At 42.6% G+C, this 57,671-nt stretch carries 52 protein-coding genes (1 of these 52 running past the window's edge); 7 read left to right on the top strand and 45 right to left on the bottom strand.

Annotated elements, in window-relative coordinates; all coding sequences use genetic code 11:
* Positions 1-1,077: the 3' portion of a dihydroxy-acid dehydratase gene (gene ilvD, locus GQY27_RS11550; RefSeq protein WP_160034466.1), read on the top strand. The gene continues 612 nt to the left of window position 1, outside the view; 1,077 of the gene's 1,689 nt are visible here — the last part of the coding sequence; the start codon falls outside the window, past its left edge; the stop codon is at positions 1,075-1,077.
* A 65-nt stretch (positions 1,078-1,142) separates the two neighbouring features.
* Here the strand turns inward: ilvD and GQY27_RS11545 are convergent, their stop codons facing one another.
* On the bottom strand, positions 1,143-2,591 hold the full coding sequence (locus GQY27_RS11545; protein WP_328802994.1) for a polysaccharide deacetylase family protein: 1,449 nt from the start codon (positions 2,589-2,591) through the stop codon (positions 1,143-1,145).
* Positions 2,592-2,749: 158 nt separating this feature from the next.
* On the opposite strand from GQY27_RS11545, the gene GQY27_RS11540 reads away from it, so the two are divergent.
* Positions 2,750-3,880 (top strand): AI-2E family transporter, encoded by a 1,131-nt coding sequence (locus GQY27_RS11540; protein WP_160034464.1) that lies wholly within the window; start codon positions 2,750-2,752, stop codon positions 3,878-3,880.
* A gap of 61 nt (positions 3,881-3,941) precedes the next feature.
* Here the strand turns inward: GQY27_RS11540 and GQY27_RS11535 are convergent, their stop codons facing one another.
* The 15 genes from GQY27_RS11535 to cymR all read right to left on the bottom strand — a co-directional run bounded on the left by GQY27_RS11535 (position 3,942) and on the right by cymR (position 20,394).
* On the bottom strand, positions 3,942-5,753 hold the full coding sequence (locus tag GQY27_RS11535) for a peptidoglycan D,D-transpeptidase FtsI family protein (RefSeq protein WP_160034462.1): 1,812 nt from the start codon (positions 5,751-5,753) through the stop codon (positions 3,942-3,944).
* Positions 5,754-5,871: 118 nt separating this feature from the next.
* Positions 5,872-8,001: a methyl-accepting chemotaxis protein gene (locus GQY27_RS11530; protein WP_160034460.1), complete on the bottom strand. Its 2,130-nt coding sequence runs from the start codon at positions 7,999-8,001 to the stop codon at positions 5,872-5,874.
* A gap of 175 nt (positions 8,002-8,176) precedes the next feature.
* Entirely contained in the window at positions 8,177-9,505 is a 1,329-nt protein-coding gene (locus tag GQY27_RS11525) for a peptidase U32 family protein (RefSeq protein ID WP_160034458.1), read from the bottom strand.
* Between the two features lie 18 nt (positions 9,506-9,523).
* Positions 9,524-10,453, bottom strand: coding sequence for a peptidase U32 family protein (locus GQY27_RS11520; RefSeq protein WP_160034456.1), 930 nt, complete (start codon positions 10,451-10,453; stop codon positions 9,524-9,526).
* A 14-nt stretch (positions 10,454-10,467) separates the two neighbouring features.
* Positions 10,468-11,484 carry an endolytic transglycosylase MltG gene (gene mltG / locus GQY27_RS11515; RefSeq protein WP_160034633.1) on the bottom strand — a complete coding sequence of 339 codons (1,017 nt, stop codon included), beginning with the start codon at positions 11,482-11,484 and terminating at the stop codon, positions 10,468-10,470.
* Positions 11,485-11,654: 170 nt separating this feature from the next.
* A complete protein-coding gene (locus tag GQY27_RS11510) occupies positions 11,655-11,969 on the bottom strand; it encodes a DUF1292 domain-containing protein (protein ID WP_160034454.1) in 315 nt (104 codons plus the stop codon).
* Positions 11,970-12,278, bottom strand: coding sequence for a DUF1292 domain-containing protein (locus GQY27_RS11505; RefSeq protein WP_160034452.1), 309 nt, complete (start codon positions 12,276-12,278; stop codon positions 11,970-11,972).
* Positions 12,279-12,291: 13 nt separating this feature from the next.
* Positions 12,292-12,708, bottom strand: a complete 417-nt coding sequence (gene ruvX, locus GQY27_RS11500) for a Holliday junction resolvase RuvX (protein WP_160034450.1) — start codon at positions 12,706-12,708, stop codon at positions 12,292-12,294.
* A gap of 16 nt (positions 12,709-12,724) precedes the next feature.
* On the bottom strand, positions 12,725-12,985 hold the full coding sequence (locus GQY27_RS11495; protein ID WP_160034448.1) for an IreB family regulatory phosphoprotein: 261 nt from the start codon (positions 12,983-12,985) through the stop codon (positions 12,725-12,727).
* Between the two features lie 142 nt (positions 12,986-13,127).
* Positions 13,128-15,749, bottom strand: a complete 2,622-nt coding sequence (gene alaS, locus GQY27_RS11490; protein ID WP_160034446.1) for an alanine--tRNA ligase — start codon at positions 15,747-15,749, stop codon at positions 13,128-13,130.
* Positions 15,750-16,554: 805 nt separating this feature from the next.
* Positions 16,555-17,625 (bottom strand): AI-2E family transporter, encoded by a 1,071-nt coding sequence (locus tag GQY27_RS11485; protein WP_160034444.1) that lies wholly within the window; start codon positions 17,623-17,625, stop codon positions 16,555-16,557.
* Between the two features lie 285 nt (positions 17,626-17,910).
* Entirely contained in the window at positions 17,911-18,120 is a 210-nt protein-coding gene (locus GQY27_RS11480; protein ID WP_160034442.1) for a YrzR-like zinc ribbon domain, read from the bottom strand.
* Between the two features lie 11 nt (positions 18,121-18,131).
* Positions 18,132-18,653 (bottom strand): PRC-barrel domain-containing protein, encoded by a 522-nt coding sequence (locus tag GQY27_RS11475; protein WP_160034440.1) that lies wholly within the window; start codon positions 18,651-18,653, stop codon positions 18,132-18,134.
* Positions 18,654-18,808: 155 nt separating this feature from the next.
* A complete protein-coding gene (locus GQY27_RS11470) occupies positions 18,809-19,897 on the bottom strand; it encodes a cysteine desulfurase family protein (protein WP_236570572.1) in 1,089 nt (362 codons plus the stop codon).
* Between the two features lie 77 nt (positions 19,898-19,974).
* Positions 19,975-20,394 carry a cysteine metabolism transcriptional regulator CymR gene (cymR, locus tag GQY27_RS11465; protein ID WP_160034436.1) on the bottom strand — a complete coding sequence of 140 codons (420 nt, stop codon included), beginning with the start codon at positions 20,392-20,394 and terminating at the stop codon, positions 19,975-19,977.
* Between the two features lie 278 nt (positions 20,395-20,672).
* Between cymR and mnmA the strand changes: the two genes are divergently transcribed.
* Complete coding sequence (gene mnmA, locus GQY27_RS11460; RefSeq protein ID WP_442950902.1) at positions 20,673-21,803, top strand: tRNA 2-thiouridine(34) synthase MnmA; 1,131 nt, start codon at positions 20,673-20,675, stop codon at positions 21,801-21,803.
* A gap of 93 nt (positions 21,804-21,896) precedes the next feature.
* Here the strand turns inward: mnmA and crcB (GQY27_RS11455) are convergent, their stop codons facing one another.
* The 8 genes from crcB (GQY27_RS11455) to aspS all read right to left on the bottom strand — a co-directional run bounded on the left by crcB (GQY27_RS11455) (position 21,897) and on the right by aspS (position 31,443).
* Positions 21,897-22,280, bottom strand: coding sequence for a fluoride efflux transporter CrcB (gene crcB, locus GQY27_RS11455; protein ID WP_160034432.1), 384 nt, complete (start codon positions 22,278-22,280; stop codon positions 21,897-21,899).
* The gene (gene crcB, locus GQY27_RS11450; RefSeq protein ID WP_160034430.1) at positions 22,277-22,681 is read right to left on the bottom strand and encodes a fluoride efflux transporter CrcB; all 405 of its coding nucleotides are present in this window, start codon (positions 22,679-22,681) and stop codon (positions 22,277-22,279) included. Before crcB (GQY27_RS11450) ends, crcB (GQY27_RS11455) begins: the two co-directional genes overlap by 4 nt.
* A gap of 85 nt (positions 22,682-22,766) precedes the next feature.
* The gene (locus GQY27_RS11445) at positions 22,767-24,086 is read right to left on the bottom strand and encodes a replication-associated recombination protein A (RefSeq protein ID WP_160034428.1); all 1,320 of its coding nucleotides are present in this window, start codon (positions 24,084-24,086) and stop codon (positions 22,767-22,769) included.
* 48 nt (positions 24,087-24,134) lie between these two features.
* Entirely contained in the window at positions 24,135-24,326 is a 192-nt protein-coding gene (locus GQY27_RS11440; protein WP_160034426.1) for a hypothetical protein, read from the bottom strand.
* Positions 24,327-25,076: 750 nt separating this feature from the next.
* Positions 25,077-27,245 carry a HelD family protein gene (locus tag GQY27_RS11435; protein WP_160034424.1) on the bottom strand — a complete coding sequence of 723 codons (2,169 nt, stop codon included), beginning with the start codon at positions 27,243-27,245 and terminating at the stop codon, positions 25,077-25,079.
* A 230-nt stretch (positions 27,246-27,475) separates the two neighbouring features.
* Complete coding sequence (locus GQY27_RS11430) at positions 27,476-28,777, bottom strand: NCS2 family permease (protein WP_160034422.1); 1,302 nt, start codon at positions 28,775-28,777, stop codon at positions 27,476-27,478.
* Between the two features lie 112 nt (positions 28,778-28,889).
* Positions 28,890-29,642 carry a tRNA threonylcarbamoyladenosine dehydratase gene (locus tag GQY27_RS11425; RefSeq protein WP_160034420.1) on the bottom strand — a complete coding sequence of 251 codons (753 nt, stop codon included), beginning with the start codon at positions 29,640-29,642 and terminating at the stop codon, positions 28,890-28,892.
* A 22-nt stretch (positions 29,643-29,664) separates the two neighbouring features.
* A complete protein-coding gene (aspS, locus tag GQY27_RS11420) occupies positions 29,665-31,443 on the bottom strand; it encodes an aspartate--tRNA ligase (protein WP_160034417.1) in 1,779 nt (592 codons plus the stop codon).
* Positions 31,444-31,563: 120 nt separating this feature from the next.
* Here aspS and GQY27_RS11415 point away from each other — a divergent pair, with 120 nt between their 5' ends.
* Positions 31,564-31,791: a hypothetical protein gene (locus GQY27_RS11415; protein ID WP_160034415.1), complete on the top strand. Its 228-nt coding sequence runs from the start codon at positions 31,564-31,566 to the stop codon at positions 31,789-31,791.
* Positions 31,792-32,036: 245 nt separating this feature from the next.
* Here GQY27_RS11415 and hisS read toward each other — a convergent pair whose 3' ends face one another.
* The 6 genes from hisS to GQY27_RS11385 all read right to left on the bottom strand — a co-directional run bounded on the left by hisS (position 32,037) and on the right by GQY27_RS11385 (position 38,188).
* Positions 32,037-33,281 (bottom strand): histidine--tRNA ligase, encoded by a 1,245-nt coding sequence (gene hisS, locus GQY27_RS11410; protein WP_160034413.1) that lies wholly within the window; start codon positions 33,279-33,281, stop codon positions 32,037-32,039.
* A 748-nt stretch (positions 33,282-34,029) separates the two neighbouring features.
* A complete protein-coding gene (locus tag GQY27_RS11405; protein ID WP_160034411.1) occupies positions 34,030-34,479 on the bottom strand; it encodes a hypothetical protein in 450 nt (149 codons plus the stop codon).
* Positions 34,480-34,579: 100 nt separating this feature from the next.
* Positions 34,580-35,086, bottom strand: a complete 507-nt coding sequence (locus GQY27_RS11400; RefSeq protein WP_160034409.1) for a type 1 glutamine amidotransferase domain-containing protein — start codon at positions 35,084-35,086, stop codon at positions 34,580-34,582.
* A gap of 177 nt (positions 35,087-35,263) precedes the next feature.
* Positions 35,264-35,431, bottom strand: a complete 168-nt coding sequence (locus GQY27_RS11395) for a hypothetical protein (protein WP_160034407.1) — start codon at positions 35,429-35,431, stop codon at positions 35,264-35,266.
* A 109-nt stretch (positions 35,432-35,540) separates the two neighbouring features.
* A complete protein-coding gene (gene dtd, locus GQY27_RS11390) occupies positions 35,541-35,984 on the bottom strand; it encodes a D-aminoacyl-tRNA deacylase (RefSeq protein ID WP_160034405.1) in 444 nt (147 codons plus the stop codon).
* A 26-nt stretch (positions 35,985-36,010) separates the two neighbouring features.
* Positions 36,011-38,188, bottom strand: coding sequence for a RelA/SpoT family protein (locus GQY27_RS11385; RefSeq protein ID WP_160034403.1), 2,178 nt, complete (start codon positions 38,186-38,188; stop codon positions 36,011-36,013).
* Between the two features lie 323 nt (positions 38,189-38,511).
* Here GQY27_RS11385 and uraA point away from each other — a divergent pair, with 323 nt between their 5' ends.
* Positions 38,512-39,810 carry a uracil permease gene (gene uraA / locus GQY27_RS11380; RefSeq protein ID WP_160034401.1) on the top strand — a complete coding sequence of 433 codons (1,299 nt, stop codon included), beginning with the start codon at positions 38,512-38,514 and terminating at the stop codon, positions 39,808-39,810.
* Positions 39,811-39,951: 141 nt separating this feature from the next.
* Here the strand turns inward: uraA and GQY27_RS11375 are convergent, their stop codons facing one another.
* The 6 genes from GQY27_RS11375 to GQY27_RS11350 all read right to left on the bottom strand — a co-directional run bounded on the left by GQY27_RS11375 (position 39,952) and on the right by GQY27_RS11350 (position 46,495).
* Positions 39,952-40,464: an adenine phosphoribosyltransferase gene (locus GQY27_RS11375; RefSeq protein WP_160034399.1), complete on the bottom strand. Its 513-nt coding sequence runs from the start codon at positions 40,462-40,464 to the stop codon at positions 39,952-39,954.
* 26 nt (positions 40,465-40,490) lie between these two features.
* Positions 40,491-42,893, bottom strand: coding sequence for a single-stranded-DNA-specific exonuclease RecJ (gene recJ, locus GQY27_RS11370; protein WP_160034397.1), 2,403 nt, complete (start codon positions 42,891-42,893; stop codon positions 40,491-40,493).
* A 67-nt stretch (positions 42,894-42,960) separates the two neighbouring features.
* A complete protein-coding gene (locus tag GQY27_RS11365; protein WP_160034395.1) occupies positions 42,961-43,908 on the bottom strand; it encodes a cation efflux transmembrane domain-containing protein in 948 nt (315 codons plus the stop codon).
* A gap of 85 nt (positions 43,909-43,993) precedes the next feature.
* Positions 43,994-44,905 (bottom strand): protein translocase subunit SecF, encoded by a 912-nt coding sequence (gene secF, locus GQY27_RS11360; protein WP_160034393.1) that lies wholly within the window; start codon positions 44,903-44,905, stop codon positions 43,994-43,996.
* Positions 44,895-46,145, bottom strand: coding sequence for a protein translocase subunit SecD (gene secD / locus GQY27_RS11355; RefSeq protein ID WP_160034391.1), 1,251 nt, complete (start codon positions 46,143-46,145; stop codon positions 44,895-44,897). Before secD ends, secF begins: the two co-directional genes overlap by 11 nt.
* Positions 46,146-46,234: 89 nt before the next feature.
* The gene (locus GQY27_RS11350) at positions 46,235-46,495 is read right to left on the bottom strand and encodes a post-transcriptional regulator (protein WP_160034389.1); all 261 of its coding nucleotides are present in this window, start codon (positions 46,493-46,495) and stop codon (positions 46,235-46,237) included.
* A gap of 224 nt (positions 46,496-46,719) precedes the next feature.
* On the opposite strand from GQY27_RS11350, the gene spoVB reads away from it, so the two are divergent.
* Positions 46,720-48,294: a stage V sporulation protein B gene (gene spoVB, locus GQY27_RS11345; RefSeq protein WP_160034631.1), complete on the top strand. Its 1,575-nt coding sequence runs from the start codon at positions 46,720-46,722 to the stop codon at positions 48,292-48,294.
* Positions 48,295-48,299: 5 nt separating this feature from the next.
* Here the strand turns inward: spoVB and GQY27_RS11340 are convergent, their stop codons facing one another.
* Positions 48,300-49,088: a YetF domain-containing protein gene (locus GQY27_RS11340; RefSeq protein WP_160034387.1), complete on the bottom strand. Its 789-nt coding sequence runs from the start codon at positions 49,086-49,088 to the stop codon at positions 48,300-48,302.
* Positions 49,089-49,266: 178 nt separating this feature from the next.
* On the opposite strand from GQY27_RS11340, the gene GQY27_RS11335 reads away from it, so the two are divergent.
* Positions 49,267-49,659: a TIGR04086 family membrane protein gene (locus tag GQY27_RS11335; RefSeq protein WP_160034385.1), complete on the top strand. Its 393-nt coding sequence runs from the start codon at positions 49,267-49,269 to the stop codon at positions 49,657-49,659.
* Between the two features lie 101 nt (positions 49,660-49,760).
* Here the strand turns inward: GQY27_RS11335 and yajC are convergent, their stop codons facing one another.
* The 8 genes from yajC to GQY27_RS11295 form a co-directional block, all read right to left on the bottom strand.
* The gene (gene yajC / locus GQY27_RS11330; protein WP_160034383.1) at positions 49,761-50,075 is read right to left on the bottom strand and encodes a preprotein translocase subunit YajC; all 315 of its coding nucleotides are present in this window, start codon (positions 50,073-50,075) and stop codon (positions 49,761-49,763) included.
* Positions 50,076-50,114: 39 nt separating this feature from the next.
* Positions 50,115-51,254, bottom strand: a complete 1,140-nt coding sequence (tgt, locus tag GQY27_RS11325) for a tRNA guanosine(34) transglycosylase Tgt (protein WP_160034381.1) — start codon at positions 51,252-51,254, stop codon at positions 50,115-50,117.
* 7 nt (positions 51,255-51,261) lie between these two features.
* Positions 51,262-52,302: a tRNA preQ1(34) S-adenosylmethionine ribosyltransferase-isomerase QueA gene (gene queA, locus GQY27_RS11320; protein WP_160034379.1), complete on the bottom strand. Its 1,041-nt coding sequence runs from the start codon at positions 52,300-52,302 to the stop codon at positions 51,262-51,264.
* Between the two features lie 7 nt (positions 52,303-52,309).
* Positions 52,310-54,427: a SpoIID/LytB domain-containing protein gene (locus GQY27_RS11315; protein WP_160034377.1), complete on the bottom strand. Its 2,118-nt coding sequence runs from the start codon at positions 54,425-54,427 to the stop codon at positions 52,310-52,312.
* Between the two features lie 101 nt (positions 54,428-54,528).
* The gene (gene ruvB / locus GQY27_RS11310) at positions 54,529-55,533 is read right to left on the bottom strand and encodes a Holliday junction branch migration DNA helicase RuvB (protein WP_160034375.1); all 1,005 of its coding nucleotides are present in this window, start codon (positions 55,531-55,533) and stop codon (positions 54,529-54,531) included.
* A gap of 25 nt (positions 55,534-55,558) precedes the next feature.
* Positions 55,559-56,173: a Holliday junction branch migration protein RuvA gene (gene ruvA / locus GQY27_RS11305; RefSeq protein WP_160034373.1), complete on the bottom strand. Its 615-nt coding sequence runs from the start codon at positions 56,171-56,173 to the stop codon at positions 55,559-55,561.
* On the bottom strand, positions 56,170-56,673 hold the full coding sequence (gene ruvC / locus GQY27_RS11300; protein ID WP_160034371.1) for a crossover junction endodeoxyribonuclease RuvC: 504 nt from the start codon (positions 56,671-56,673) through the stop codon (positions 56,170-56,172). Before ruvC ends, ruvA begins: the two co-directional genes overlap by 4 nt.
* Before the next feature lie 182 nt (positions 56,674-56,855).
* Positions 56,856-57,518 (bottom strand): BofC C-terminal domain-containing protein, encoded by a 663-nt coding sequence (locus tag GQY27_RS11295; protein ID WP_160034369.1) that lies wholly within the window; start codon positions 57,516-57,518, stop codon positions 56,856-56,858.
* Positions 57,519-57,671: the final 153 nt, after the last annotated feature.

Raw genomic sequence — 57,671 nt, 5'->3', positions numbered from 1 at the left:
TCGATGAACTGTCTTGCCGAGGCAATGGGACTAGCCCTGCCGGGTAACGGAACTATTCTCGCGGTTTCACCAGAACGTCGTGATTTTGTACGTAAGTCTGCAACTCAATTGATGGAACTCATTAAACTAGATCTAAAACCTCGTGATATCGTAACTCATGAAGCTATTGATAATGCATTTGCACTCGATATGGCGATGGGTGGTTCCACGAATACGGTACTTCATACGCTTGCGCTTGCTCATGAAGCAGGAATTGCATATCCAATTGACCGTATTAATGAAGTAGCGAATCGAGTACCTCATCTGTCCAAACTGGCACCTGCTTCCGATTATCATATTGAGGATGTTCAGAATGCGGGCGGTGTAAGTGCCGTTCTGAATGAACTTCTCAAGAAACCAGGTGCAATCCATGGGGATTGTATTACCGTAACAGGAAAAACCATTCGTGAGAATGTTGAAGGAGTAGAAATTCAAGATCATAACGTGATTCATGCCTTGGATAATCCTCACTCCGAACGGGGCGGACTGGCTGTACTCTTTGGTAATCTAGCACCTGAAGGTTCCATCATTAAAGTGGGGGCAGTCGATCCTTCTGTTGGCGGATATCATAAGGGCCCTGCAATCTGCTTTAACTCCCAAGAAGAAGCACTAGAAGGCATTGCCAATGGAAAAGTAACAGAAGGAAACGTAGTAGTCATTCGTTATGAAGGTCCAAAAGGCGGACCAGGTATGCCGGAAATGCTCGCTCCTACCTCCCAAATTGTAGGGATGGGGCTGGGTGCCAAAGTAGGTCTGATCACTGACGGACGTTTCTCGGGTGCATCCAGAGGAATCAGTATCGGACATATTTCCCCAGAAGCTGCGGAAGGCGGACCAATCGCTTTCGTACATGATGGAGATTTGATTGAACTTGACCTCAACAATCGTAAGATTGAACTGCTTATTAGTGAAGAAGAAATGGAACGTCGCCGTGCGGAAGAATGGACAGAGTTTGAGCCTAAAGTTAAAACCGGATATTTGGCGCGTTATTCCAAACTAGTAACGAACGCAAGTAACGGCGGCGTTCTAAAAATCTAATATTTCATAAAAAAGGATCCTCCGTTCATGAGAACAGAGGATCCTTTTATGATATATATTTCTACTTATGCTACCGGCGGTGTTCTGCTTAAATCAGAATTTCCCGCACGAATTCCTGATTCCTCTTCTTCATACCTTTCCTCTGTTACTTCTCTTGGAGCAGTTCGCTCAGGCTTATGTATGCTCCCGAATCGTTCATAGAGTACATCCATAGGCATGATGATCATTTTGGGTATCATTTGCTGGTTGCCTTCTTTTAGACGCTTCTGCCCTTGTGGATGAATTACACTCATCAAAATTCGGAGATAAACAGCACTGGAAGCAGCAAACCATCCTTTTGGTAGATCTTTGACAAGAAACCCGAATTGCTCTGGTCCTCGGTTAATCATCGTAACACCATACAGGGCTTTTACCTCTGCTGCATCCGGATCCTTTGCAATAAGATGAGCAAGATCAGGAAGCTGTTTTTCCATTGTCCGGATCATACGAATAGCTAAATGAACTGATGTACGTGATGTCGTTCCCAGCTGATATAATTTTTTATTATCAAAATGAAGTTCAACAATCGAATCGCCTTTTTCAAGAAATTCCCCATCTGTCATGGCTACCCGTTTTCCTTGATAGGGACGAATTCGGTAATGCAAGAAAGGATTCTCTGGGGTAATCGTCTTTAGATGAGTAACAAGATGAAATACTTTCTCCCAGCCTAACCATAATTTAACGACTACTTTTTTCATCCCTGTTCTCACCGTCGCAAACCCATCCTTTCTATATTGTAGTTTCCTAACTGAATTTGCATTCTTTGATGCATTGTGAAGATCAATCATCTCGTCAATGCGGATACTTTTCAGTCCTTCTTGCTTCGCCATTTCTAGGACTTTTTCGAGCGCATGAAGCATAATTTGCGGAGCATGTTTGTCTGCCCCTGGTGTCGTTCCGCAATCATGAAGAACCATGACTTCTCCGCCGCGAAGTCTTTTCTTCATCCGTTCCGTTAAACGATCCACCCCGATCCGTTCTTTCCAATCGCCAAACATGCCAGACCAAAGAATGATGCGATGATGATGTTTTTTTGAAAAATCAAATAAATTGGTGATGCCCCACGGCGGGCGGTAATACTCCGTATGCGACCCTGTTATCTGAAAGACAATGGCATCTGTGCGTTCAATTTGCTGGCGGACAAGCTTAGGTGACATCAACCAGTTCGTATAGTGTTTATAATTGTGGATACCAATCAAATGACCTTCATTATGCATTCGTCTTACCAGGTCGGGATTACGTTCTGCATGTTCTCCCACGACAAAAAATGTAGCCTTTGCATCGTACTTTTTCAACAAGTCCAACAGAAGCGGTGTATAATATGGATCTGGTCCATCATCAAAGGTAAGTGCATAATCCTTTACGTTTTTTCCTTTTCGAAATACACGAAAACCGAATAATCGGCTGATTAGACTAGGAATAAATGCATAAAAGGATGTAATATAAAAAAGCAAAAGCAACAAATTTTGCATCATGTAATTCCTCACTTCTCTCGCTTTACTCGCCTGCCAATCCAAACCACACTATTTCCTATTTTATCATATTGTGAATAAAATGAACCTTAGAATTCAAATTTTACGTATACTCTTAAGTAATGCCCACCAAAAAATAAAAAAGGAGTCGTTGTTAACGTATGCTTCCTCTCTACAAAAAGTATTGGCGCACTGCTTTTGATATCGGCCTGATCGCACTCACCGTGTTCTTAATTATGTTTGTCTCAAGCAAGCTGTATCACATTGCAGCACCTGTATTTCTTTCATTTCTTGTATTTATTATTATTGAGCCGCTGGCCAAGTTTCTGCACCGAAAAGGAATTAAAAAAGCAATTGCGTCCGCTATTTCTGTTCTCATGTTTCTTGGTATACTAATCGGTATATTTTTCGGACTTGGAGTCATCATCGTCTCGTCTATCATTCAATTTCAGGAAAATATCCCTTACTATACTGAAATGATTCAAACACAGTTTAATCAGTCGATGACCTTTTTACATACCCAAATCAACGCGTTGCCAGAAAGTGTTATAAATCAGATCAATGAATATTTTGAAATCATCACTGCAACCCTGTCGAACTGGGGCAAAACATTTCTCGGTTATCTTATTACTATGCTCAGCTCCTTCTCTACATTTATAGGAAATTTTGCGGTAGCTATCATTCTTGCCTTTTTTCTTAGTGTAGAGATTGATATGTGGCGGGCTCTTACCAAAAGAAAAGCACCAAAAACAATCAAGAAAGCCTACTTGTTTTTAAAAGATCATGTCCTCAGTTCAATCGGTTCTTATTTGAAAGCACAGTTGATTCTCATTTCCATTACCTTTGCACTTGTATATGTAGGACTATTAATTGTGGGAACCGGCAATGCTCTGACGATCGCACTCGTATCTGCATTTTTTGATCTGCTGCCACTGCTGGGTATTCCCGTTATCTTTATTCCCTGGATTATCTATTTGTTTATTGTAGGTAATACAGGGACAGCTGTAGGACTTATCATTGTATTAGTAGTAACCATGCTGACAAGACAACTGGCCGAACCTAAAATTTCAGGAAATTCAATCGGAGTCACATCTGCCTATTTAATGCTTTCTTTTATGCTTATTTCCTTGTCTATTTTTGGGATTGCTGGTGTAATTCTATCGCCAATCTTGCTGATTCTAATCAAGGAATTGCTTCAACAAGGATATTTACAAAAGTGGATCCATCTGCCTGAAGATGAGTTCCAATCCTCACCTTTCGTAGTAGATAAACCGGCTCCTCCTGCCGAGTAATCATCAAGCTAAAGAAACTCTACCGCCCGCCTAATGGCGACAGTAGAGTTTTTTTTATTTTCTATAGCTTAGAGTGAGTCTTGGCGAGCATATCCATCACTTGTTTAAATATGGAGGTTGCTTTGTGCTTTGATGAGGGGGATACATTCTTGATCAGTACAGCGACCGTATATTCGGGAGATTCCACAGGACCATACCCGATGAACCACTGATGGTTTCGCTTCACCTTATTTTGGATCACCTGGGCTGTACCCGACTTTCCTGCAAGATGCCACGAGGCTTCTTTGAGAGTCTGTCCTGTTCCCTCCTCCACTACCTTATCCATAAACTCTAACAGCTTTCTCGCTGTCAACTGCTGAATACTAGGCACATTTTTATCTATTAACTGCTTTTGCGGGATTTCTGCGAGCAGAGATCCATCTGCATAATGAATATGAGAGACAATTCGCGGGGACTGCACTTTTCCCCCATGAAGCAGTGTCACCATAAGATTAGCTGCTTGCAAAGGAGTAACCTGCACATCGCGCTGACCGATTGCCGTCTGTATCCGGGTCCCTTCATCATTAAGCTGAATACTTTCTTTGGTATTAAAAATCCGGCCTTTCTCTTCATGATCGAACAAGACAAAATGATCCTGTCCTAAATAATGATCTTTTTCAAATCCAACTGTTCTGCCAAGACCAAGTGACTCTGCTGCATCTGCTATCTGTTTAGAACTTAGACGTGATGCCACTTCTGCAAAAGTAATATTACATGATTTTGCGAAACCCTCTGCAAATGTCAAAGTTCCATGTCCCTCTGTTTTCCAGCAGCTTAGTCCATATTTTCCATAATGACCGGTACAGTGGAATTTTTCTTGCGGATGCACCACTCCCTGTTCAAGGGCAGCAGCAGCAGTGATGATTTTAAAAATGGATCCGGGTGCAGCCGCCTTTAGCGCCTGATTTGCCCATTCATTCTTCTCCAGACTAATCTGCTGCGGATGATAAAAGGGTCTTGATACCATAGCCACTACATCTGCATTTTTGGCATCCAGTACCACAACGGCTCCTTCCGTCACCCCTGCCTCTTTTGTTATTTTCTCTATTTGCTCTTGCAGATCTAGATCGATTGTAGTCTCTATATTTAGCGGGTATCTCGGATTGTGAGGTACAATCACTCTTGCCCCGAGGATTCCGTTTAGCGGCTGTTTATGTCCATCTACCATATTGGATACAATCGTTGGCCCAAGACCTTTTAATAAGGGTTCTAGGGTTCGTTCAAGTCCGCCTGCTCCTGACTTTACATTAAAAGGATCTTTTACTTCCTGATGAAGTCTACTCTTCGTTGTCTTTTCAGGAAGTTCTGCAAGATACCCGAGCCACTGCCTCCCGTTCTTCGAGTCTATATATCGTTTCATATAGGGCAATGCTTTAATCACCCCCACATTCTTCGCTTGAATCGTTTCGACTTCGTGAGAAGTGAGGATCCGTGGTTCTCCACTCGCAAGCATCCACCATTCAGGTGAAGTTAAGGCATTCCATTTCGTCCATAATGTATCCCGTTTAATATTTAGAATGTCTGCCATCTCTAAGATCTCACTTTTATGTTCTTCCGTAATCCGGTCAGGCAGCGGGAATAGGACGGGTACATAAACCATTTGCCCGGTTAAAGACTTATGGTGACGGTCAAGAAATTGTCCGCGGCCTGGGTCCAAAATAATACCTTGTTCACGTTGCAATACCGACATTTCTCTCATCGTTCTTCCGGTTTCAAGAACTTCTTGGTTCACCCTAACAAACTGGATATATCCCAGACGAAACACCAGTACAGCTAGCAAACCGCCTAATAGAAGCAACGTTAAAAAGATACGTTTTTTCCTTAACAGGTCCATACCCAGGTGCCTACTTTCGACTTTTTTTGGTTATTATCCCCTTATACGGCATAATAAAAACCCTGCCTCCTTCATTCAGGAAACAGGGCTTGAACTTATTGTACTTTGGATTACAGTTTTAATACTTAAAAGCAGATAACGTTGCCTTTAACTCACCGGATACCTTCTCCAATTTTGTTGACAATTCAACGAGCTGATTACCGATACTTTGCTGCTCGCTGCTCAGTGATGCCACCTCTTGAGATGTTGCAGAAGATTGCTCAGCAACCGAACTTACATTCATCATCGTCTCGGAAAGGGTAATCTGGGACTGATTCAGTTCTTCTATAGACATCGATGTTTCCTCTAATCTTTTCACGAAGATGCCCATCTGGTCTTCAACCGTTTGAAAAATCTCCCCTGTATCTTTTACAGCTATAATCTGTTCCTGGAACAGTGGATATGCCTCAGACAAGGCCATTACGGTCTCATTCATTTCCTTCATAATCCGATCCGTTATCCCCGCGACCATATCTATTGATTCCTTCGACTGATCTGCAAGCTGCCGAACTTCACCAGCCACCACCATAAATCCACGACCTGCCGCTCCTGCTCTAGCTGCCTCAATCGTCGCATTCAAAGATAAAATATTGGTTTGCCTTGCGATGTTTTGCAGTACATCTAGGATATTTAGAATAGAGCTTGTACTCTCTTTAAGCTGATCTACTTTATGAACCAGCGCACGAATCATTTCTTCACTTTGCTCTGTTTTGCTAGTTAATCCTGTTAAATAAGCGCTTCCTTGCTGACTTGCTCCTTCTACTTCCCGCGCTGAACTTCCGAGCTCCTCATTCGTGACAACAACTTGCCGCATCTGTGCAGAGATGAGTTCCGTCATTTCCGAACCTCGTTCTGCTTCACTCGCCAGATTGGTTGCCCCTCCCGCGATTTGCTCCGTTGCTACAGCTACTTCCGTTGCGGATGCTGCCGTTTTCTGTGAAGCACTACTTAATTCGGATGCAGTCTGTAATACATCCTGTGCTGTTTGGTTGGTTTGCTGAACTAAACGTGTAATCTGCTCCATCATTTGGTTGAAGTTAGCAGAGAGCTGTCCGATTTCATCTTTGGATTGATGTGTTGTTCGCACGGTTAAGTCCCCTTTTGCACCTTGCTGCATCAGATCTTTCAGCATAGATAGAGGTTTTGCAATCATGCGGACCATCCACATTCCAATTAACAAAGCCATTATGGTTGCGGCAAGTGCAAAAATAATCGTCACAAGCAAAATCTGATTAGCTCCCTTAACCAGTTCGCTGACAGGTATTAATCCAATAATTCTCCATCCCGTAAGTTCAAGTGTAGTATACACAGCGAGCACTTCCTGATGTTTACCATTAATCGTATTCATGGTATCTCTAAAACCGCTTTTCTCTGTGAGATCCTGTAGGAATGTGAGCTGAGTTTGCTTCCCTTCCCGTTCTGCTACCGTTGATCCTATAACTGTACCATCTTCCGAAATAGCTTGAACGATTCCATTCTCTCCAAAGTTAACTTTCTTGAGTTCTTCTTCTAAGGCACTGGATTTAATCTCAAAAACAATCATAATCGTTCCAATCGTAGCATTCACATTTTTAAAAACACGAGCCATACGATATGTACTTTCTGATCCATTATCTTTTTCTACGGTAGGAAGCCATAACATTCCCCCATTTTCCATAATGGATGTAAACCATTCTTCTTCTCGGAGTTTAACTAAGTCACCTGTTCCTGTACTTATTGCAGGTGTATCTGGATTTTCATGAATTAGTGAAATCGATGTAATTGAATCATTGGTGAATTGTAAATTCGTCAATTGTTCACCCAGCAAGGAACTAGACTCATAAATATCGAAAGCGGTCGCGTTGCTTTTATGTAAAGCTTCTAAATTTTTCTCAATGTTTTTATCAAAGAAGATTTGTGTCGACATATCTACATACTGCTCTAAAATAATAGTTAGTCTCTGTGCCGTCTGTTCCATGGTTTCCTGATTAGCTTCTGCAGCTTTTTCTTTAATTGTTGCTTTAGCTGTCTGATAGGACAAGGTTCCGAGGCCAAATACAACCAGCAGAACGGCAATCATAAAAACAAGGAATAATCGAACCCCTACTGACGCCGCCGGATTCAGCCTGCTCATCTGCCTCCTTAAAAATGTTGTATGTACTCCCTCCTTATCTACTTGCGTTGAATCTTTCAATTCTGGCTTCTTTTTAAACTTAAAAAAAGGTTTCATTCTATTCACCACCGCCGTTAATGTTATCGTTTTCAAGATGTATTTATAACTATTACTTCGGCAGGTCAGAAGTAAAACCTTTGCTTTTTATGAAAATAATTGAATCTCATTTCCTATTACAACCATAGAAAGACCCTCATCTTACACATATGATGAGGGTCTCGTCCTGATTATATTATTTTTTCTTGCGCATCATATCGAAATACGCCACGGGTTGATCGACTTTTATTTTCACCATTTGCAGGGGATGACGGGCTGCATCTAGTAAATTTCCAGCTTCATCATAGATCTCTCCCACTTTTTGCTTGAAGAAGGTACCATTCGGACCAAAGAACTCAATATCGTTTCCCGTCTTAAAATAGTTCCGTTGTTGAATTGTAGCCATTTGTGAATTCGCATCATAATCCATTACAAGACCAGCAAAGTCATAAGGAACTGCTTTTTCTTCCGGTTCGTAAATATGATCTTCATGATCTGGTGTATCGTAGAAAAATCCAGTATTAAGCGGACGATTAGCTGCTTTTTGAATTTCTTCGAGCCATTCTGGTTTTAGTACATAGTTTTCCGGATCAGCCATGTAAGAGTCAATCGCTTGACGATATACATTTACCACCGTTGCCACATAGTGAATGGATTTCATTCTTCCTTCAATTTTGAAGGAATCAATTCCCACATCAATGAGATCCGGAATATTTTCAAGCATGCACAGATCCTTAGAACCCATCGTAAACGCTTGATCTCCTTCTTCATACAGCGGAAGCTGATTTACACCAAGCTCAAAATTCTTCAGTATCTGGGAATCTCTTGTATCTTCTTCCGATACCCATACTTCGTTCTCTCTCGCATCTTCAAACAGGTCATATTTCCAGCGACAAGACTGACAGCATCCACCGCGGTTAGAGTCACGGTCAGTAAAATGGTTAGATAATACACAGCGTCCCGAAAAAGAGGAACACATTGCGCCATGAATAAATGCCTCAATTTCGATATCTACGTGCTCTTTAATCTCCGCAATCTCCTTAAGACTTGCTTCCCGTCCAAGAACAACACGCGGCAGACCTTCTTCTTTCCAGAACTGCACTGCTTGCCAGTTAATCGTTGATTGCTGTGTGCTAAGATGTACCTCAAGGCCAGGAACGGCACGCTGTGCCACCTCAATAATAGCCGGGTCCGCTACGATAATAGCCGAAATTCCTGCTTCATATAACTCTTTAAGATAGGCTTCAATACCTTCTATATCTTCATTATGTGCATAGATGTTTGTCGCTACAAACACTTTTGCCCCATATTTATTAGCGAATTCAACACCCTCGCGCATTTCTTCAAAACTAAAATTGTCCGCATTAGAACGAAGGCCGTACTTTTGCCCTCCGATATATACAGCATCGGCACCATAGTGGATCGCAAACTTCAGCTTCTCTAAATTTCCTGCCGGAGCGAGAAGCTCAGGCTTGTCGAGTCGATAACGTTTGCCCGTATACTTAGGTTTCGTAGTCGTGTCCATTCCTTTTACCACCTCATATTAATAAACTTGTTCTTTATAGAAAAACCCAAACGACAGTTCGCGCTCAGGATCCTGCATTTTCCGTACTTCGTCAAGCCAGGATTCATCAAATTCATAGTTTAACGGATCCACAGTATAGGCATCAATGGCTTTACGATAAGCCTTCACAACTGCTTCATTGTATGCTGTGCTTTTTAGAATCCCTTCAATTTTAAAAGAATGCACGCCTGCGTTCATTAAAAGGTGGAGATCTTCCATGATACAGATATCTTCGGAGCTCATAATATGCGTACCGTTCACATCTTCATAGATTGGAAATTTCTCATCCTGCCGCTCAGCCTCGATAAGGAAAAGTCCTCTATGCAGTCCGAGATCTCCCTCTACAGGACGTCCTTGTTGCTGCATGTAACTGGCAACCAACTGACGCTTGGAATGGTAAATATTCGTCATACCATGAATCTGAACTTGTGCCTCTATTTCTAGCATAGGCACCATTTCTGTAATTTCATCCATGTTCAGTTCTCTTGCAAGCACTACTCGGGATGCACCTTTGCGTCCCCAATAATTCGAAGTACTGTAGTTGGTAGAAGTCATTTCCGCATTCCAGTGAAGCTTGATTTCAGGAGCAATCTCACGCACTGCCCGCAGAACCGATGGATCATTGAACTCAACACCGTCAACTCCCGCTTCTTTAAGCCCGCGTACATAGTCTGGGATTTCTGGCAGAAGCTCATTTGTCATAATGTTAATCATCGAAACGTATACCTTGGCATGATGCTTCTTAGCAAGCTTCACTGCTTCCTTCGTTTCTTCCAAAGTAAAACTGCCGGGTAATCGCATCCCAAAGCGATCATTCCCGATAAGTATCGCATCCGCTCCCGCTGTAAGCAGTACTTCTGCTTCCTGTAAATCACTTGCCGTCACCAGCAATTCATAAGGCCGAGTCAAAAGTCATCCCTCCGTTATTCCGCACTTTCTTTACTTTTTTCTATATTTTTCAAATGTTCTTCATACGTCTTGGCAAAAAGGTGTTCCGAACTCCCGTCTTTCTTCGTAACATAGAATAAATAATCAGAAGTTTCCGGTGATAATGCAGCCTCAATAGAACTTAAACTTGGAGCTGCAATCGGTCCTGGAGGCAGTCCGGCGTTTCGATACGTGTTATATGGACTATCCACTTCTAGATCTTTATAAAGCAGACGTTCTTTCTGCTTACCCAGCAAATATTGAACGGTCGCGTCGATTTGGAGCCTCATATTGCTCTCTAACCGGTTATAGATCACACTTGCTACCAGTGGTCTTTCCTCTGGGACTACAACTTCTCTCTCGATCAGTGAGGCCACCGTAAGGAGTTCGTGTACCGTGAGGCCTCTTGCTTTTAGTTTTGCCTCAAAATCCGGGATAGAATCCAGTTTTTCCTGCATTTCGGTCAGCATACGTACAACAACATCTTCTGCTGTACTTCCTTTTGCAAGTTCATACGTCTCGGGAAATAAGTAGCCTTCCAGCTTAAATAGATAATCTGTGTTATCTTTAATCTCAGCTACGATCGGAATATTACTGAATAACTCTGGCTGGTTTACAATATCCATGAAAAGTTCTTTCGCGATCGCACCTTCCGTGTCCAGCTTCTCCGCCATCTGTTTCAGTGTATATCCCTCAGGTATCGTAAACTTCAACGTTTCTTCTTGCTGTACATCTCCATTATTTAAAGCAGTAACAATTTCTTTGTAACTTTGACCAGGAACAAACGCATACGTCCCCGCTTTAAAACCCGAGCCTTCATTGTTCAGTTTCAAATATACTTTAAAGAATAAACTGTTTCGAATGATTCCATTTTTCTCTAGATTATCAGCGATCTGAGAGGTGCCCGTCCCTTTTTCAATCGTAAAAATAACGGGTTCTGTGGATGCTGTAACAGGTTTTGTAGATTGCCATACATATAATGCACCTCCGGCAAGAACTACCAAAGTGACCATAAGGATAATGAATCGCCTGAAGTATTTTGCTTTCAAAAAAATCACAACCCCTTCACAGCCAAAAAGAGCGGACTGCTCCGCCCTTTCATCAACCGTATTTTAAGTAAGTATACCCAAGAATTCTATAATAACATACAAAGCAGGCACCTCGGTAGAGGTGCCTCCTCATATTAACCTTGATCGTCAGGTAATGACCATTCATCATAGAGTTCCGCAATATTTTCCCATTCTTCATCATCTTCAATGGTATGAAGTTCGGGAAGTCCTTCTGCTGTAAATTCCACACGCAAAAGTTCATATTCCTCATTCTTACTTGTTAAGGATTGCAATACAGCATAACCCTGACCTTGCACTTCAAACTCAGCGAGCAATTCATAAGGAACAGATTTACCATTCGCTTCTTCGAGCTCTACCTCTGTTCCAAATGCTTCTTGTAAGCGAGTCGTAATGGTTAGATCCGCTCTTGTAAAAGGAAAATCGGTCATCTATACATTCTCCTCGTCGTCTTCTGAATCGACGAGAGTATTAAAAGTTTCTTCCACAATCGCCCATTCTGCTTCATCTTGAATCATAAATAGTTTGATGTCGTCCCCTTCTTCTTCATAACGGAAGGCATAAACCTCAGACTCTTCTTCGTCCTCGTTCACATCGACTGGAACAACCATCATATATTTAGCGTCTGAGCCATCTACATCAAAGGTCATGAGCACCTCAAACTCTTCGTCATTACCTTCTTCGTCCGTAATATAAATGATCTCGCGATCCTCTTCCATACCCATTTGAATATCAGTCATAGTAAACTCCCCCTCACCTTGTACTTTTGGCATCTAAATAATTTTGTAATATTAGGCTTGCGGCCATTTTGTCCACAACCTTTTTACGCTTCTTTCGGCTTACGTCGGCATCAACCAGCGTACGTTCCGCCGAAACGGTGCTGAGCCTTTCATCCCATAGGTGTACGGGCAAGTCCAATGTTTCCCGTAGCGTTTCTGCAAATTCAATGCAGATCTCACCACGAGGACCCACGGTGCCGTTCATGTTTTTGGGCAACCCGACGACGATTTCACTAACCTCATTCATTTTGACAAGTTCAGTGATTCGTACAATCTCGTCCCCTTCGCGGCGCCGTTCAATAACTTCTAAACCCTGAGCAGTCCAGCCAAAGGCGTCACTAAGCGCAACGCCAATTCTGCGGTCGCCATAATCTAAGCCTAAGATCTTCATTCATTTCTCCTTATTCTTATCGGTGGTTGGCCAGATAAGAACGTACTAATTCTTCAATCAGTTCGTCGCGTTCTTTTTTGCGGACCAGACTTCTTGCATTGTTGTGGCGCGGGATATAAGCAGGATCCCCGGAAATAAGATAGCCCACCATTTGATTAATGGGGTTGTAATCTTTTTCTTGAAGGGAGTCATACACTTTAAGAAGAATCTCTTGTGCAGAAGCCTCCTCCACATCGCCTTTCACATTAAATTTAACTGTCTTATCCATGGAGTCCATAACGACACCTCGCTTCTGCATAAATCAAAATTATTCATTTTGGTATGCCGAATTGATTTCTTCTTTATAATAACATATTCTGTCCTCTGTAAGTATAGCAGGAAAGTGAGAATATTTTGTTTTTTGTAAACGTTATAAAACCTTATCCCGCAATAATTTGTTCAGCAAGACGAAGTGCTTCATCAAGTTTAGTCGCATCTTTACCACCAGCTTGAGCCATATCAGGGCGTCCACCGCCACCGCCACCGCATACTGCAGCGACTTCTTTCACAATTTTACCTGCATGCAGGCCTTTTTTCACTTGGTCTTGTGGGACAATGACAACGAAGTTAACTTTTTCTTCTGCTGCAGCACCAAGAACAATCACCGTATCAGGCAATTTCACTTTAAGCTCATCAGCAAGTGTACGAAGTGTATCCATTCCCGCTGCTTCAACGCGAGCCGTAAGAACTTTGGTATCTCCGTGCTGAACTACTTTATCCGTAAGTTGTCCTGCTTCGATGGAGCTAAGTTTTCCTTGTAAGGATTCATTCTCACGAGCGAGTTCCTTGACCTGGACATGCAATGCATCAATACGTTTAGGCACATCATTTAGATTCGATTTGAGCGAAGCTGCTGCTTGTTTCAAAAGTTCTAACTGACTTTCCATGTATTCATATGCACCGCGTCCTGTCAAAGCTTCGATCCGTCTTACGCCAGACCCAATTCCGCTTTCACTCACAAGTTTAAACAAACCAATCTCCGACGTATTATTCACATGACAACCTCCGCACAGTTCTAGGCTGTAATCACCCACCTGTACAACGCGAACAATATCACCATACTTTTCACCGAATAGAGCCATAGCCCCCATTGCTTTTGCTTCATCAATGGATTTGTATTCGATAACAACCGGAATTTGTCTCCAGATTTGTTCATTTACTTTACGTTCAATAACAGCCAGTTCTTCTGGTGAAATACCGCCAAAATGAGAAAAGTCAAACCGCAAGCGTCCTGGTTCTACAAGAGAACCTGCCTGATTAACATGGTCTCCTAACACTTCTTTTAGTGCCTTATGCAACAAATGTGTTGCTGTATGATTTTTTACAATCGCTTCACGACTGGTTTTATCTACTTCAGCCTTGATCGTATCTCCAACACGAAGTTCCCCCGAATCGATGGTTACCATATGAACATGTTGTCCAAGAGGCGCTTTAAAGAGACCTTTTACTGTAGCAAGAACACTCTCACCGCGCAAAATCCCTTCGTCACTCACTTGACCGCCGCTTTCCGCATAGAAAGAAGTACGATCTAGAACAACCTGACAAGTATCACCTTCACTTACGGAATCCACCATCTGTTCGTCACGAATAATCGCTGCGACTTTCGCTTCAGTCACGAGGTCATTATATCCAACAAATTCACTTTTAACCGTAAGCTCCGAGATTGCTCCGCCTTGAATTTTCATACTAGCGTTATCTTGGCGTGCTGAACGTGCACGATTCCGTTGTTCTTCCATTGCTTTATCAAAGCCTTCGCGGTCAACTGTTAGCCCATGTTCCGCTGCATAATCTTCGGTAAGATCAAATGGGAAACCATAGGTGTCGTATAATTTAAAAGCATCGCTGCCGCTGATCATATTTATTCCATTTGCTTTTGCTTGTCCGCTAATATCAGCAAGAATAGCAAGACCATCGCTTAACGTTTCATGGAAGCGTTCTTCTTCCGTTTTAATTACCTTCGCAATGAATTCGCGTTTTTCTACGACCTCTGGATAGTATACGCCCATTACATCAGCAACCTGCTGTGTCAGCTCATACATAAATGGACGATCGAGTCCAAGTACTTTTCCATAACGAACGGCACGGCGCAGCAATCTGCGGATGACATATCCACGGCCTTCATTAGAAGGAAGTACCCCATCACCAACTGCAAAAGCTACCGTACGAACATGGTCAGCAATAACTTTGAGTGCTACATCAATTTCTACGCTGTCGTTATATTTCACACCAGCCATTTCTGCGGTACGCTGAATGGTAGGCTGAAATAGATCCGTATCAAAGTTAGAGTCTACGTTCTGCAAAATGGATGCAAAACGCTCGAGCCCAGCACCTGTATCAATGTTCTTGTTCGGAAGCGGCGTGTAGCTGCCGTCTTTGTTATGGTTGAACTGGGAGAATACAAGGTTCCAAACTTCAAGATAACGTTCATTTTCTCCGCCAGGATACAGTTCTGGATCCTCAGGGTCATTGCCGTACGCTTCTCCGCGGTCATAGAAAATTTCTGTACAAGGACCGCAAGGACCTTCACCGATATCCCAGAAATTCTCTTCTAATTTAATGATACGCTCTGCAGGTAAACCGATTTTTTCATTCCACAGTTTGAAAGCTTCCTCGTCTTCTGGGTACACCGTAACAGACAAGCGCTCCGGATCAAAACCGATCCATTTTTTATCAGTTAAGAATTCCCATGCCCACGTTACTGCTTCTTCTTTGAAATAGTCACCGATGGAGAAGTTCCCCAACATCTCAAAGAACGTATGGTGTCTGCGTGTTTTCCCTACATTCTCAATATCATTGGTACGAATACATTTCTGTGAGTTAGCAATACGCGGGTTCTCCGGTTTTACACGGCCGTCAAAGTAAGGTTTAAGCGGCGCCATACCTGCATTGATCCATAATAGAGAGGGATCGTTATGAGGTACAAGCGATGCACTCGGTTCAATTTTATGATTTTTGGTTTTAAAAAACTCGATCCATTTGGAACGGATTTCACTTGCCTTCATGGTCATAACCTCCGGTTTAAATTGTATATTGGATTAGCTCCGGTATGATTGCTCAAACTTTTGCTGCTCCATAAACGATTTGTCTCTCGGTCGTCGTTGGTTTAAACACTGGGCTGGAGAATAATTCTCCCTCCCCTGAATTTCAAACCAAATACGATCGCTTCGCTCCTATGAGCCAATTCGTTTATTACGCAAAGTTCATGCCCATATCTACCGGGCTAAAAAATATAAAGATTGAAAAGGTTACTCCCTATACTAAAAAACAGGAGTAAGGAGTAACAGATACAAAAAACGAGCGGAACTTCTCTTATAAAAAATCTTGTAAAAGAACAAAAAAACGCCCCTGAATAAATCAGGGACGAGAAGTTCGCGGTACCACCCTGGTTATCGCCATTACATTCTATTGCAAGCTATGCAAAAAGCATGTCTTAAGCAAAAGAGTAAAACGGGCGATCGCCTTGTTAGAACCCGATAACGGAGGTCATCCGGCGGCTTTTAACCGCACTCCGAAATTAGCTTTCCGCCGCTTCATTTCAGGACTCTTCCAGCCTGCTATCCAAAAAGCAATTTGTACCTTAGATAGTAGGAGTCCTTTCTCTGTAGAAACACCCTGACGTACTTGATTTCATCACTGTATTTACGATATACATATATATCCGATTATATCTTTAGAGCAGAATGGTGTCAATGCAAGCAGGCTGAGCTCATCAGGTTCTTTACTGAGTCTTCGCCGGTCCATTAAGGAGCTTTTGTAAAGGCATATCTGAGAATAGAAACTTCTATTTACAATCTCCTGATTCATTCGCTACTCAATGGTTTTACGCTTGATATAGTACAAGAAGAAATGCTGGCATACCACCTTTAACACCGCAAAGACCGGAACAGCTAGAATTAACCCCACAATTCCTGCCAGTTCTCCTCCTACGAGCAGAGCAAAAATAATGGTCAATGGATGTAAATGAAGCGTTCTCCCCACAACCTGAGGAGAGATCACATTACTTTCGAGAATTTGACATAGAGTATTTACGACAATGACGAAGATCAACATTTTTACGGATATGGTGGAAGCCATCACTACGGCAGGTGCTGCCCCAAGAAACGGTCCCAAATAGGGGACGATGTTAAACACACTCACCATACTTGCTAGTATAAGTGCATAAGGCATTCCGATCACCATATAACCAATATAGGCAAACACACCCACAATAATACACACCAGGAATTGTCCTCTTATATAATTACCAAGGGCAGTATCAATCTCTTTAAGAAGCATAACAATTGATTTCCGCTGCGTCCGGGGTAAATAGGAAACAACGGCTTTTTCCATCACATCAAAATCTTTGAGCATATAAAAGATTAAGAAAGGTACGATGAAAATATTAAAAATGGTGCTGATGGTAGCCCCGATATTATCCATAAAAACAGAAATGCCGGAAGCCAGCTTATTCTCCATCTGATACATCCAGCCATTGATTCCTACACGAACGCCTGGTGGAATAAGATTACTGTTCATATTATTCAGCAAGCTTTGAGCATGCATATTTAGTTCTGGTAAATGTTCATTCAGTTGCTCCAATTGCTGGATAAACATGGGTATGACATTCATCAAAATGACTGCCAAAGATGTCAGAAATACAGCATAGATAAGCAGAACGGCGATGGTACGCGGAACTTTACGTCCCCCAAGCATAGAAACAATAGGATTAAGTACATATGAAATAATTAATGCCACAAGAAAAGGGGCAAATATGGCTTTTAAAAAACCGTAAATTCCTAGTAGCATGGGACGCAGCAGCCACACAAAATACAGAATGACGAGGGCCAGCAGCACGAGCAGTCCGTAACGGAACAGCTTGTTTTTTGATAGTTGTTCCACAGTAAGTTTCCTCCTCGGACAGGCTTATCCTTGTAAGTATATGTAATGAGTGGATAAATTAATCCTGAAGATCGAGGTGAAATCTGCTTGCCTCCTCTGTAAAAATACAAAAACACTTGTACAGCTCGAAAAAATGATCTCAAGCTGCGCAAGTGTTTCTATATAGAAAAGCATTCTATTTATATTGGAGTCTTCGTCCCCTATGTACCTTATCCTGCCTCTAAGTCAGAAGTGCTAACGACAAAAGTGTGATAGACCGTTTATAGAGGAAGTTATCAACAAAGGTTAAGGAGCGAGGTGAATTCCTGGATATTCTTGAACGATCTCTTCTCCAAAGAAAAGATCGTCAAGGGAACTCAGTGTACCGTCTTCTTCTACTTGATACACCGACATTTTTTCACCATTCACATTTAGTTCTATAAAACATCCCCAACAATAGAATTGATGAGAACCAATTTTACCTATATCTTTTGAGTTACAATTTGGACATTTCATTACATTTCCACCTATCCGTTAACAGAATGAATAGCATCTACTAAATGCTGCTCGCTTGCCGTAGGAACTACGACTGTATGTTCACCTATCTTCATATCATCCGTGCGAGGCAACCATTTTCGACCTTCCATCAGATCCATTACAAAACCATCACTGATTTCAAGTCCTAATATATTCTTTCCCATTTTTTGGTCAAAATAAACATCGGTAATCCGTCCGAGTTGCAGACCTTCCTGCGTCATCACGGTCATATCCCTGAGTTTATGATGTCCTTTTAAATAACTATATTTTATGTTGTCAGCTTCCGTTTTATGGACAGCCTGTTTGTTTCGAATCATTACAGCATCGTTGCCATAAGCAAGGATGTCTTCCCAAGACACCGTTTTGACTTGTTTAGAAAAAAGAGATCTTCCATCCAATTCAATTCCGGCAAGCTGCCAATCAGTTGTTAAAATAAAATCGCAAATTTTACCGATCTTCTTGCCTTCTTCGATATCGAATACAGCAAGTCCAATCATTTCTTGAAATTTCATGACAGGATTATCCCTTTCATCACCTAGAGTCAATTATGAAATCGTATACTCCTCTTAGTATGCACAAGAAAACATATTAAGATTAGATACCTTTCCATTTAGGCTGGTGACAACAGACGTAATAATCCCTCCTTCGTCCTTAAACAAGGAAACCCTTACGCTCTACTACGCAGGCGTTTCAGGATGGTTCCAACTTTTTTTGCCGTATATTCCAAATCTTTTTTACTATTACCCAAACCAAAGCTAAATCGAATCGCTGAATCCATAATTTCTTTTGGCAAATTCATAGCTTCAAGGACATGAGAACGTTCAAGAGAACCCGATGTACAGGCTGAGCCGCTTGCCGCAGCAATTCCTTCTACATCTAAATTCATCAGCATCGTTTCTGTTTTCACTTCTGGGAAACTGACATTCACAATGTGTGATACCGTTTGATGCGGATGTCCGTTGACAACGACCGCATTTTCTCCTGCTTCTTTTTGTAGCTCTTCAATAAAAAATTGACGCAGAGCCGCATCCTGAAGCATCCGTTCCTCCATCGTCTTCTCTAGGATTTCCAGTGCTTTAGCAAAACCGGCGATCCCTGCCATATTCTCTGTACCTGCACGACGCTTGCGTTCCTGCAGCCCGCCATGGGCCATTGGCTCAAGCTTCATTCCTTTGCGGACATACAGCAGTCCAATCCCTTGAGGTCCATTAATTTTGTGAGCAGAAAAACTCATCAGATCTACAGGCAACTGGTGTAGATGTATTGGAATAGAACCGAGTGCTTGCACGGCATCCACGTGAAAAGGAATGTCATGAGCTTTTGCAATCTGGCCAATCTCTCCCACATTTTGGACTGTGCCTACTTCATTATTGACATACATAATGCTAATCAAAATCGTATCTGGTCTAATCGCTGCCTCTACATCAGCTGTGTCGATCATTCCATAGGAATCAACTGGGAGATACGTAACTTCATACCCTTGCTTCTCCAGTGACTTACAAGCATGAAGCACTGCATGGTGCTCAATTTGACTTGTGATGATATGTTTTCCTTTATGCTGCGCTGCAGCTGCTATGCCAAAGATGGCTAAGTTATCACTCTCTGTTCCACCCGAAGTAAAAACAAGCTCGTCCGGAGAAGAGCCCAAATAAGCCGCCATCTTATCCCTAGCTTCACTTACGGAACGCTTTGCGGCACGCCCGAAAGCGTGCACGCTTGATGCGTTACCGAACTGGCCAGTCATTACCTCAAACATTGAAGTGGCAACTTCTGGATGCACAGGAGTAGATGCAGCATGATCCAAGTAGATATTCACTTTCTTTTCACCCCGCATTAAATATAGAACATATAGTTATCCGCGTCGGATTTTTCTTCATAAGAGATAAGATCTTGTAATGTTGTCGAATCAAGCACATCCGCAATACTGTTTCGGATACGGATCCATAAATCACGTTTTGCCGGATCATCTTCTTCTGTAAAGTCAACCGGCGAGATCGGTCCTTCAAGTACACGTATTACGTCTCCTGCTGTAATCGTGTGAGGCTCACGAGCTAAAATATATCCGCCGTACGCACCGCGAATACTTTTTACGAGTCCCGCATTACGAAGGGGAGCGATGAGTTGCTCTAGATAATGTTCCGAAAGTTGATTTTTCTCTGCAATACTTTTCAGTGAAGTCGGTCCTTCGCCAAAACGACCAGAGAGTTCCATCATAATTGTTAATCCATAACGGCCTTTGGTTGATATTTTCAAAGTAGGTACACCTCATTAATTTATAGTCATGTGCATGTTATATCAGTAAAAGTCTCTTTGTATTTTTCTATATTTCACCAATCCACTCTATTCCGATCATAACCCTTTGATAATGGTAACATAATAACAGTGAATATGGAAAATAAACCTTGACGATAATAGTAAAAATGTCCGTCCTGGAAGGACATAAACACAGTTTTTCCATTCTATCGTAAGTTAACCACGAATGTGTTACAATAAAACGCGTAAAAACATTCTAATTAAAGATGGTGATGACGATGTCTAACGACAACAAAAACACCCGCGTCATCGTCGGCATGTCGGGAGGGGTTGATTCCTCCGTCACAGCACTGCTACTCAAAGAGCAGGGTTACGACGTCATCGGTATTTTCATGAAAAACTGGGACGACACCGATGAATTCGGACACTGCACGGCAGAAGATGATGCGGAAGATGTCCGCCGCGTCTGTGAACAACTGGATATCCCTTATTATACAGTTAACTTCGAGAAGGAATATTTTGATAAAGTATTCTCCTATTTCCTCGATGAATATAAGTCCGGACGGACACCGAATCCTGATGTCATGTGCAACCGCGAGATCAAGTTCGGAGAATTTCTTAACAAAGCGCTTGATCTTGGCGCAGATTATGTGGCAACAGGACATTATGCAAGACTCGTTCAAGAAGATGGGAAATACACACTTCTTCGCGGCGTAGACAATAACAAGGATCAAACTTACTTCCTGAATGCCCTCAGTCAAGAACAGCTTTCTAGAGCGATGTTCCCTATTGGGCACCTTCCTAAACCTGAAGTTCGGCGCTTAGCGGAGGAGGCAGGTCTATATACTGCTAAGAAAAAAGACAGTACAGGCGTATGTTTTATAGGTGAACGTAATTTCAAAGAATTCCTTTCTGGTTATTTGCCAGCTAAATCCGGAGACATGGTGGACATCGAGACTGGTGAAGTAAAGGGCCGGCACGATGGACTCATGTACTACACCCTCGGGCAACGTCAAGGTCTGGGTATCGGCGGTTCAGGTAACGGACAACCTTGGTTTGTAGCTGACAAGGATCTTACGAAGAACATCCTTTACGTCGTTCAAGGTGATCAGCATCCAAGCCTGTATTCAACAGGACTTATTGCGACAGGTGTGAACTGGATTGCGGGCAGCGACCAAACACCGAAGGAACCATTCCATTGCACTGCCAAGTTCAGATATCGTCAGCCTGATCAAGGTGTTACTCTGACATGGCGTGAAGACGGTACGGTTCATGTTGCTTTTGATCAACAGCAAAAGGCAATCACTCCGGGACAAGCCGTTGTTTTCTATGATGGTGACGTATGTCTTGGTGGCGGAACGATTGATCAAGTTGAAAAAATACCCTATGAGTCTAACATCCTGGTATAAAACAGAAATAAAAAATATAAGCCATCCCTCATGTATTACCATGAAGGATGGCTTTTTTCCTGCCTATAAGAAAAATCTTCTCCATCCTGTCCCTTAATGAATGAAGAGGCTGACAACCCAGATTCCGATCCAAGCAGCGATAAGCCCTAACGTAACGGAACTAATCACATACAAGCAGGCTTTGCGTATCTTATTTGCAGTAATCAGCTGCATCGTCTCATATCCTAATGTGGAGAACGTGGTATACGCTCCGCAAAATCCAGTGCCAAGCACTGCCCACCATACAGAGGATAACAGCTGTGCTTTTGATAAACCGAACAATACACCAAGCAAAAGCGATCCGCTGATATTAATAATCCAAGTTCCAAATGGAAATGGGTGCGACGAATCATCGTTTACTCTTTTCATGATGTAACGTCCTAACGAGTATCTCATAATAGCTCCGGCAATCCCGCCCAATCCTGCTAACCAAATCATTGTTTACTCTCCCCTGGATAGCGGGAGGAAGTCATCCGTTCCCCTGCTTTTATACCGATAAAGCTCATAAGCAGTCCAATAACCACACTGAGCAAAATGTAGCCTACTGCTAGTCCCACTTGACGACCCTGGAACAGATGAATACTATCTACCGAAAAAGTAGAAAAGGTAGTAAATGCCCCCGTAAACCCTGTACCGATAAGTAATCTCCATTCAGCAGAGATCCGCCACTTCGCTGGGGTAATGGTGAAAAACCACCCTAAAAAAAGGCATCCTGCTAAATTGATCAGTAGCACCGCTAGTGGAAAATTAGAAGATGCAGGCTCCAGCCCTAACTGGACTACATACCTAAGAATCGTGCCCAGAAAACCGCCTGCTCCAACATATATCAGTTCTCTCATAACTCCGAAGTTCCCCTTTATACACATTACTAGGACTAAAACCAATACAAAATTTCTCTCTGCCCATCCCCATTTAATTCTATGGTTAGCGCCCTTGATTGCGTATACGCCTACGGTCCTGGTTAACCTTAATCTTCGCTTCATTCCCTTGTTCCGAAGCTTCGTAGAAAACGTAATTACTAATTTCTTTAGGCAAGTACTGCTGTTCTACATAATGTCCCGGAAAATGATGCGGATATTGGTAGCCGACATGACCAAGCTGTACAGAACCTTTGTAATGACCATCTCTAAGATGTAAGGGAACATCGGCCGACTTCAGTTCCTCAATGGCATTCATCGCGCTTGAAATCGCCGTATATACCCGGTTCGATTTTGGACTTTCCACAGCAAATAATATAGCCTGCGCAATATTCAGTTTTGCTTCGGGCCAGCCGTTATTACGGTAGGCATCCAGCGCAGCAACAGCCTGTACCATTGCATTTGGACTAGCAAGTCCAATATCTTCACTGCATGCCGCAATTAGTCTGCGGATAAACACCATTGGGTCCATACCGAGCTTTTCTACAGCATATAAAAACCAGAATAAGGCGGCATCACTTGATCCGCGGATACTTTTATGAAAGGCGGATAAAACGTCATACTGGGTTGACTCGTCCGCTTTGACAATCGGCCGGCGTATCGATTCCTCCGCTACCGCAAGCGTAATATGCACCGTTCCATCCTGCTGGGGAGGCGTAGTGAGCGCTGCCAGTTCCAGCGCATTCAGCGCTCTGCGAATATCCCCATTAGCCATCGTGGCAATGTGGAGAAGTGCTTCTTCATCGGCAGCAATATCCATGAATCCAAGCCCTTTTTCTGAGTCCTGCAGTGCTCTTCTCATCGCTGCTAACGAATGTTCTTTCGTTAAAGATTCTAACTGAAACAAAGTCGAACGGCTGAGAAGGGCACCATTTACATAATGAAAAGGATTTTCCGTTGTTGCACCGATAAAAATAATCGTCCCTTTCTCGACAGCAGGGAGAAGCGCATCCTGCCTTGAGCTGTTAAAACGGTGAACTTCATCCAGAAATAAGATGGTCTTCGTTCCATACATTGCTTTATTATTCTGGGCTTGATCTATTACTTCACGAACATCTTTAACCGTCGCATCAACCGCATTAAGACGAACGAAATGTCCCTTTGTATGATGAGAAATAATGTGTGCAAGTGTTGTTTTTCCGCATCCAGGCGGTCCATATAAAAGAATGGAAGATACCTGGTCTGCTTCAATCGCTCGTCTAAGCAGCTTTCCCGGACCTACGATATGTTCCTGACCAATATATTCATCTAGGTTCTGTGGCCGCATCCGGTCAGCAAGAAGCCTTGCTTTTGGCTCTGAATCCTGACTAAACGAGAATAAATCCATGATGCATTCACTTCCTTTACTTACTTAAGACCTTTAACACTCTATCTTCTATGATAACATACTGCCTTCTTGAACTTGTTCTTCTGGCAATACATATACATTCTGAATAGGAACCGAAGGTCCATATTGTTTACGAATCACTTTCCTTGCTTCTATAGCAGTTCTGGCTTTTACAATCGTTTCCTTGGTTTGACCGCCTGCTTCTGTAATCACAACGTACCGTTTGGCGCCGCATCTCATGAGAACACCTCCATAACATACTTATTTTTTAAAATTCCAGTTCAGCTGCTTGAAACCCTTTTTTATATGGTAATATTAGTTAATCTTAAAAGGGTAGGTGAGAGATTAATTTATGAAAGTTTCTAAATATTACCCGATTACGACAGCTCTATCCGTCAATATCATTTTATTAGGTCGTTTTTTTCTATCGTATCACTATGATCAAGATATCCTCTTGTTAGAATATAGTGTCTGTTTTGCAATAACTGTTACTCTTTTATCTATCTATTTTAGGAGAGAATATCGTGAGCTAAAAACTACTGTTTTGACAGATCAAATAATTGCGTCCGAGATGAGGAGTTTTTGGCCAAGTTTAGTCACATCAATTCTCGGTATGGCAACAAGTGCTGTACAAATCTATTTTACAGTCATCTATCATAACTCGATGCCCTTGTTGAGAGAACTCGGATCAGACTCACTAGAACACATGATTACAGATATCATATTCACCATATTACTCCACTCTTATTTACTTATCCTATGGATCGTATATCTTATTCGGCTTTATTTTAACTATCGCGAACTTCAACGTAAAAAGAATCGAGCTATCCTGCCCCCACTCCAAGAATCGCGGGTGAATGAGTACAATGACTAAGAAAGCCATTTCTTTTTTAGCTCTAAACGAAAAAAGCTGAGGGCGATGCATAGTTCTCATCAATGAGACTATAATCCTCCAGCTTTTTTATTAGTGACAATCAGGCACGAGGCAGCTTATTCGCTTGGCCAGCCGTGTGTTACCACTTCTTTTGCTTCTTGCTCCACGTAAACGGGACGCTCACTGCCATTCATAAGCCACAACTCGTGGAGGGCGCGCGTACAACCTACATACAGCAGTTTCGCATCCCAGGAGCTGTTTCCATAATGATCCTGATCAGCGTCAGCTACAATCACTGCGTCGAATTCAAGCCCTTTGGATAAATACACAGGCAATACAGAGTAACCGCCCTCGTACTGCTTTTTCCCATCATCAATTAAATTCACTTCTACTCCAGCGCTTTTCAGCTCCTCGTATAATGCCTTTGCTTCATGAAGGGTACGAGTCACAATGGAAACCGTTCTATAATCCTTATCGATTAGATGCTGCATCGCCTTTTGGAGCGCATTCTTTCTTGAATCCTCTCCATAATCAATAAGTCTAACTCCGTCACCGCTCCGGAACACAGGGACCGCTGTAATGCCGCTTTGCACCCCTTTTTCGAGAATCGTATTCGCAAACTCAATAATCTCCATGGTGGATCGGTAACTTCGGGTAAGCGCAAAGTAATCATTATGTTCTTCGGCAAAAAGCTGGCTCATCTCTTCCCACCGGTGAACTCCCCGGTATGCATGAATTCCTTGTGATAAATCACCAAGAATCGTAAATGAGTGACCCTTCACAAACAAATCCAATAAGGCAATCTGAAATGGCGAAAAATCTTGTGCTTCATCAATAACCACATGATCAAAACGCTGTTCACCTGAAATTTCATTGACGAGTACATGTAAGTAAACCAATGCAGGAAGGTCCTCTTCTCGCACTACATTTTGCTTGAGATCCGCTGCCGTCGATTTCATTACTGATTGCGGAATCTGCTTTCGTATTTCGTCTGGAATGACGCTTCCGCCTTTAGTTGCCTTAAATATATGTTTGTACAAAGTAAGAGGCTCATATTTGGGCCATTTATTTGCATATGCTTTTTCTCTTGCTGACGCTTTTTTCTTTCTCTCTTTTTGCACCGCTGCAGAAGGGGCCTTTTTCAGCTCCATCTCGATCCAGCGGTGGATCCGGGCCATCACCCGTTCTTTTCGCTTAGCAAGGGGGTAAGGCTTATATTCCTCGTCAAACCATTTCATAATCTCTGTCCGAGGCAGCACCTTCCCATCCCATGGAGAGAAATCCATATCAGGAACTGAGGTCATCTCCATCTGCTCTATACAGCTGCGCAAGATGTCCATGAATTTCATTGAACCCTTAAACCTGCCCGGAACTTCATCCGTTATCTCAGGCAGTTCTCCTTCTCTCTCAAACCAATATTCTAGTGTTTCTGCCGTATCGGCAAGCCGTACATCTAGGTTTAGCATTTGAAGAGCCCAGTCCGAAAATGTACTCTGCTGAATATCTCCTACACCCAGTTCAGGAAGTACATTAGAAATATAATCAAGGAACATATTATTTGGTGCGAATATGATCATTTTATCTGCAGATACTTGTTCCTTATACTGATACAGTAAAAAAGCAAGTCTATGCAAAGCAACGGTCGTCTTACCACTTCCCGCCACCCCTTGTATGATCAGCGCAGTATTTCGTGCTGCCCGAATGATCCGGTCCTGCTCAGCCTGAATCGTAGATACAATGTCACGCAGTTTATTATCTTTATTCTCACCTAGTCGGTAAACGAGAAACTCATCTGATACAGCCGGCTGGTCACTATCCCTATTATAGGTATCTGCCACACGTTCTAAAATTTGTTGTCTAATGACGATATTTCGTTTTAGATACACAAGTCCTTCTACGACCCCTTCTGGAGATTCATACTCCGCAGGCCCTTCTCCCCCCGTAAAGGAATAAAAAAGACTTGCTATTGGGGCACGCCAATCGATTACGAGCGGCTGGTCTGTATAATCTTCCCGATCTACACCAACCTTGCCAATGTACAGCGGCTTCATCTGGTTCGTGCCCTGTTCTTCAAAATCAAGACGTCCGAAATAAGGCTCATTTACAATTTTGGAAAGACGCTGACGGCGCTCTTCTCGTCCTGCTTCAAGCACTTGCTCTGTAAAGTCATGCCCTGTATACACAGGTATAGACTTAAACTTAGCGAGTTGCCGGTCTACTTCCTTCATTGTGTTTTTCAGCCTCTGTTCTTCTTCTTGATAGGCACTTTGAAACGTTTCCTCCATGTTCAGTTACCTCCTAAGAATTGTTTTGCATTCGGACGTTTATCCGTACCGCAAAAGGAGTATCAATATAACACAATTGATGGAAAAAAGCTATTCTGTTTCCCTGTCTCTACATTGCATAGAAAAAGAAGCCTTGCCACTTAAGGCGAAGCTTCCTTTTACAAATTTACAGCTTATTTATTTTACCAGATTCAATTTCACAGCACCTTTATATGAGTTATGAAATTGAATCACAAGAGTGCATAAATAATAAAGTTGAGTAAAAACAGAGCCGCAATTCCATACATAACTTTAGGTACTTCTTTTGCTTTTCCAGCAGCGATTTTGGCTACGGGGTATGCAATAAAGCCGAAAGCCATCCCATCTACAATACTGTATGTGAACGGAATCATCACCATAATTAAAAATGCCGGAAAAGATTCCGTGTATTCGGAAAAATTCATATCTTTCACACTTTGTACCATAAGTCCACCGATCACAATGAGAATGGGAGCAATTGCACTATCGGGAATCAGCGTAAGAACGGGAATGAAGAAAAATGTCGTGCAGAAAAGTACAGCGGTTGTAAACGATGTCAGTCCGGTCCTTCCTCCAGCAGCGATGCCTGCCGTTGTTTCCGCAGCAGCTACGACAGGACTGGTTCCGAAAATACCGGCAAACACATTCGTAATGGACAGAGCACGCAGACTCCCAGGGAATGTCTCAGGCCGGCCAATAATACTCGTGTGAGATGCAATGAGTCCAATGTTCTCGAAGACGACAATAAGCAATAGTAAAAATACAGCAATCCAAAAAGATAACTGTACAAATCCCCCAAATGACAACTCTGCAAAGAGCTGGCCATATTGCTGAAGAGGCTCTGCTGCCGACATCATTTGTGCAGGAAGTTCCGCAGCTCCCAGCAGATAAGCAAGGACGGTTCCCGATACCATACTGATCAGTAGACCTCCAGGCACATTTCGAACAAATAGAACAAACGCGAGCAGTAAAGTTATACAAGCAGTCAGCACTCCTGGGTCATCAAAATGTCCGATCGTAACAAATGTCGTTTGATGTGCAACCACGATCCCGCTCTTCTGCAGCCCAATAAACGTAAGGAAGAGTCCAATCCCTACTGTAATTCCATGTTGCAGATTGTGCGGTATTGCCTCACTGATTACTTTATATAGACTCGTAAAAGCAACCACGGCAAATAGGATCCCTGTTACGGTAACTACAGCAAGTGCTTCTTGCCAGCTCAAATTCATCGAGTGAACAAGCGTATACGTAAAAAATGCATTAATTCCCATACCTGGAACGACAATAATAGGTGATTTGCCGATAAAAGCCATCAGTAAACATCCTGCAATGGAAGTCAGAAGCGTACCTACCATTGCTGCCTGCAGCGGCATCCCTGCATCCGCCAGAATAGAAGCATTAACCATCACAATATACACAATGGCAAAATACGAGATGATTCCCGCGCCTATTTCTTTCTTCACTACATCATCCTGCCTCATTCCAAGAGAACGAGCCCAGCCATTTTGCTTCATGTTTATGTTCCTCTTTCCTTTCCTCACATTCACCTATAAACATAGAAAAGCGTGAACACCAAGCGTTAAGTGTTCACGCGGATAAATCTAGTTTGTACAAAGTTCTCTTACATTACACAGAAATGTCAGCGAGCAGATCACGAATGGCTTCACTGACCATAATAAGTCCAACTACGGGAGGGACATAAGCATTGCTAGCCGGAGGCTGCTTTGCTTTACGAATTTCAGGTGCATTTTCAGGAACAATCTTTTCAGTCACATCTTGACGCGGCTTGATCGGTTGTTCGGTAGAGAAAACGACTTTAACTCCTTTTTTAATCCCTTCTTCTTTACGAAGTTTATTGCGTATTACTCTTGCAATGGGATCCATTGAGGTTTTGGAAATATCCGCAACCTCAAATTTGGTTGGATCCATTTTATTCGCTGCGCCCATACTAGAGATCATCGGAATACCTCTCTTACGGCATTCTTTAATCAGATGAATTTTGTATATAATCGTATCGGACGCATCCAGTACATAATCTAGATCATATTTAAAAAGTTCTTCATAGGTTTCGTCCGTGTAGAACATATTTAGTGCGATTGCATCACATTCTGGATTGATGAGTTTTACTCGATCTACCATTAGATCCGCTTTTTTCTGACCAATTGTTGTGGTCAGTGCGTGAATTTGACGATTAATATTCGTAATATCCACGACATCTTTATCAATTAGAATAATCCGCCCAACTCCAGATCTCGCCAGGGCTTCGACTGCCATAGAACCTACGCCCCCGATTCCAAGAACAGCTACTGTGCTGTTCTTGAGTTTGTCGAGGCCTTCTGCTCCAATGGCAAGTTCTGTTCTAGAAAATTGATGTAGCATGGTGACTTTTTGTCCCCCTTACTTAATTCTTTTCTGCTTTGACCTTACGTGCCACTCGGATATGAAGTTGTTCGAGTTGTTTCGCATCTACCTCGGAAGGTGCGTTCATAAGCAGATCTGTTGCGCTTGCTGTTTTCGGGAAAGCAATCGTTTCACGCAAGTTTGTGCGGCCTGCAAGAAGCATAACCAGACGGTCAAATCCAAACGCAATCCCGCCGTGTGGTGGTGTGCCATATTCAAATGCTTCCATCAGATATCCAAACTTATCATTTGCTTCTTCTGGAGATAGGCCAATTGCATTAAACATTTTCTCTTGGACGTCACGTTTGTAGATACGCATGGAACCGCCGCCTACTTCATAACCGTTAAGTACAAGGTCATAAGCTTGAGCACGAATCTGACCTGGATCTGTATCGAACAGGTGAAGGTCTTCGTCTTTTGGACGTGTGAACGGATGATGTTCCGCTACATAACGTTTTTCATCCTCATCATATCCGAGGAGAGGGAAGTCTACGACCCAAGCAAACTTAAATTTGTTGTCATCGATCAGACCAAGATCACGGCCGATTTTCAATCGAAGTGCTCCGAGTACATCAGCTACCACTTTTTTGTTATCCGCAGAGAATAACAGCAAGTCTCCATCTTCTGCACCTGTACGTTCTCTAATTGCTTCAATTTCTTCAGGGGACATGAATTTTACGATAGGTCCTTTGAATTCCCCTTCTTTTACTTGAATCCATGCAAGCCCTTTAGCTCCATAACGAGCTGCATAAGGTCCAAGATCGTCGATCTCTTTACGCGTCCAAGTACCGCAACCTTTTGCGTTTAAGCATTTTACTTCTCCGCCTTTTTCAATGACAGAAGCAAATACTTTCACTCCGCTTGTGGATACAATATCATTCATTTCTACCAGTTCCAGTCCGAAGCGAAGATCTGGTTTATCTGAACCATATTTGCCCATCGCGTCAGCATACGTAATACGCTGGAAAGGAGTCTCCAGTTCAATTCCTTTGGTTTCACGGAACAATTGAACCATGAGTTCTTCCATCATCGGAAGCAGATCATCCTGCTGCAAGAAGGAAGTTTCGATATCGACTTGTGTAAATTCAGGTTGACGGTCCGCACGAAGATCTTCGTCACGGAAACAACGAGCAATTTGGTAGTAACGCTCAAGTCCGCTCACCATTAACAGCTGTTTGTAGATTTGTGGAGATTGTGGAAGAGCGAAGAACTCCCCATCATGCACACGGCTTGGTACCAAATAGTCACGCGCACCTTCTGGTGAACTTTTCGTCAGAATTGGTGTTTCTACCTCAACAAAATCTTGTCCGTCTAGGAAGTCACGGAATACTTTTGCTGCTTTTGAACGCAGTTTAAGCGTTTTTTGCATTTCAGGACGACGAAGGTCCATATAGCGATATTTGAGTCGCAGAGACTCATCTACTTCAATTCCATCTTCAATGAAAAATGGAGGTGTTTTTGCTGCATTCAGTACTTCAATTTCTGTGATTTGCACTTCAATTTGCCCTGTCGGCAAGTTGGCGTTAACGGTTTCTTCATCACGTTTCACTACGGTTCCTGATACGGCAATAACATACTCGGAACGAACGCGATCTGCAATATTCAGTGCTTCTCCGGAATATGCCGGGTTAAATACAACCTGTACAATACCACTGCGGTCACGCAGATCGATAAAAAGGACGCCTCCCAAGTCACGGCGAGTTTGTACCCATCCGTTCAGTGTAACCGTTTGTCCAATATGTTCGGTCGTCAGTGTACCGCAATAATGACTTCTTTTCATTGTGATTGCTCCCTTATAGTTATAATGCACCCACCTAAATCCTCCCTGACAGGGAGGACCCCAGAAGGCGCTGCCCTCTGGACACCCGGAACTAGCGAACTGATCTCAGGTAGTGGATGGTTGAAAAAACTTACGTTTGTGGAAGGAGTCGCTGCTTGTCTTGCGTACTTGCTTTGCAAATACGCAAGGCGCAGCTTCCATGCGCTGAATACGCCTTCGGCTGGTACACTGCTCAGCTTTGCTCGAGCCGCCGGTAAACATCTAAAAGAGTTTAAAACCCTTGTAGCCTTCGGCGTGTTCTGTCCTGCTTCGCTTGGGACAGTAAGGGCAAGTGACTTAGACCTTTAGCCTTCGGCGTGCTCTGCCCTGCTTCGCTTGGGGCAGTAAAGGCAAGTGATTCAGAACCTTGTAGCCTTCGGCATGTTCTGCCCTGCTTTGCTTGGGGCAGTAAAGGCAAGTGACTTAGACCTTTAGCCTTCGGCGTGTTCTACCCTGCTTCGCTTGGGGCAGTAAAGGCAAGTGACTTAGACCTTTAGCCTTCGGCGTGCTCTGCCCTGCTTCGCATAGAGCTGTATATTAAGTTGTTGTAACTTCTAACGTAATACGGATTCGATATCTGTTAGTTTTACAACTTGTTGCTCACCAGTTTCCATCGACTTGATCGCAATTTCCCCACGCTCAAGTTCATCATCACCAAGAATTGCAGTGTAACGTGCTTTTAAGCGATCGGCAGATTTCATTTGAGCCTTCATTTTACGGCCCAAATAATCTCGTTCTGCACTGAAACCTGCTTGACGCAGTTTGAAGATTTGTTTCCCTACTTCAAGCTCGGCAGCCTCGCCTAAAGCTACAAAATAAACATCAAGTGGTTTAACCGCCTGCAAATCTACTCCCTGTTTATCAAGGATGAGTAAGATTCTTTCTAGTCCGATACCAAAACCAATACCTGGCTGATCCGGACCTCCTATACCAGCCACCAGACCGTTATATCTTCCGCCTCCGCCAATGGTATCAATCGCCCCAATTCCTTCGGCTTTGAGTTCAAACGCCGTCATGGTGTAGTAATCTAAACCTCTTACTAAACGGTGATTGAGTGTATATGGAATCTCAATTTCATCCAAGTATTGTTGCACTTTTTTGAAATGAGTCATTTCCTCTTCACTAAGGCTATCTAAAATAGAAGGTGCATCTGTGAATTTATCCTGATCCACTTTGCAATCCAGCACACGAAGCGGGTTACGCTCCATCCGAGATTGACAATCCTTACACAAGGTATCTTTCATTGGGTTAAGGAATTCAAGCAGAGTATCACGATACGCAGCGCGGCTCTCTGCATTTCCTACAGAGTTTAGCTCTACGCTTACGCCCTGAAGTCCAAGTTCACGGCAGAACTGATATCCAAGAGCAATAACCTCTGCATCAATCGCAGGATCTACAGCCCCGAACACCTCAACACCAAACTGGTGAAATTGACGCTGGCGGCCCGCTTGCGGACGCTCATAACGGAACATAGGTCCGGTGTAATACAATTTGGTTACATCCGGTTCTCCATACAACTTGTTCTCTACGTAAGAACGAACGACACCCGCTGTTCCTTCGGGACGAAGTGTCATACTGCGATCCCCTTTATCACGGAACGTGTACATTTCTTTCTCTACAATATCCGTTGTTTCTCCCACTCCGCGTTCGAACAAATTCGTCTGTTCAAAAATAGGAGTGCGAATTTCGCGGTAGTTAAACCGTCTGCAGAGATCCCTTGCTTTCTCTTCGACATACTGCCACTTTTCTACGACACCTGGTAACAAATCTTGAGTTCCTGTCGGTTTTTGAAAAGCCATTCTCATCCCTCCACTGCATCCTAATCAATCTTTATACAACAAAAAAATCCCTCGCACTGTTTCATTACTGAAACAGGGACGAGAGATTGCTGAATCGCAAGAATCTACCGTGGTACCACCCACATTTCGAAAGATGACCTAGTACACACCCTATATACAGGCATGAACATAACCAGCCATTCCTTCGCTTCAACGTGTAACGCTCGTCAGCGCGTAATGGCTACTCAAACAAAAACCCGTCTAGGATTCATTCTTTCTTTCGCCACTCGTTCTCGAGGAAGTCATTCGTCCGGTCATCATGAGAATCCTTCCAGCCAAAGGGATTCATCTCTATGCATGTGGGGCACGGAGTACTTGGTCCTGTCATCGAATCATTTATATTACCTATTATTGTTCGATTGTAATGAACCCATACCTCAAAGTCAAGCATTTCACATCATAAATTTACACAACAGGTGAGAGATATCCATTTTAAATTCCCTTATTGTCTTGATCATTAAAAAAAAGACAGAAAAAAACCTACAAAAACGGTTTGTAGGTTAAAAGAAAAATATATTAAAAAAGGGGGTCATGCTGTTATTATAAACAGCACATATTAACGAACGATGTTGTTTATATTACAAGTATGTTACAAATGTGAAAGCGCTTCACTTATTTGTCGATTCCTATACATATCATAACAAAAAACATAACAAAACAAGAGCCCTTTCCCCTGGGAAAAAGCTCTTGTTGTCTTAATAAAAAATTGTTATTCAAAAGATTCTACATAACCGCCGTTCTGACGAATTTTGTTGACTACATCATTATATTCTTCATCGTTCACCTTACAAGAAAGCACATATCGGAGGTCGTCAAGATCTGCTGATGATACATCCTCCGCATTTAGAATACCGCCTTCCCGGTTCCCGTTGACGTCCGCAGAAACTACTTCCTTAGGGTCCTCATCTGTAATAACAGGTACGATAGGTAAGCCTTGAGCTGATCCTCCTGTACCTGTTACCCCAACTCCTCCAGTTCCGCTTGCTGCGCCCGAACCTGCGCTGTTCGGTACGAAGGGGAGTAGGATATGTCTTTCCCTTCCTATTGCGGATTCTAGAGCACCAACCTCAAGCTGTTCTGTCGCATAGACCTGCAGAGAAGTTCTTGCCCCTTCTGCTTCATCTTCCGTTCTAAAATACGCTTGTATCTTCTTTGACATGACAAACCCTCCTTTGAAGTGATGTACCCAGGTAAAATGATATTCTTAATTAAATAAAATCATTGAATCAATTTTGTTAGATATTGAAAATTTGATTCGATTAAATCGCTTTTAGAATTTCACGAACAAATGCGGGTTCATCTTCTGGGGTACGGGAAGTAATGAAGTTACCATCTACGACTACTTCTTTATCCACGAATGTAGAGCCTGCATTAACCATGTCATCCTTCAGTGGTGGATAGGAAGTAATGGTCCGACCGGACAACAGATCCGCACTCGCTAAAATTTGTGGACCATGGCAGATTGCTGCGATTGGTTTTTTCGATTGATTAATTTCTTTTACAAAATTCAATATGTTCTCATTACCTCTTAGTCCTTCTGGAGAAGAGCCGCCTGGAATGACTACGCCATCAAAGTCACTTGCTTTGACATCCACAATTGCTTTGTCCACTTTATATTCTGCTTTCTCTTGTTTCCCTTTAACTGTCTTACCTGCTTCAAGTCCGACAATAACGACTTCGTGTCCTGCTTTTTTCACCTCATCGTAAGGTACCTTCATCTCGGAATCTTCAAATTGGTCTGCTAATAAAAATGCGATTTTACTCATCGATATCGTCTCCTTCCTGGCTTATGTGCCTCGAGATGTAATTACCCTCCTATGCCGAGTTTATAACATGTAAGGTAAAAATACTTTGTCGTATTCCTTCATAACGATGCATCAAAAAAAGCGATCCCCCTTGTTTGACTGAGACTTAACAGCCAATCAGGAGGATCGCAATAACTTCTAAGGACGAGGCATATTTTCTCTCGCCGGTTTATCCAATTGTCTTGTTTCAAAAAAAGCCGGTAGATTGCTTGATGTCTGCCTGGCAAGGTGCATCGCTTCCGAAATACTACTCGGCAAAAGTAAAGAGGAGTAACTCATATTTGCTTGTTTAAAAGATTGACGCATAAGAAAAGCACCTTCTTTTTAGCGGATCATTTCAGGTATATCTCCTATTATGTCCAGGTCCTTTTCTTATTAGTCAGGGTCGTTCCTTAAACAAACTTTCAAAGCTTTCTCACACTTTACTTTCAAGTATCAAGGTAACAGGGCCATTGTTTGTAAGTGACACATCCATCATGGCTCCAAACTTTCCAGTCTCCACTCGCAGCCCTTTTTTTCTTAACTGTTCGTTAAAGTATTCATACAATGGTTCAGCTACATCTGGCTTCGCTGCAGCCATGAAGTTTGGTCGTTTTCCTTTGCGTGTATCTGCGTATAGCGTAAACTGGGAAACCGATAAAATAGCTCCTTCTACATCAAGAACACTGTGATTCATTTTCCCAGATTCGTCTTCAAAAATACGCAGACCTGCAATCTTTTCAGCCAAATAATCTGCATCTTTCTCCTCGTCTTCATGAGTAACACCCACAAGAAGCATAAGACCTTGATCGATTTGGCCAATAATATCGTCGTCTACCGTAACTTTGGCGCTGCTGCAACGCTGGATAATCACTTTCACTATTTACATACCCCTTACCTTACAGCCTATTGCATAATCCGATGTACGCTATATACGTCCTTCACTCGTTTGATCTTCTCCACAACAGACTGCAGATGATCTGTATTCCGAATCAGAATCGTCATATGCACTTGAGCTAGTTTGTTCTTATCTGTTCTGCCTGTAACAGCAGAAATATTCGTCTTGCTTTCAGAGACAGCTTGAAGAACCTCATTAAGCAAACCATTCCGATCATGTCCTGTTATTTCAATATCGACACTGTAGTTTGCTGTTTCGCTTTCGACTTCCCACTCCACTTCAATCACGCGGGCTGCTTCTTCCTCTTGTCCATCGACAGACGGCAGGTTAGGGCAGTCCGTTCTATGCACCGACACACCGCGTCCGCGCGTAACATAGCCGACAATTTCATCACCAGGTACAGGATTACAGCATCTGGCGAAGCGTACAAGTAAATTGTCAATCCCCTTCACGCGCACACCATTGGTATGCTGTACTTTGCGCTCAGGTGCTACTTTAATTTCTTTACGTTCCGTAGTTAGTTCCAGAAGATTTGTTTCTTCTTGCTCCTTACGGAGTTTTTCAGTAAGTCGTGTGACGATTTGAGATGCTGTAATACCACTAAATCCAATCGCACATAACATATCATCGATATCATTAAAAGCAAAACGCTTAGCTACTTCTTGAAGTTTGTCGTCTGTCAGCCACTGAGAAGGCTCAAGATTGAGACGTTTCATTTCGCGTTCCAGGCTCTCTCGGCCTTTTTCAACATTCTCTTCCCGTTTTTCTTTCTTGTACCATTGCTTAATTTTGCTGCGTGCATGAGAAGATTGCGCAATTTTCAGCCAATCTCGGCTCGGACCATATGAATGCTTGGAAGTCAAAATCTCTACGATATCCCCGGTTTTCAGCTGATAATCCAGCGGAACAATCCGGCCGTTCACTTTTGCTCCAATGGTTCGATTACCAACCTCTGTATGGATCCGGTAAGCAAAGTCCAGCGGTACCGACCCTGCCGGAAGCTCAATGACCTCTCCTTTTGGCGTAAAGACAAACACCAAATCAGAGAAGAAATCCATTTTAAGTGACTCAACGAATTCAGAGGCATCTTTTGCTTCATTCTGCAGTTCAAGAATTTCCCGGAAGAAAGTGATGCTGTCTTCAAGATTATTCGCTCCGCCCTCTTTATAAGCCCAGTGAGCAGCAATACCAAATTCAGCAGTACGGTGCATATCCCAAGTACGAATTTGAACCTCTGTAGGCTCACCATTTGGTCCAACAACCGTCGTATGAAGCGACTGGTACATATTTGCTTTTGGCATTGCAATATAATCTTTAAATCTGCCTGGCATCGGCTTCCATAAAGTATGGATAATACCTAAGGTAGCATAACAGTCCTTAATATTATCAACGATAATACGAATAGCAAGCAGATCATAAATCTCATTAAACTGCTTGTTTTTTGTCGTCATTTTCTTATAAACACTGTAAATATGTTTGGGTCTTCCTGAAAGATCCGCTTGAATCCCCATTTCTCCCAATTTCTCATTAATTCGGTCAATAACGTTATCAATATAAAGCTCACGCTCAGCCCGTTTCTTATGCATCAGGTTCGCAATTCGGTAATATTGCTGTGGGTTCAGATATCTTAAAGCGATATCCTCCATCTCCCATTTAATCGCAGAAATACCTAACCGATTAGCAATAGGACAGAAAATTTCCAATGTCTCATACGAAATACGACGTTGGCTTTCTTCTGACTGATATTTAAGAGTACGCATATTATGAAGACGATCCGCAAGTTTAATCACAATGACACGGATATCTTGCGCCATCGCTATAAACATCTTACGATAATTCTCGTTTTGCTGCTCTTCCTTTGAACGGAACTTAATTCGCTCAAGCTTCGTTAATCCATCGACCAGCATGGCACACGTCTCGCCAAATTTCTTTCTGATTTCATCCAGAGGAACTGTAGTATCTTCTACAACATCATGAAGCAGGGCAGCAATAATTGATATGCTGTCCATCTGCATATTCACCACGATGTCTGCCACCGCCAGCGGATGCAATATATACGGTTCACCTGATTTGCGCGTCTGTCCGTGATGGGCTTCTTCAGCAAAGTCATAAGCCTCACGGATCAGGATAAGCTCAGGTTCTTTGATATAGGCTCCAGCCTTCTCCAGTAATTGCTCTATGCCCATCTAGATTTGTCCGTTTCCTTTCTATAATAAAATGGAACCCGCCGATTTTACGTCTACACAGGTTCCCCGAAAAAGTGATTTTATAATATTATGACGCTTACCTGCTTCTACGTCAACCATCGCCAGTAGATGACATAATCTGATGTTAATCACCATTTCTCCTTATGCCTCTCCTCTGTACTTGATTCCGCACGATCCCTTTTCTACAAAAATTACATTGAAAAATCACGGGAATCTGTATATCCTAGTAAAGATTGTTCGCGATGACGTCTTTTACAGCGTGACCAGCATGACATGAAAATTGAATAAGGAGTGAAATCATTTTGCAACGCGAAATACAAGTTAACGAGAAACTACCACTAGGAAGAGGCTTTTTACTCAGCATGCAACATCTGTTCGCTATGTTTGGAAGTACTGTTCTCGTTCCTAATCTTTTCGGTGTAGATCCCGGAATGATCCTGTTAATGAATGGTTTAGGAACACTTCTATACATATTTATATGTAAAGGGAAAATTCCTGCCTATCTGGGATCAAGTTTTGCATTTATTGCACCGGTAAGTATGGTAATAGAAAATAATCCGGATAATGGATACTCCATGGCACTGGCTGCTTTTATTATTACCGGTATTATCTTTTGTCTCGTAGCACTTATTGTTAAGTTTGTTGGGACAAGTTGGCTGGATGTACTCTTCCCACCCGCTGTAATGGGTGCTGTTGTTGCCCTGATTGGACTAGAGATCGTCCCTGTTGCCGCAGGAATGGCAGGACTGATTAATTCTAACCCGGCAGCCAATCCGAATTGGGCTCCTGATGCTACCACAATTACACTCTCTATGGTAACTCTGGGTGTAACCGTACTAGGTGCACTCTTGTTCCGCGGGTTTGCTAAAATTATTCATATTTTGATTGGGATCGTTACAGGTTATGTTCTTGCCTTTTTTATGGGCGTGGTAGACATCCATTCCATTACCAATGCGAACCTTATAACTGCACCTACCGTTACGACGCCCTCATGGGATATTGGTGTGATTGTAACCATTGTACCTGTAGCACTCGTTGTTATTGTCGAACACATTGGTCATCTACTCGTCACAGGCAGTATTGTTGGAAAAGACTTATCGAAAGACCCTGGGCTTCATCGCTCCCTTTTAGGTAACGGAATCTCAACCATCATTTCCGGTTTTGTCGGATCTACACCGAACACAACTTACGGTGAAAATATTGGGGTTATGGCACTTACCAAAGTGTATTCCATTTTTGTTATTGGCGGTGCAGCGATCATTGCTATTGTATTATCATTCTCGGGTACGTTTACCGCTGTAGTCGCTAATATTCCTGATGCAGTCATGGGCGGTGTATCACTTTTACTCTTCGGAATTATTGCGGCATCTGGTTTCCGTATCTTTGTAGAACAAAAAGTAGACTTCTCTAAAACAAGTAATATGATACTTACTACCTTAGTATTTGTAACAGGCCTCAGTGGTGTAACCCTTACCATTGGTACCGTTGAATTAAAAGGAATGGCACTAGCAACGATCGTAGGTATGATTGCAAGCCTTCTGTTCGGTCTGTTCCATAAACTTGGATGGATTGATGAATCCACCGAGAAAAAGAATCACTAAAATCAAAAAGGTATCCTCCACGCGGAGGATACCTTTTTTTGTAAAACCTAAAAAGCAGATGACAAGTTTATGGGCTATTTCCCCCAGATACCTGTCACCATAAATCTTAAGTTCAGCCTGAGAAAGATTAGTGCTTACAACTTAATATTTCATCAAAGAATATACGTTAATATCTGTCAGTTTATTTCTGCCTTTAAGTTCTTCAAGCTCGATTAAGAAAGCAGCCCCTACCACGTTGCCTCCAAGCTGTTCTACAAGGCTCACCGAAGTTGCAATCGTGCCGCCTGTTGCGAGCAGGTCATCTGCGATCAGCACATTTTGTCCTTTTTCAATCGCATCTGAATGCATTGCAAGCTTGTCTTTTCCGTACTCTAGGTCATATCCAAGTTCAATGGTCTCACCTGGAAGCTTGCCGCTTTTACGAATTGGGGCAAAACCAACACCCAGTGCATAAGCAAGCGGTGCACCTACGACAAATCCACGTGCTTCTGGACCCGCAATAACATCGATTTTCAGATCAGAAACCATTTGTTTCATTTCATCTATAGCTTTGCGATACATCTCGCCGTCTTTCAACAGGGTTGTAATGTCCTTGAAACTGATTCCCGGTTGTGGAAAGTCAGGTATAACCCGAATGTACTCTTTAAAATCCAAAATAATCTCCTCCTAATTTGAATGAGCTAGGATGCACCCTTTGTCTGAGATATCATCCATTGCATCAGTTGGGGCGCTGCCAAATCAAACATGGCTTTCTCCATTTCAGCCAGCTGCTCTATGGCCTGGTAGTTCCTGGAATCCGTCAAATTCTGCTTCGGCGGATTTGTCACAAAGGTCAATGTACCTGAATGACGTTTAATAAATGACAACTCTTCAAACACGTCCATGACTTTTGACATCATTCTTACAGAATATCCACATTGTCGGCTTAAAGCCTCAATCATCTCTTTTTCAGGCACAGCTTCCTGTCCCCATTTGGAAACAAGGACATATATACGTTTAAAGTCATCACGACTCGGTCGTTGTAATCTTTGTTTAGGATTGGCCGTACGGTGAAGAAGAATGACATTATTCGCTTTCACAATCATGCTTTGCATGGCTGTCCATTGCTCTGCAGTTTCAGGGATGTCCAGCACAAACAGACTTTCCAGATGCTTTTCGCCAATTTTTTTGGCTGAATCGTTCCACGGAACGATCCCAACCTTCCTATCATATACCCAAACGGCCTTTTCATACAAATGGTTTTCAATAGCAAATAAGTTTTTCTCTTGAACAAGAACTGCAAACTTTCCATCATTAGGAATAATCCTATGAGATAGATCTTTTATCATGGTATTCATTTCCTCAAGAGGTTCTCTGCAACCACGGTAATCAAACACCTGACGTGCTTTCACCCGGATATCTTCCATCATGAATTGAGGTTTTCTAGACCCATTCCATTCATTAATTTGAAGCGTCCCCATCACATCGATTATCGATCCCTCTGGGATGTAGTCAGCAAGTTTGCCTTTTCCAAATGAAATAGCATCCAACATTTTCCCATCCTGTTCAATCGTTAATTTTAAATGAGTTAGATCCTTGCCCATTTTCCGGCTTGCCATAAGTGTTGCATCTCGAATTATAAATTTAGGAGTAGGATTGTTCATACCAAAAGGCTGCATTTGTTCCATCTCTTCAATTACATTCAGCGGTACTTCAGATATGCGGCACTCTCCGTCTGTCTCTGTAACAGGAATAAAATGCTCAGGCTTCATTACTTGGCCGGCATACTCATTCAGCTTACACTCGAGCAGCTCCAGTTTATCCCGATGAAGCGTCATTCCTGCCGCAGCCGGGTGTCCCCCATAATGATCCATGATGTCTTTACAAGCGGTCAAGGCCTCATACATATCAAGTCCCGGAGTGGATCTGGCCGAACCTTTGCATTTTCCTGTGACAGGGTCAATCCCCAAAATCAGTGTGGGGCGATAATATCTCTCGAGTACTTTTGAGGCTACAATACCGACTACGCCTGGATTCCAACCTTCACCAGCTACAACGATAACATCAGGAACTTTACCATCCACTTTTTTTTGTTCCAGTATTTCAAAAGCTTCTTGCGTCATCTGCTCTACTACCTGCTGCCGCTCTCGGTTAAGCAGATCTAGTTCCTCCGCAAGATGTGCAGCTTCAAGAGGGTCTTCAGTGGTTAACAAGGAAACGGCTCTGCCTGCATGGGCAAGTCTGCCACTGGCATTAATACGAGGAGCAAGAGCAAATGCAACATTCGTTGAGTTAACAGTAGGCATGTCCACTCCACTGATTTCTAACAGGGCTCGAATTCCGGGAAATGAGGAATCTCTCATCTCTTCGATGCCTCTTTGAACAATAACTCGATTTTCATCTATAAGCGGCATGAGATCAGCGACGGTTCCGATCGTTACAATCTCCATCCAGGCACGAGGTACTCTTCCTAAAAGCGCTTCTGCCAATTTCATTGCGACACCAACTCCGGCAAGCCCCTTAAAAGGATAAGGACAGTCCTTCTGTTTTGGATTAATTAAGGCGTACGCTTCAGGAAGAACTTCAGGCGGCTCATGGTGATCCGTAACAATAACATCCATTCCGAGGGTTTTAGCATAAGCAATCTGTTCGACAGCACTAATTCCTGTATCTACCGTAATAACTAAGGTAACCCCTTGTTGATGCGCCCAATCCAGCGCATGATTATGAAGACCGTACCCTTCATTCGCTCGATGAGGAATATAGATATCGTACGAGGCAGACAGCTCTCTCATGAGATAAATCATAAGCGAAGTACTGGATACTCCATCAGCATCATAATCACCATAAATCAGGATATGTTCGCCTTGATCAAGAGCTTCGCGAATACGGGGAACAGCTTGCTGCATTCCTTTCATTAGGTACGGATCATGAAGCACTTCATCAGAAGGTCGCAAGAACTGCTCTGCTGTTGATTTACTATCAACACCTCGGTTTAGCAATAATCTTGACATCAAATGAGAAATGGATAATTCCTCTGATAACCCTTTTACTTGTTCATCTGTAATCTTGGGCTCGTTCCAATGATATTGAGAATAAAGCACTCATTAATCACCTTTCTTTCTAGCAAAAAAACAAAACTCAGATCATCCTGAGTTTTTATTTTCATTCTTATTGTAGTAACGTGTTCGTCTCTCTCTCGGCAAGATCACAATTACTTTTGTATGGGTATTCTGATTGATAGGGAACGACTTTCAGCTGAGCGCTAGACACTTGTTCAAAACGTCCCATTAGTAGTACTTTCGATCTTTCCGCTACTTCTTGTGCTTCTGCTACGGTCATACGCGGATTGACGGTTATTGTTAAATCTATATGAATTCCTTCTTCACGTTCATAGGCACAAATATGCTCCACGGTAACAATACCATGAACACGCTGAACTGTCTGCATGTAATCATAGGTATCTACAAAAAACTCTTCTTTTTGCCGTGTTATGTGACCGGTTATAAGCAGATAGCTCCTCCAAATCACGATTCCTGAAGTTAGAAGAGCAGCCATAGGCTCAGCATAAAGAAGATAGAAATAATCAAATGATTTACCAATCATCGATAAAATAATTCCAGTAAGCACCAATAAGGAAGTGTAAAATGCGTATCTATGCTGTTCAAAATAATGTTTCATAATCGAACGTTCAGCGTCTTTATATGTATGCCGCCATTCGTATTGAAACCAAAGTTCAGCAAAAGTGAAAGCGATAACTGCTGCAATTAGTGCACTGATATGCGGGGGCTCGGGATCTGCCTTTACCATCACTTTAACAGAAGATATGGCAAGTTGAAGCCCACCCAGTAGAACCAGTAGCGGAACAATGAGTGCTATGAATTGGCCAACTTTCTTCCTTTTCTCTGAAGATTCTGCGGGCGATCCTTTACCGCTCCATACCTGATATTTTCGTGTAAAAAGAGAACCTGCTTCACCTGCGGAATATAGAGCATCGCTTAATAATGCTCTATTTCCCGAAGCAATACCAACGCTTCCTTTTACAATAGTTAGAACCGTATTCTTACATACTTCCATCCAGAACATTACATGTATTGCTCGTTGTTGTTTGGTGGTCATCCGTGTTCCCCCTCTACACGTAAGACAGTTATATTAGAAAACCGCGCCTATAGCCATAAGACGCGGTTTTCGGTAATCCTTAAAGTTATGGAGTCGTCTTAGAAGGATTATTGTGATTTGGTTTTTGTTTGCCTTTAAGTACTGCCCATAATGGACTTGCGATAAAGATGGATGAGTAAGCCCCAAATACAAGGCCGATTACCATTGCAAGTGAGAACATCCGGATGGATTCTCCGCCAAGCAGGAACAGGAACAGCGATGCAATAAATACAGTAACTGTTGTGTACAGAGAACGAGTCATCGTTTGTGAAATACTGCGGTTGACGACTTCGTTTAAATCTGTACGTGTTTTAATTTTAGAGAAACGCAAGTTTTCACGTATACGGTCAAATACGACAATGGTGTCATTAATCGAGAACCCGACAATGGTGAGTACTGCTGTTATAAACGTTAAATCTACTTCCAATCGGAATAACGAGAAAATACTAATGACAACAAACGCATCATGCAGTAACGCTACAATGGCAGCAACCGCAAATCTCCATTCAAAACGGATCGTTACATAGATCATGATACCCAAGCTTGCAAGGAGAACAGCATAAATAGCGTTTCTACCCAGCTCTTTTGCCATTTCTGGATCAACCGTATTCACTTCAAAGGAAGCTTCAGGATCGATTTTCTCGTTAAAAGATGCTTTTAAGCTGCTTTCTTTTTCTTCATTAAGTACAGAAGGGAAACGAATACTAATCCGGTCACTTCCTGCAGAGATCTGAGGTTCCTCCGCTGAGAGTCCGATTTCTTCAAGGACCGGCTCAATCTCTTCTTTCGTTATGGTTTTGCTTGCTGTAATATCCACATTTGAACCTGATCGGAAATCTACACCATAGTTAAGTCCTAAGACCGCCAGACTTAATATACCAAGCAGTGTAATGATAATAGAAAAGGTGTAGAAATACTTACTGATCTTAATATAATCATAATCCCATTTAAAGCGCACGAATTTCACTCTCCTTCACTCCGAAGTAACTAGGCTTCTTGATGAGATTTGCTTTCACAAGCAGGTTCAATAAGAAGCGGGAGAAGAAGACATTCGTGAGGATACTTGTCACAATATCAATAATTAGAACGATGGCAAAGCCTCTTACAGATCCAGTTCCTAACCAGAACATGACGGCTGCAGCAATAATCGTTGTAATATTGGAATCCATGACCGTACGGAACGAAATTCTCTCACCTGATTTCACAGCAGACAGAATACTTTTGCCACTGCGAAGTTCTTCCTTAATCCGTTCGTAAGTAATAATATTGGCATCGACTGCCATCCCAATACCTAGAATGAAGGCCGCTATACCCGGAAGAGTCAGAACAAAATCACCGAGATAGAAAATAGCGAGTACAAGCCAAGTATGTGTGATGAGCGCAAAGCTTGCTACGATTCCTGGAATACGATACAAACTAATCATAAAGACTAGGATAAAGATGGAAGCAATAATCCCTGCTTTTATCGTTTGCTCAAGTGATAACTGACCTAGACTAGCCCCAACACTCTGAGAATATTTCTCTGTCAGTTTAAGAGGCAATGCCCCTAAGTTAATCGTATCACGAAGCTCGTTTGCTTCTTCTCTTGTAAAACTTCCTGTAATTTGTGCCTTACCGTCTGTCAGTGTTTGGTTAACTTTTGGAGCAGACAACAATTCATCATCAAGGTATATAGCAAGTGGTTTACCTTGGAGACGTTTTGTAATTTCAGCAAATTTTTCTTTGTCTTTGACCTGAATATCGACCATCGGCTCGTTTAGAGAGCTATAAACGACGGAAGCTCCGTTCTCAACAAATTCATTACCGCGAAGCTCGATTTTGCTGTATGTTCCGGGCTCATCATCTTCTGCTGCACTCCGAAATGTCAGTTCGGCAGGTTCTTTCATTTTACTCCGTACCTCTACCTCATCCGTAACACCCGCAAGCCTTAAACGAATGCGGTTCGTACCCTCTGTAGTTACTTCGGGTTCACTTGTGCCTAGTGCATTCGCACGTTGTTCCAAGCTTTTTGCGGTTTGTGTAAGTGATTCTCTGGTGACTGCTTGTCCAGCTTCGAGCGGCTGTGCTTCATATAGAATCTCAAAGCCTCCCTTAAGATCGAGGCCCAAGCGTATATCTTTGAGCAGCCCCGGGCTTGTATAGGCCATAACGCCAACCGTTACAAGCACGACCAGAATGAAACTGACTATTCTTTTCATGCCGTCCATAGTTCCCCCTTCATTCTCAATATTCCCATTATAGCGATGCAGGAAATCTCAGTCAATTTTCATTAAAAAAGTCCTCTTCCTTAGAAAGAGGAGCCTCGGTACGCAGATATTGTCATAAAGTTCATAAAACTGGTAGCTTTCAGCGACAAAATATCATTAACCAGTTGATGGAGTGGGGGAATTCCTTGTTTTTCATATTTGCGGCTGACGCAATTCCAAACATCCTTACTTGTAACATATTGATATCCCACTAATTGAAGTTCTTCTGCCTTACTGCAGCATAAGAGTTCAATTGCATTTTCCAACTCGTGGGCGTCCATTTCTTCAATAAATGATTCCATGGCGTTAAATCACTCCTTTTGTGCTCCTGCTTACCTATTCGACATCTTCCTACAGTATTCCTGCCTAGCTGAACGAGCATCTCCTTGGTGAATGAAAGGAAATCATCTGATTGTTAACTAACAGTCATGAGATGGGACAGGTTCGGCATATTCATGAAGTAGAACGAGTACCAAATGCCAAAACTTATTATGTACTAACCCATGGGGAAGAGGGATTAACACTTATGAAAAAACAAACGTTCATCCAGGGGACTATGATTTTGCTAGCAGCCGGCATCATTAATCGAATTCTGGGGTTCATACCCCGAATCGTTTTACCACGGGTCATTGGTGCGGAAGGCGTTGGCTTATATCAGCAAGGATACCCCTTTTTCATCGTTATCGTAACACTCATTACAGGTGGAATTCCGCTGGCTATAGCTAAGCTTGTAGCTGAGGCTGAATCCTATGGAGACGTAAAAGCGTCAGAGAAAATCTTGAAAACAAGTCTGTTCTTTACTTTGACTGCTGGTGCCGTCTTTACAGCGTTATGCCTCCTATTTGCTCCATTTGTAACAAGCCGCATTCTCACAGATGAAAGGGTTTATTACACATTTGTTAGTATGACGCCCATGATCTTAATCGTCGCCGTTTCATCCGTATACAGGGGCTATTTTCAAGGAAAACAAAATATGATTCCATCTGCGAGTTCCTCTATTGCTGAAACACTCATGCGTATTTTGTGCGTACTTTGGTTCTCCTACCTTCTGTTACCAAAAGGAATCGAATTTGCAGCAGCAGGAGCCATGCTCGGTGCAGTAGCAGGAGAGCTAATTGGCATGTTTGTTTTACTTTGGCAGCATGAACGTAATAGAAAAGCGGGTATATTGGTGCCCGCACCTATGCCGCAGACCAACAAGACTAAGATGGAAAGTAAATCGATATTCAAACGAATCATGTCTATATCCATTCCTGTTACTGCGGGACGTTTGGTCGGCTCCATCTCCTATCTTCTCGAAACAATCGTCACAGCACAAAGTCTTGCCCTTGCCGGATTCACAAAAGCTATAGCAACCGCGCAGTATGGGGCGATGCAGGGCATGGTTATTCCTTTGCTTCTTTTGCCGGGTGCCCTGACTTCTTCACTTGCTACGTCTTTGGTTCCTTCTCTATCTGAAGCTGCTGCCCGAAAAGATTTCAAAACCATTCACAAAAGAATGCACCAATCTCTGCGTTTAGCACTTGTTACTGGCGGACCCTTTGCAGTCATTATGTACGTCCTCGCAGAACCGCTTTGCCTGCTTCTTTACAATAACAGTTCCATTGCAGATATGCTGAGGACAATGTCTCCCTTTGCTCTATTTATTTACACACAAGCTCCCTTACAAGCTGCTCTTCAAGCTTTAGAACGTCCTGGTAAGGCGCTCTTCAATACAATGCTGGGTGCCATCATTAAGATCAGTCTCATCCTTTATCTTGCCTCAAAGCCCGAATACGGCATTTATGGCGCCATTATAGCCATCTGTATTAATGCCCTGGTTGTAACTCTGCTGCATGGAAGAAGTCTAAAACAGCTCCTTGGTTTCCGTTTTCGCTGGCTTGATGCTCTGAAAGTGGGCACAGGAATGATCATAATGGCAGCCGTTGTCGAGTATTTATTTCATCATCTTCCTTGGCCGAGTATATTGTTCCTTCAATTTCTCGCTTCTAGCTTTATAGGTCTGCTTCTATATTTATCGGTTATGGCAGCTTGTCGTTTAATTGATCTGCATGATTTATCTCGTGTTCCTATTCTAGGTGCTTGGATTCGTCGTAAATAAATGAATTACGTTTTTTTCTTTACGTTAACGTACAGCTCTCCTTTGTGGTCAATAGAACATAAAAATACATCTTTAAAATCTTTGACTCCTTTTTCTTGAATCCGATTTTTAAGCCAGAAACGATTTTTCTCAATTAACTCTAGATTAGAATCCTGTACTTTTCCGTCCATAATCAGCGGCAATGGCAGAGCTCCATAACGTATATTTTGCATTGCCTTTATATGTTCCTTGCTCTCTTCACTTCTTTTGATGTCTTCTTTCGATTTTAGATTGTTTTCGTTAGCCGATCCTGCTGACTCTGAAGATTCTGAGTCCCCTGTGTTGTCAGACATTGAAGTATTATTTTCTTTTTTAAAGGTGGTGAGTTTACCCGTCGTCTCCAGGATCGCAAACTGCAAATCATCCACATTATCAATACTTTGCTCTCTGAGCTGCTGCATTAAATCATCTAAATTATAGCGCTGCTTTCTCATCTCTTCTCTTTGCAGTTCACCATTAGAGACCAGGATGACCGGCTTACCATCCAAAGCAAGTCGAAACCAGCGGCTTTTAAGTCCGATCATAGCGATACCCACTTGCAATATCACAAGAATAACCATGGGAACGATCCCTTCATAAATAGGTCGTTGTATATCTTCAATAGCAAACACCGCAATTTCAGCGAGCATAATGGATATAACGAGATCAAAAACAGATAATTTCCCAATTTCTCTCTTACCCATCAGTCGAATGGCAAATGCAGCTATAAAATACATGAGTATCGTTCTTCCGATATGTATCATGATATGTTCCATCTTTTTATCTTATCCTCCCCTGCTTTGAGTCGCATTTATTTGCACTATAACAGTTCATAGCTTGACCGAAGACGGAAAAGTCATGCCATTTAATTAATGGAAAATCAAGTTCATATCACAGGTAGCTTGACCATACAATGTATTAATGAGAACCGAATGATTAAGGGAGGTCACCTTCATGCAATTTGTTCGCCGTTTGTTTTCTGTACGAATTAATAGTCCTCTGCTTTCTGGTTTAAATGCAGCTTTTATCTGGATGTTTATCGGTGCATTCGTCTTATCGCTTTTTCTTTGGCTTACAGGGATGCGTGAACAGGATTTATCGTTTTATACTTATGTAGTACATGCTGTTTCATTACTCATAGGTGGGTTCATATCAGGCAAAAGATCAAACGAACGCGGATGGTATCACGGCGGTATTATGGGAGCAGTATATGGACTGCTAATCCTTGTCATTGGTTTTCTTGCTCTTGATTCCTCCTTGCAACTGCAAGATATCCTGCAATGGGGTGCTGCCTTTATTCTAGGAGCAATCGGCGGTATTTTTGGAGTGAACGTAGATAAATCCTAATACATCAAGATCTAAATAAAAAAAGACTGTAGGCACACTAGTTTAAGCTAGTGTGCCTACAGTCTCCAGAGGACTCCTGAACAGGAGTCTTCTTTTGTTACTTACGCTTTATCTTCAGCGCTCTCTCTAGGAGATACAGCACTAATACTGCTGCGGTTAAATGTCAGTTTAGTGACATCGTTTACACGCAGTACAACAGTATCATCCATTACCTCTGTGATCGTACCGTGAAGGCCGCCAATCGTTACTACTTTGTCTCCCTTTTTCAAGGAATTCAATAAGTTTCGATGTTCTTTTTGTCTTTTTTGCTGTGGTCTAATGAGCAGGAAGTAAAACACTGCAAACATAAGTACCATCATAATGATAAGTTGCAAACCTCCGCCAGCTGCATTCGTTGTTGCTGTGAAATTCAACATTTTATTCCCCCCTTTCAAGACTTGGTTATAAGTAGTTACTTAGAAACCTTTGTCATTATCATGCAATCCATATTGATCAAAAAATTCATCCCGGAAATCAAGCAACCGATCATCCATAATAGCTTGACGTACTTTCTTCATCAAATCTAACAAGAAATGAAGGTTGTGGTACGTTGTAAGCCGCAGACCAAATGTTTCATCAGCCTTGATCAAGTGACGAAGATATGCCCTTGAATAATTCCGGCAGGTGTAGCAATCGCACTCAGGATCAAGTGGACCAAAATCACGAGCGTATTTTGCGTTACGAACAACGAGTCTGCCTTGACTTGTCATCGTTGTCCCATTTCGGGCAATACGAGTTGGAAGCACACAGTCAAACATATCTATACCGCGAATTGCACCTTCAATCAATGCGTCTGGTGAACCTACCCCCATTAAATAACGAGGTTTGTTACTAGGCAGCAATGGTACCGTGTAATCCAGTACATCGTACATTAAATGTTTGGGTTCTCCCACACTCAATCCACCAATAGCATACCCCGGGAAATCCATGGAAGTCAAATCCCGAGCGCTCTGTTTTCGCAAATCTTCATGCATTCCGCCTTGAACGATTGCGAACAATCCCTGGTCATTTGGCCGAGCATGACTTTCAAGACAACGCTCTGCCCAGCGGCTTGTTCTCTCAAGTGATTTTTTAACATATTCATAGTCTGCCGGATAAGGCGGACACTCATCAAATGCCATCATAATATCAGAACCTAGTGAGTTTTGAATATCCATGGCAACCTCAGGAGAAAGGAACAATTTATCTCCATTCAAATGAGAGCGGAAGTGCACGCCTTCCTCTGTTATTTTTCTCATTTCACTGAGGGAAAATACCTGAAAACCACCGCTATCTGTCAAAATAGGGCGATCCCAGTTCATAAATTTGTGAAGTCCACCTGCTTCACGAACAATATCGTGTCCTGGTCTGAGAAACAAATGATAGGTATTGCTCAGAATAATCTGTGCTTCCATTTCTTTGAGTTCTTCCGGACTCATCGTTTTCACCGTTGCTTGTGTGCCTACTGGCATAAAAATAGGAGTCTCGATTATCCCGTGCGGAGTATGAACGCGCCCAAGACGTGCTCCCGATTGTTTACAAGTTTTAATGTGTTCATAGGTTATCGCTGCTGACATTTTTCTCTCATCCTCTATCTGAATAAATAAACATCGAATCTCCAAAACTAAAGAAACGATATTGTTGTTTCACTGCCTCATTATAAGCTTTCATGATTTGCTCTCTGCCTGCAAGAGCACTAACCAGCATCACAAGAGTAGACTTGGGAAGATGGAAATTAGTAATGAGTGCATCCACTACTTTGAACGTATATCCTGGATATATAAAAATATCCGTCCAGCCACTGCTTGCTGCCAAGTCTTGACCTTTAAATTGATTTCCCACCGTCTCCAGTGTTCGGCAGCTTGTGGTCCCAACCGCAATGACTCTTCCGCCATTCTTCTTCGTCTCATTAATTAAATCTGCTGTTTCTTGCGAAAGAGAGTAATACTCGGCATGCATCACATGATCTTCTACTACGTCTACTGACATCGGTCTAAACGTTCCAAGTCCTACATGGAGAGTAAGAAAACCAATGCGAACTCCTTTTTGTTTAATTGCCTCAAGCAGTTCAGTAGTAAAATGAAGTCCTGCCGTTGGAGCGGCTGCTGACCCTTCATGTTTGGCGTAAACCGTTTGGTACCGCTCTTTATCTTCTAATTTTTCTTTAATATATGGAGGCAATGGCATTTGACCAAGCCGGTCCAATATTTCTTGGAAAATACCTTCATAATGGAAACGGATAATCCGTCCCCCCATATCGGTCTCTTCTTCAATCGTTGCTGACAACTCGTCTCCAAAACGGATGACAGCTCCTTTTTTCAGTCTTTTCCCTGGCTTAACAAGGGTCTCCCAGCGATTATCGCCAAGATTATGGAGGAGAAGAACTTCTGCTTTGGCTCCTGTATCTTCTTTTAGACCAAACAGTCTTGCAGGTATAACTCTTGTATCATTTAGAATCAACGTATCACCGGGATGAAGATAATTAATGATATCTGAAAAAGTATGGTGTTCCATTTCCCCGCTGTCCTTGTTCAGCGTTAGAAGTCTTGATGCAGTTCGATTTTCAAGCGGTGTCTGAGCGATTAGAGATTCAGGTAACTCAAAATCATATAGATCTACATTCATTATGTCGTCATTCCTTAACTATAGTTACGTTCTGATAATAGTGTTTCAAAATAGACTGGTAATCATACCCTTCATCTGCAAGTCCTTTTGCTCCCCACTGAGACAGACCCAGCCCGTGCCCATATCCTTGACCTGTAAACAGAAAAGCTTGGGTCTTACTAACTGCTCTTGCCTCGCTGTCTTTGTTCATGACAACCAGAGAGTTTCCAGAATAAGATGTCGTACCGGAAGCTGATACTACAGAAGCTCCAGCTGCCCCAGATTTAGTCACAACCTGTCCATTTGCACCTAGTACAGTATAACTTCCGGTATTCGTAATATCAAACAAAGTACTCGGTAAACTTCCAAAAGCACTGCGATATGCATCACCGTATTTAACACCAAGCACTTGTCCATTCGCTTTCACTTCTACTGCTCTACCAGATGGCCCCCTGCTTGTTACTTCCAAGCTAGAAATTGTGGATGGAACAGTCGTTGATATTTTTCCTTGAAGCATCGCTGAAATCTCCGCAGATGTAAACGGTCCGCGCATCCAGCTGTACGTACCCGATTCTTTTGTTTCCCCAAGAATAACCAATTCAGTACCTGGATTTAACTGGGCTACAGGAGATACGCTCGACTGGATAAGAGGGATTTTACGAACATTTGTATTTTTAGCAGTAACCGTAAGTTTAGGCAGTCCTGCCGCAGTTGCCCCTTCCAAGAGTTTTATATTATCTTCCCGGATATAGCCTGTCTTTCCGTCACTTAGAAGTACATGATACCAATTGTGTGTTCCTTCTTGGGCAGACTTATCTCCTGCACTATCTACGCTTGCGAATAGAGTCCCTCCACCATTCCATACTTCAGACGGATCAGCCGTTATTCCTCCCGCATTGGAAGAAAAGATAGCCTCAACAACTTTCCCACCACTTTTAATAACTTCTCCGGCAGTAGCATTTACTGCATTAGTTACGTTCTGATGTTCCGATCCGATTCCGTTATAAGCTTGGCTTAACGTTGTATCTACCACATTAGCAATCTTAAATTTATTCCCTTGAAAAAGTGCATAGCTCCGCGCAGCAACGGATTGTGCTTTTAACGATTCCGCTGGCCATGACGGGTATACTTCAGCTCCAACAACGGAATACAGATACTCTTCAAGAGGTACTTGATTGACAAGAGCGAGCTGCCCGTTATATACACTTATTTCAAAATCTCCTCGATATGTACGTCCGGAGCGCTCTGCTACTTTTATGCCAGTACTATTGGAATCCAGCATTAACTTCATATCAGTACCGCTTACGATATAGTGATTGGTTACTTCTGGAGAGACTAAATTAAGAGTCACATCTTGCCTAATAATTAACGCATTCATTCTCGCATTTACCGAACTTAAAGATAACTCTGGCAATTTAACTTTCACAAGTTTTTCTAACGTTGCTAAAGAAGCATCTGTTGTTTCTTCACCCACCCATACTGCATATTCAGGCCTGCCGCCTTCCGACTGGATGACTGTAAAAGCATCATAGCCGCTCGCAGTTACCGTATCGCGCATTATATCTGCTTCTTTCTTACTTGCAAATACTCCCGCTTGACTATGCTTGCTTCCTTTTACAACAGGCTTTTGTCCAGCTAGATAAGAAGCAGCTGTCTTCTGGGTTCGTACTGCAGCTGCTTCCGCAAGAGCTGATGTCGAGTAGTTTCCTGTGTAAACTTGATATATGGTTTTTCCGCTTTTAGAAGATTGATAAATGATGGGTTTGTCAGTCGTTCCTTGCAGTACTTTTGCAGCTTCGGAAGCTGTCTTGAATACATCTGTTTCTAGCACTTTCACACGAAAACCATCGACACTAAAACGTGTTTGTGTCGAGGCAGGTAATGAGATCCAAGACTCATAACCTGATGCCGCATCTATCCCTGCAGTCCAATCTCCATCTGTTTGAAGTGTAACTGCAGGTGTAGTGGATCTATAGGTGCTTCCGAGATCTGCGAACATTGCGACACGAATAGTGTCATTTATTGCAGCACTAGCTGATGGAAGCGGCCCCCATAAACTACCTGCCAGCAGTACTGCAGCAAGGGTCATCTTAGCTCCCTTTGTCCATAAAGAGCGGACATTTTGAGTTTTCTTTATTCGGTTCATTTATCGTTCTCCTCCCCATTCGTTGACCCAGAAATTCCTACACGCTTATTTTCACCTTGTTGCTGCGCACATCACAACATTTATACAGCCTAAGCATCAAATTATCGTTCTGTCGGCATTGGAATTCCTAGATGCGCATAAGCAGCTGGAGTCACCATTCTGCCTCGCGGAGTTCTTTGCAAAAAACCAATTTGCAGGAGATACGGCTCGTATACATCTTCAATGGTTTGACTTTCTTCTCCAATGGTAGCTGCGATCGTATCAAGACCAACCGGTCCTCCGCGGAAGCTGGTGACCATCGATTTCAGCATCTTATAATCAATATCGTCAAGTCCACGCGGATCGATTTGCAATCTTTTAAGTGCCTCTTCTGCTAGTGACGAAGTAATGATACCATCCCCTCGTACCATGGCAAAGTCCCGAACACGTTTGAGCAGACGGTTTGCAATACGTGGTGTCCCTCTTGACCGAAGTGCAATCTCTTCTGCCGCATCTCCAACAATTTCAATACCAAGTAAATCGGCTGTACGGGAAACGATAAAAGTTAACTCATCCACAGTATAAAACTCAAGCCGGCTGATTACTCCAAACCGATCTCGAAGCGGAGCAGATAACAGGCCTGCTCTTGTCGTTGCTCCGATCAAAGTAAAAGGCGGGAGATCCAGGCGCACGGAACGCGCACTTGGACCTTTACCAATCATAATATCAAGGGCAAAGTCCTCCATTGCAGGGTACAACACTTCCTCTACAGAACGATTAAGCCTGTGAATTTCATCAATAAACAGGACATCCCCCTCTTGCAGATTGGTCAGCAAAGCTGCAAGATCACCAGGCCGTTCAATCGCGGGTCCAGAAGTCGTCCGCAGGTTCACACCAAGTTCATTCGCAATAATGTTTGACAGTGTGGTTTTACCTAGTCCTGGCGGGCCGTATAAGAGCACATGATCCAGTGCTTCATTTCTCATTTTGGCAGCTTCAATGTATACCTTTAAGTTTTCCTTTACTTGATCTTGTCCAATATATTCATTCAAATAGCGGGGACGCAAACTCAGCTCCACCGCTTGATCTTCCATCATCAGGTTGGCGGATATAATCCGGTCATCCATACTTATCCCTCTATTCTATTCCTGTTTATCCGGTAAAGAGCATTTTCAGAGCTTTCTTCATAAGTACATCTGCTGTATCTTCTGCGGTTGTATCGTTTTTCATGCGGAGCCATACTTTATCAAGCTCACTGTCTGTATATCCAAGGGCTTTTAGACCTTCTCTAGCCTCGGACCAGTATGAGCCGTCGCCTTCAGCTGCTACATTAGGAGCAAAGAGTCCAGTGGCATATATTGCTCCTCCAAACCCATCCAGCTTGTCTTTTAGATCAAGAATCATACGCTGTGCTGTCTTCTTGCCGATCCCTGGAAGTTTGGTCAGAAAAGTAATATTCTCTTGATGAATCGCAGTAACCAGCTGCTCTGGCGTGCCTCCCGTTAGAATACCAAGGGCGACACGAGGACCGATTCCTGATACTTCAATGAGTTTCCGAAACAGTTGTTGTTCTTCACGACTTCCAAACCCGTAAAGCAGCATCGCATCTTCTCTTACATGGTGATGTGTGTATACTGTAACGGTACCTTCCTGTTTAGCGAAAATATAAGGATTAGGACAGAAAATCTGATATCCAATTCCCTGCACATCAATTACGACATAATCATTCTCAATGATTACGACCGGTCCTTTGATATAATCGATCATCTTTTAAAAACCTCATTTAATTTAGAATTTAGTGTATAAGAATGAGCATGACAGATAGCTACAGCCAGTGCATCAGCTACGTCATCGGGTTTAGGGATGGCTTGTAGCTTGAGGTACATTTTGACCATTTCCTGAACCTGTCTCTTCTCTGCTTTACCATAGCCCACAATAGCCTGTTTAACCTGCATCGGCGTATACTCCGCAATCGGTAATCCCCTTTGAATTGCTGCGAGAATGAGCACACCCCTTGCTTGACTAACCGACATCGCTGTCGTCACATTTCGATTAAAAAATAGTTTCTCTAATGCCACAGCATCAGGCTTATATTTATCAATTAATTGTAACATCGCCTCATACACATGAAGCAGTCTTTCCTCATCGGGTGTATGGGCCTCTGTCTGTATACATCCATATTGAACAGGAGTGAGTTTACTCCCTGTTTTATCTATAAAACCAAAACCAACAATAGCAATACCTGGATCAATCCCTAAAAAACGCAAACACATCTCTCCTTAACATACTGCGAACATATGTATCGTTTATTCATTATATCAAATGTTCCAGCCCTATAACGAAAAAGTTTGCACTTCGACGAAAACTCTAAATATTCCCTGAATTTTTTTTCATGTAAAACCAAAAAAGACGGATTTTCATCCGCCTTCTCTGGCCTATCTATTCTTACCTATTCTATAATATTTCCTGCAGGGGCAACCGCGTAATCACCAAAAGTAGAAAGCACACTATTATATTCCTCAATATCCTGAACACGTATGCCATTTTGCAGTTGCTCAAGAACGCCGGCTGGTAAAGAAGTTTCCATCGAACCAACATCCAGTTGAAAAAAAGTACGAATGGTCTTTTCTTCCTTTGGCTTTCCATCAAAGAGTGTTAGGTTCCCTTCTTTATCTAAACTCATATATGCATTCTCTTTGCAATGTGGAGACAGGTCATTAACGGTTTCCTGCACTACTAGATCACTTTCCGCCTCTATATAACCAGACCAGCCAGGATGCTGCTTGATTAGAGTGACCATTTCTTCAGGAGTGAAGTTACCTAAGTTCACCGTTTCTGTACCACAAACAAACTTCTTCTCTAAAAAAACTCGCCGCAATTTGTCGTTTGAACGAATCTGTTGCAATAAACTGGCTTGGGCCATGCTGCTGTCTTCTTCAAGGGATGCGTCTTCTTCCATCACTTCTATGCTGCCTGTTGTTAAGAGGGATTGCATCATTTGAGAGATCGGTAAGCCGGCCCCGGCTAATACTGCAAGTAAAATACATATCGTGAAAGTCGTTAACGTTCGTTTGATTTTTTTCCAACGTTTATTAAAATTAAGGAACTTCAATTGGATCCCCTTCTAACACACTTTTTAGTCTATTGTGACCGAGATCCAATCTATATATACAAGAAAAAGGTTATTGCCTAGGCAATAACCTTTTCATAATCGGGATGACACGATTTGAACATGCGACCCCCTGGTCCCAAACCAGGTGCTCTA

Origin of the sequence: Paenibacillus sp. An7, assembly GCF_009870785.1 — a bacterium.
In the GTDB taxonomy this organism is placed as follows: domain Bacteria; phylum Bacillota; class Bacilli; order Paenibacillales; family Paenibacillaceae; genus Paenibacillus.
This window is presented reverse-complemented; position numbering and strand designations above follow the sequence as displayed.

What these genes read in the sequence shown, in the direction of transcription:
- GQY27_RS11535 (WP_160034462.1), bottom strand. Translation starts at nt 5,753, where the DNA reads ATGGACCTGTTAAGGAAAAAACGTATCTTTTTAACGTTGCTTCTATTA.
- GQY27_RS11505 (WP_160034452.1), bottom strand. Translation starts at nt 12,278, where the DNA reads ATGACTGATATTCAAATGGGTATGGAAGAGGATCGCGAGATCATTTAT.
- GQY27_RS11525 (WP_160034458.1), bottom strand. Translation starts at nt 9,505, where the DNA reads ATGGACACGACTACGAAACCTAAGTATACGGGCAAACGTTATCGACTC.
- GQY27_RS11430 (WP_160034422.1), bottom strand. Translation starts at nt 28,777, where the DNA reads ATGAAGCAAAATGGCTGGGCTCGTTCTCTTGGAATGAGGCAGGATGAT.
- GQY27_RS11510 (WP_160034454.1), bottom strand. Translation starts at nt 11,969, where the DNA reads ATGACCGATTTTCCTTTTACAAGAGCGGATCTAACCATTACGACTCGC.
- GQY27_RS11400 (WP_160034409.1), bottom strand. Translation starts at nt 35,086, where the DNA reads ATGAGTAAAATCGCATTTTTATTAGCAGACCAATTTGAAGATTCCGAG.
- GQY27_RS11540 (WP_160034464.1), top strand. Translation starts at nt 2,750, where the DNA reads ATGCTTCCTCTCTACAAAAAGTATTGGCGCACTGCTTTTGATATCGGC.
- GQY27_RS11350 (WP_160034389.1), bottom strand. Translation starts at nt 46,495, where the DNA reads ATGGAATCATTTATTGAAGAAATGGACGCCCACGAGTTGGAAAATGCA.
- GQY27_RS11385 (WP_160034403.1), bottom strand. Translation starts at nt 38,188, where the DNA reads ATGGGCATAGAGCAATTACTGGAGAAGGCTGGAGCCTATATCAAAGAA.
- GQY27_RS11425 (WP_160034420.1), bottom strand. Translation starts at nt 29,642, where the DNA reads ATGCTACATCAATTTTCTAGAACAGAACTTGCCATTGGAGCAGAAGGC.
- alaS (WP_160034446.1), bottom strand. Translation starts at nt 15,749, where the DNA reads ATGAAGGCAAGTGAAATCCGTTCCAAATGGATCGAGTTTTTTAAAACC.
- GQY27_RS11530 (WP_160034460.1), bottom strand. Translation starts at nt 8,001, where the DNA reads ATGAAACCTTTTTTTAAGTTTAAAAAGAAGCCAGAATTGAAAGATTCA.
- GQY27_RS11445 (WP_160034428.1), bottom strand. Translation starts at nt 24,086, where the DNA reads ATGGATTTATTCTCGTTTAGTCAGGATTCAGAGCCAAAAGCAAGGCTT.
- ruvB (WP_160034375.1), bottom strand. Translation starts at nt 55,533, where the DNA reads ATGGATGACCGGATTATATCCGCCAACCTGATGATGGAAGATCAAGCG.
- hisS (WP_160034413.1), bottom strand. Translation starts at nt 33,281, where the DNA reads ATGGCTTTTCAAAAACCGACAGGAACTCAAGATTTGTTACCAGGTGTC.
- tgt (WP_160034381.1), bottom strand. Translation starts at nt 51,254, where the DNA reads ATGTCAGCAGCGATAACCTATGAACACATTAAAACTTGTAAACAATCG.
- crcB (WP_160034430.1), bottom strand. Translation starts at nt 22,681, where the DNA reads ATGAGAGAACTGATATATGTTGGAGCAGGCGGTTTTCTGGGCACGATT.
- secD (WP_160034391.1), bottom strand. Translation starts at nt 46,145, where the DNA reads ATGAAAAGAATAGTCAGTTTCATTCTGGTCGTGCTTGTAACGGTTGGC.
- mltG (WP_160034633.1), bottom strand. Translation starts at nt 11,484, where the DNA reads ATGGTCACTTTGGTAGTTCTTGCCGGAGGTGCATTATATGTATGGCAA.
- yajC (WP_160034383.1), bottom strand. Translation starts at nt 50,075, where the DNA reads ATGTTGAATTTCACAGCAACAACGAATGCAGCTGGCGGAGGTTTGCAA.
- aspS (WP_160034417.1), bottom strand. Translation starts at nt 31,443, where the DNA reads ATGAAAAGAAGTCATTATTGCGGTACACTGACGACCGAACATATTGGA.
- spoVB (WP_160034631.1), top strand. Translation starts at nt 46,720, where the DNA reads ATGAAAAAACAAACGTTCATCCAGGGGACTATGATTTTGCTAGCAGCC.
- GQY27_RS11440 (WP_160034426.1), bottom strand. Translation starts at nt 24,326, where the DNA reads ATGAGATGCGGCGCCAAACGGTACGTTGTGATTACAGAAGCAGGCGGT.
- GQY27_RS11475 (WP_160034440.1), bottom strand. Translation starts at nt 18,653, where the DNA reads ATGAAATTTCAAGAAATGATTGGACTTGCTGTATTCGATATCGAAGAA.
- GQY27_RS11495 (WP_160034448.1), bottom strand. Translation starts at nt 12,985, where the DNA reads ATGGACTCCATGGATAAGACAGTTAAATTTAATGTGAAAGGCGATGTG.
- queA (WP_160034379.1), bottom strand. Translation starts at nt 52,302, where the DNA reads ATGAATGTAGATCTATATGATTTTGAGTTACCTGAATCTCTAATCGCT.
- ruvA (WP_160034373.1), bottom strand. Translation starts at nt 56,173, where the DNA reads ATGATCGATTATATCAAAGGACCGGTCGTAATCATTGAGAATGATTAT.
- ruvX (WP_160034450.1), bottom strand. Translation starts at nt 12,708, where the DNA reads ATGAAGATCTTAGGCTTAGATTATGGCGACCGCAGAATTGGCGTTGCG.
- GQY27_RS11315 (WP_160034377.1), bottom strand. Translation starts at nt 54,427, where the DNA reads ATGAACCGAATAAAGAAAACTCAAAATGTCCGCTCTTTATGGACAAAG.
- GQY27_RS11340 (WP_160034387.1), bottom strand. Translation starts at nt 49,088, where the DNA reads ATGGAACATATCATGATACATATCGGAAGAACGATACTCATGTATTTT.
- crcB (WP_160034432.1), bottom strand. Translation starts at nt 22,280, where the DNA reads ATGATTTGGTTAGCAGGATTGGGCGGGATTGCCGGAGCTATTATGAGA.
- GQY27_RS11365 (WP_160034395.1), bottom strand. Translation starts at nt 43,908, where the DNA reads ATGACCACCAAACAACAACGAGCAATACATGTAATGTTCTGGATGGAA.
- GQY27_RS11480 (WP_160034442.1), bottom strand. Translation starts at nt 18,120, where the DNA reads ATGAAATGTCCAAATTGTAACTCAAAAGATATAGGTAAAATTGGTTCT.
- GQY27_RS11470 (WP_236570572.1), bottom strand. Translation starts at nt 19,897, where the DNA reads ATGTTTGAGGTAATGACTGGCCAGTTCGGTAACGCATCAAGCGTGCAC.
- GQY27_RS11405 (WP_160034411.1), bottom strand. Translation starts at nt 34,479, where the DNA reads ATGTCAAAGAAGATACAAGCGTATTTTAGAACGGAAGATGAAGCAGAA.
- GQY27_RS11335 (WP_160034385.1), top strand. Translation starts at nt 49,267, where the DNA reads ATGCAATTTGTTCGCCGTTTGTTTTCTGTACGAATTAATAGTCCTCTG.
- mnmA (WP_442950902.1), top strand. Translation starts at nt 20,673, where the DNA reads ATGTCTAACGACAACAAAAACACCCGCGTCATCGTCGGCATGTCGGGA.
- GQY27_RS11545 (WP_328802994.1), bottom strand. Translation starts at nt 2,591, where the DNA reads ATGATGCAAAATTTGTTGCTTTTGCTTTTTTATATTACATCCTTTTAT.
- GQY27_RS11435 (WP_160034424.1), bottom strand. Translation starts at nt 27,245, where the DNA reads ATGGAGGAAACGTTTCAAAGTGCCTATCAAGAAGAAGAACAGAGGCTG.
- GQY27_RS11395 (WP_160034407.1), bottom strand. Translation starts at nt 35,431, where the DNA reads ATGCGTCAATCTTTTAAACAAGCAAATATGAGTTACTCCTCTTTACTT.